Source organism: Cohnella massiliensis (assembly GCF_900169535.1).
Taxonomy (GTDB): Bacteria; Bacillota; Bacilli; order Paenibacillales; family Paenibacillaceae; genus Cohnella; species Cohnella algarum.
This window is the reverse complement of record NZ_LT821259.1, coordinates 632785-690455: the sequence shown is the minus strand read 5'-3', so window position 1 is coordinate 690455 and position 57671 is coordinate 632785. Positions and strand designations below refer to the sequence as shown.

The window sequence follows — 57671 nt, the reverse complement described above, 5'->3', positions numbered from 1 at the left end:
CCTCGACTTCCTGAAGCGCCTTGCCCATGTCGAAAAACGCGCTTCGCTTCGGCTCATAGCCGAGAACGACGTTTTCCGCGACGGTCAAATTGTCCACGAGCATAAAATGCTGGTGAACCATGGCAATTCCGTTCCGAATGGCAACGGAGGGGCTGGCGATTACCGTTTGTTCCCCGTTCAGCCGGATCTGTCCTTCGTCCGGCTGGTACATGCCGTAAAGTATTTTCATGAGTGTCGTTTTTCCCGCGCCGTTTTCGCCAAGAAGGCTATGGATTTCGCCTTTTTCCATCGTGAAGGTGACGGAATCGTTCGCGACGGTGCCGGGGAAACGCTTGGTTATCTTAGTCATCTCCACCGCGTTCATGGCTGCCCCTCCGTAAAGTTGGTAGCTCCGTTAAAGAGAAATAAGGGTATTTTGAGAATACCCTTATTTCTGTCGTGCTTATGGGATTTGCTTGTGGCTGAAATCAGGAATTTTTGTTGTTTGCAAGGAATGGATCGACTTCTTCGAGGGCGGCCGGAACGACAAGCTCGCCGCTCGCGATTTTTGCCTTCAGTTCTTCGGCCTTGTCGATGAATTCTTGCGGCGTTTCGATCGTCGCGCCTTCTACGGAATAGCCTACGGCTTCTTCCTTGACGCCGAGGCTTTGAATGCCGGCCTGCCAGCTTCCGTCGATGATCGCTTGAATTTGGTTAAAGACGACGTTGTCGACCCGTTTGACGGTCGTCAGATACAGGGCATCCGGATCCTGGGAAGGAATCATGTCGGCGCCGACCGCCCATTTTCCCTTCTCCTTGGCGGCGTTGTATACGCCCAGACCCGAGGCGCCGGCTGCTCCGTATACGATGTCGGCGCCGCCGTCATACATCGAAATCGCCATTTCCTTGGCCGTATTGGAATCGTTCCAGCTGCCGACGTAGTTCACCAGCACGTTCACGTTCGGATCGATGTATTGCGCGCCGGATTTGAAGCCGGCGACAAACGCGTTGATGAGCGGGATGTCCATGCCGCCGACGATGCCGATCGTTTTGGATTCGGACTTTTGCGCGGAAACCGCGCCGGCGAGGAATGCGCCCTCCTGGTCTTTGAAGACGGCGGAAGCGACGTTCGGCTTGTCGACCGTCGAGTCGATGATCAGGAACTTCTGATCCGGGAACTCGTCCGCCGCTTTGGAAATGGCGTCCACCTGGTCGAAGCCGATGCCGACGATCAGATCGTATTCGCCGTCCTTCGCGAAATCGCGATGGTAGCCTTCGTATTCGGCAATATCCGTCGGTTCTACGTAATCATACTCGATGCCGAGCTCGCTTTTTGCTCTTTCGGCGCCGGCATACCCGTTGTCGTTAAACGATTTGTCGCCAAGCCCCCCGGTGGCGAACACGATCGCGACCTTGACGTCGCTTGCGGCAGCCGATTCCGATGCCGAAGCGGTCGGACTTGCCGCGCCGGATGCGGTCGGGGATGCGGAAGGCGAACTTCCCGCGTTGTTGTTGTTGCCGGCGCCGCATGCGCCGACGACGAGCGTCAAAGCCATAAGGCATGCGCCGAGGGTGAATTTGCGTTTGCTGCTCATTTAGATATCTCTCCTCCCCGGTTAAGGGTTTTATATGCACCAGCGCCGATTGGCGCGGATGTGCCGCTATTCTTCGCATGGCCGCGCTAAGGCCGTTTATCATCGCGACCGCGCAACGGCCATTTATCATCGCGACCGCGCAACGGCCGTTTATCTTCGTGACCGCGCAACGGCCGTCATCAGCCGTTACGTCAGACCGCGGTTTCGCCGCCGTCCAGCGTAAGCTGGGCCCCCGTAACGTTGCGAGCCCCCATGGAAGCAAGGAAAACCGCCATCGAGGCGACGTCCTCCGGCTTCTGGAACCGCCCGAGCGGGATTTTGCCGTATAAGTACTTCCAGGCGCCGTCGATGTCCGTGTCAAGCTCGACGGTCAAGTCCTGGGCTACCTGCGCGATCATATCCGTCTCGACGGTTCCGGGGCAAATCGAATTGACCGTAATGTCGTGCGGAGCGAGATCGAGCGCCGTCGCCCGGGTCAGTCCCAGCACGGCCGCCTTGGAGGCGCAATAGCCCGCGCAATTGCGGTGGGCGTGCGTCCCGCCGATGCTGGACAAATTGATAAAAGCGCCGGGCAGCTTACGGTCGATCAGCGCATTCGCCGCCGCCCTCATGATCACGAACGGGGCCGTTACGTTTACGCTCATGATCTTGTTCAGCAGCTCCGTCGAATGCTCCTCGAACGGGGACTGCTTGTAAATGCCGGCGTTGTTGACCACGATTTGAAACGGCCGGCCGTTCAAGCCGTCCGTCACCGCCCGCTCGACCGCCGCTTCGTCCGTAATGTCCAATTTCAGCGAAACCGCTCCGGGGATCGGCTCCATGTCGAGCAAATCGATGGCGAGCACATCGGCTCCCATGGCGACGAACGCTTCCGCGATCGCCCTTCCCGAACCTCTGGCCGCTCCCGTAACCAACGCGGTGCCGCCTACCAACCGATGAATCGCCAAGCCGTTCGTGTTTGCCATATGTCATCCCTTATATTCGAAAAAATGAATTCTGCCGGCCGGCATTCGCGATCCGACGCGATTGAAAATCTATCATGTCAAATATACTTACATTATAATTTAATTAAGTTTACAGTTTTCTTTTTTTGCTGTCAATATAGATCGAGAGAGGCTGGAAAAAGGCGTTTTTTCAAGCTTCGGTCCTAATCTTCCCAGCTTATCCCAACCTTATTACGCGATCGTTATTTTGCCGGGTCGATCAGTTTGAAATCGTCGAAATGGAAGGCGGGAGCGACGATGCACGTCACGAATACGGGCTCGTCCGTCAGAGGAGTCGCCGTCTGCCACGCGCCTGCCGGGACAAGCGCTTGCGGGCGCTGGCCGGCCGCGATATCCATGCCGAGAACGATGCGTTCCTGCTCCTCCGGCTTGTCCCCTTTGCCGCCGAGCGTCAGTTGCAGCGGGCCGCCGGAGTGGAACAGCCACAATTCGTCGGACAATACCGTGTGCCACTCGGAAACCTCGCCGGGGTGGAGGAGGAAGTAGACGGAGCTGGCCGCCGCGCGGGCGGAAGAATAGGCGGGACCGAGCACGTCCTTGGGAATTTCGACGGATGCGCGCCACATTTCCCTATACCAGCCTCCCTCCACGTGGGGCTGAAGATCCAGGGCCTGGACCAGAGGGGATAATTTCGGTTGCTGCGTCATGATGTTTCTCTCCTTGCGTTCGTTTTTTTGCTAAATAGAGTGTAATCAATTTCGGGACAATGTTCAATTCCGCTTTGAATTCCGAAGGAAAAGAAGGCCTATCCCCATTGTCGTTCGGACGGACGAATAGCGGCGCGCGGGCGGACGGCTCATCCGTAGGAAGGCTCGTTACAGTTCCCAGGGCAGAACGCCGTAGTCTTCCCCGTACCACCAAAAACCCGCCAGCGCGAGCAACGCCAGATGACCCGGATAAAAGGAGAGCCACAGCCAGCGCGGAACGCGTTTTCGGTCCCATTTTTCCAGCCAACTGCCGCCGAGAACGACTAGCATCGTCGGAATAATGCTGAAAAGTTGAACCCACCATCCGTGGTACACGAAATAAACCACGTTCAGTCCCCCGTGGACGAGCAACCAGTAATCCCGCGGAACGTAGCGGAACATCAGCACCAGCGCAAGGCAGTACGCCCCGTATTCGAACGGCAGCCATTCCAGCAGCGCGGCGCCGGCGAGGCCAACGATCGCGGCTGCCGGTCCGTTCCCTTTAAAGCGATCCAGAAGCATCATGACGATCAGACACGCCGCGAACGTGCCGATGACGTTGATCCGCTCCCACTGGAACGCGATCATGTAAGGAATTTGCGATATCCCGGCGAGCGCGGCAAGGCGGAAGAGGTATCTGCGCACGTTGCGGGTGCGGCGGTAGCCGAGCGCGATGCCGTACGCATACAGCGGAAACGCGATCCGGCCGATCACTCGCAGCAAATCCAGATCGGGAAAAAAGATAAAGCCGATATGGTCGATCAACATCGTCAGCATGGCCAAAATTTGCAAGGGCGTCTCTCCTTCTCGCACTTGTAGGGCGAACGTATCCTGCTACTACAGCCATTTTACACCATTGTTCGACGGAGCGGTAATCGCGGCGGATTTGACCATTGGGGATTTTGCCATTGATATTTACCGGCATTCCCGCCGCTTAACCGACATGTAGTCCGTCCGATCCCCTTCTAGCCCGTCAAACCCTACTCCAACACGCCATGTAGTCCGTCTGATCCCCTTCTTGCCCGTCAAGCCCGCTGCTTAACCACCATGTAGTCCGTCTGATCCCCTTCTTGTCGTCAAGCCCGCCGCCTAACCGACATGTAGTCCGTCTGATCCCCTTCTTGCCGTCAAGCCCGCCGCTTAACCACCATGTAGTCCGTCTGATCCCCTTCTTGCCGTCAAGCCCGCCGCTTAACCACCATGTAGTCCGTCTGATCCCCTTCTTGCCGTCAAGCCCGCCGCTAAAGCGCCATGTAGTCCGTCTGATTCCCTTCTTGCCATCAAGCCCGCCGCTTACCCGACATGTAGTCCGTCTGCTCCCCTTGTTGTCGTGTTACGGCATTTTTCCTCGTTCACACGCTCGTTTCAGTGCAATGTAGCGCACCCCATGCACTACATGCGAGCTCACACGCTCGTTTCAGCGCAATGTAGCGCACCCCATGCACTACATGCGAGCCCATACGCTCGTTTCAACGCAATGTAGCGCACCCCATGCACTACATGCGAGCTCACACGCTCGTTTCAGTGCAATGTAGCGCACCCCATGCACTACATGCGAGCTCACACGCTCGTTTCAGCGCAATGTAGCGCACCCCATGCACTACATGCGAGCTCACACGCTCGTTTCAGCGCAATGTAGCGCACCCCATGCACTACATGCGAGCTCACACGCTCGTTTCAGCGCAATGTAGCGCACCCCGTGCACTACATGCGAGCCCACACGCTCGTTTCAGCGCAATGTAGCGCACCCCATGCACTACATGCGAGCCCACACGCTCGTTTCAGCGCAATGTAGCGCACCCCGTGCACTACATGCGAGCATGCAGCCAAGCGCGACATGATCCACGTCGGCAAGAACCCGAAAGGCATCCGGCCGAGGCGGCCTCCCTTGGCGGCGCATCAACCTAACGCAAAAAACCGCCCCAACATCGGCAACTCCATGCCTGCGGGACGGTCCTTCACTGCTTTTTGATGCCGCTGATGCCCGGAGCCGACCGGGCAGCCGCGTCAGCAAACTGCACAGCCCGGAGCCGACCGGGCAGCCGCGTCTGCAAGCTGCACAGCCCGGGCCGACCGCTCAGCCGCCGACTGCAAACTGCACAGCCCGGAAGCCGACCGGGCAGCCGCGTCTGCAAGCTGCACATCCCGGAGAGGACCGGTCAGCCGCGTCTGCAACTGCACAGCACCACGCAAGCTGCGCTTAATACCGCACGACGACGGGCTCGCGCTTGCGGGCGGATTCCATGATGGCCAGGATGACCATCGTCGTGTTGTACGCATCCTCCACCGAGACGAGGAACGGCTCGCCCGTAATTAGCTGATCGACGAAATGGCGGATGCTTTCGTACGCGAAGCCCTTCGGCTTGCCGTGGATGAAGTGCTTGACCAGAAGGTCCGGGCGGTCGGCCCGCGTTTCCGTAAAGCGCTCCAGCATTTGGCTGTGCGTCGGGTCGATGTTGAACATGCCCTTCGTTCCGGTGATGTTCAGCTTCATGTCGTTGACGTTCGGATTCGTGTTCGGCGTGATCCAGCCGTTTTCCATCGTCGCGATGCCGCCTTTGCGGAACTCGAGAATCGTCTGGTACAGATCCTCCGTGTCCACGCCTTCCGCTTTCAAAATGCCCGACCGGGACACCGAATACACCCGCTCCACCTCGTCGTCGAACAGCCAGCGCAGCACGTCCACGCTGTGATAGCCGAGGAACCAGAGGATCGAGGACTTGGCGGCCCAGGGCAGCATGTCGGTCGCCACCCATTTGATGTCGTTCAGCCGATAGTACGCGCTGTGCGGCACGCCGATTTCGCCGTCCTCGATCGCTTTGCGCGGAATGGCGAACAGCGGACTCCAGCGGCTGTGCAGGTCGACCATCATCCGCACGTTGTTGCGCTTCACCGCCTCGACGATTTCGTCGGCTTCCTCGCGGCTCGTCGTCAACGGCTTTTCGACGATGAAATGCTTGCCGGCTTCGGCGCAATCGACGGCGACCCGCGTGTGGGCGAAGTCCGGCGTCACGATCGCGACCGCGTCGATGTCGGCTTTCCGCAGCATTTCCCGATGGTCGGTGAACACCGCGGAATCCGGCAGGTTGAACTTGGCGGCCAGCGCCTTCGCCCGCTCCTCGTTCATATCGCAAATGGCGGCGAATTCGGCGTTCGGATGATCGTTATAAATAAAGGCGTGGGTTTCTCCCCAGGTGCCGGCGCCTACGATTCCCATTTTGATTTTGGACATGTGTGCATCTGCCTTTCGCATCAAATAGACTGATTTGCTTTTCTCTTATTTAACCCCGTTATTTAACCCCGCCGAACGTAAGCCCGCGGATCATATACTTCTGCACGATCATCGCGAATACGAGCATCGGCAAAATCGTCACGACGCCGATCGCGGACATTTCTCCCCAGGCGACGCCCGAAACCGAGAGGAACAGCGTGACGGTCGTCGGCAGCGTGCTGGCCTGAGAGCTGGTGAGGAACAGCGCGAATACGAATTCGTTCCAGGAGTTGATGATGCAAAAAATCGCGGTCGCGATCAGCCCCGGAGTGGCCAGCGGCAGAATGATCTGAATGAACACCCGAAACCGCGAAGCTCCGTCCACGAAGGCGGCTTCCTCCAGCGCGACCGGAATTTCCTCGAAGAAGCTACGCATCATCCAGATCGTAAACGGAATGTTGAACAGCATGTAGCAGACGATCAGCACGATATGCGTATCGAGTACGCCGATCAGGCTCGCCATGACGAAAAGCGGAATGACCGAAGCCATCGGCGGCAGCATGCGCAAACTGAGCACCCAGAAGGCGCGGTTTTCTTTTTTCTTGAATTCGAACCGGGCGAAGCCGTAAGCCGCCATTCCCCCGATGAAAATCGAAATCACGGTCGTGCAAAGAACGACGACGGCGCTGTTTTTCAAATATTCGAGCGCGTGCCGGTCCTCGAACACGGCGCGGAAATTTTCGAACGTCGGCGTGAAAAACCAGACGCTCGGATCGTAGGTGAGCGATTTTTCCTTGAGGCTGACGATGATCATCCACAGCATCGGGAAGACGCAAGCCGCGCATACGAGGAGCAAAAGAACGCCGGTGCCGAGCCCCGGCTTTTTGTTGCCGATTCCGGTCATCCTTTGTTTTCAACTCCTTTCCGGTACGCGCGAATGAGCACCCAGCTAATCGCGGTGATCAGAATAAGCAGCACGACGGAAACGGCGGCCGATCTGCCGATCCATCCGGTCTGCGCGAAGCCGAGCCGGTAGACGTGCAGGCTCAGGAAGTTCGTGGCGTTGCCGGGACCGCCCTGCGTCAGCGAGTACGGAATATCGAACGTCTTCAGCGAATCGATCGCGCGGAACACGACGGCCAGCAAAATCATCGGCAGCAGCAGCGGCATCGTAATGTACCGGAATATCTGGGTTCGGTTCGCGCCGTCGATCGCGGCCGCTTCGTAAGGCTCCGAGGGCAGGGAGCGCATCCCCGCGTAGATGATGAGCGCGACGAACGGCGTGTTTTGCCAAACGTCCACCATCGCGGTCGACCAGAACGCCATGTCCGGCGAAAGCCAGATCACCTTGCCGCCGAGAAAGCCGAGCAAGTAGTTAATGACCCCGTTTTCCGCGTTCAGCATCAGCTTCCAGATTTGACCGGTAATGCTCGGCGTCATCGCGATCGGGACGATCAAGCAGGCGAAAACGAGCGACTTGAGCTTGAATTCGCGATCGAGCAGGACGGCGAGTCCGAACCCGAGGAGAAGCTCGACTGCCGTCACGAGAACCATGAACCCGATGCTGATTTGCACCGAATACCAAAATTCGGAATCCTGCCCGGAAAACAGCCGAATAAAATTATCCAGGCCGACAAAATTGAAATCGGGGTAACCGAGCTCGTAATCGGTCAGGCTCAGCCCGTACAAAAAAATCGTCGGCACGAACGTCAAAATGCCGAGAATGGAAATCGCCGGCATGATGTAAGCGAGGTGAGGTCTATTGTGAAAATAACGACGAAGCAACTGGTTTCACCTTCCCCGGAAAAAACGGCCCGGACCGCTGCCTGCGGCCCGGACGGCCGTCCCCTCCATTTATTTGCCGGTAATGTCCTGAACTTCCTTCTGCGCCTTGTCGGCCGCCTCCTGAACGGTCATTTCGCCGAACATCGCGGCGCTGACGTAGTAGCCGACGCGGTCGAGGATTTGGCCGAGCTTCTCGTGCGGCGGAATCCACGAAATGCCTTTTTCGACGAGCACGTTGGCGTCGTTCAGCGCTTCAAGCTGCACCGGATAGGAAATGTCGCTTGCGGCCAGCTCTTCGTCCGTGTAAATCGAGGTGCGAACCGGAACGCCGCCTTCCTGAACGTACTCCTTCGCTTTTTCCTTGCTGTTCATGAAGACGATGAACGCCCAGGCCGCTTCCTTCTTCTCGGACAGCGACGAGATCGACATGTTCCAGCCGGCGAGCGCGCTGGCGCGGCCTTCCGGCCCTTCCGGCGTCGGGACGAAGGCGACCTTGTCCGCGACCTGGGAGCTGCCGGCGTCGAGGATGCGCGTCGCGAGCGCCGTCGCGTCCAGCCACATCGCCGCTTTGCCCGTCGTGAAGGCGGACAGCGCTTCCTCGTGGGTATACGAGGCGACGTCCTTCGGCGCGTTTTTCAGCAGGTCCACGTAGAACTGCATCGCCTGGACGGACTTCGGATCGTTGACCGTCGCTTCGCCGGTCTGCTGGTTGATGAACCCGCCGCCGAAGTTGTACATGATGCTGAGCAGTCCGGAAGCCGCGTGCGTGCCGCGCTGGGCCCGCATTGAAACGCCGTACAGTCCGTCTTCCTTGCCGTTGAAGAACTGCGCGAGCTCGAGGAACTCGTCCATCGTCTTCGGCGGCTCCTTGCCGTATTTTTCGAACAGGTCGGCGCGGTACGCGATGAAGCGCGTTTCCCCTGCCGTCGGGATGCCGTACGTTTTGCCGTCGTATTTGCTGATCCCGTTGCGGTAGGCGGGGACGATGTCCTCGTAATCGAACCATTCCGGCGTGAGCGTCGCGTCCGCGATATAGTCGTCCAGCGGCTCGACGACTTTTTTCGCGCCGTATTCGCTCATCCAGAAGCCGTCGACCATGAGCACGTCGTACGTTCCCGTTCTGCCCGTGTAGTCGAGCAGCTGCTTGTTTTTCAGATAGCCTTCCTCCATCACTTCCCATTTGACGGAAATGCCGGTCAGCTCCTCGAACTCCGCCGTCATTTTCTGGAAAGCGTCCGTGGACGGATGGCTGGCGAACGCCAGATTGATTTCCGTGCCGTCATATTTGCCCTTGATCGAGCTGCCCCATTCGGCCAGCGTTCCGACCGATGCGCTCGCGGAAGGACTCGAACCTCCCGATGCGGCCGGCGCCGAGGCGGACGGCGAGGCGTTGTTGCCCCCCGACCCGCAGGCGGCGAGCGATGCCGTCAGCAGTCCGACGATGGCCGTCTGCAAAAGCTTTTTTGCCATTTACAACCTCTCCCTCTCTTGATGTAACCTCACATCGCTTATGGTTTACATGCCACAGTTTACGAGTTGAAAGAGTTTTCAACAATGTATTCTGACACCGTTTCTTGTCCTCTAAAAACCGAAAACGCTTTAATCGATAAAAAAACAAACCTTGACGTCAAGGTTTGTGACATATCCAGGGTTTTGGAGGTCAATTTTTTTCTTTGTACTCCAGCGGGGATACCCCGTAATGTTTCTTGAAAATTTTCGAGAAATACGGGTAATCGCTGAACCCGCAGTTTTCCGCCACGGCCGCGATTTTCGCCTCGGGGTGCCGGATCATGTACTGCCTTGCCGCCTCGAGCCGGAACTCGCTGATGTACTGGGTGATCGGCTTGCCCATCACCTCGCGGAACATTTTGCTCATGTAGGCCGTGCTGACGCCGGCGCGATCCGCGATCAGCTGCAAATTGAGCCCGCTGTCGGCGTATTCCTCCCCGATGAACCGGATCGCCTCGTCTACGACCCGCTTGTTGCGCGGCGATCGTTTGTCGGCGATTCGGGCGCTTTGCTCCACTAAATACCGTTCCCAATTGGCGAACAATTCATCGACCGACGCCGCGTTCCGGTGCCGGTCCCCCGGCTCGCCGCTCGGCTGCTCCTTCACGACGAGGTACAGCTCGGAGCGGAACAGCAGCTCCAGGTGCGCCATCGCGCTCTTCAATTCGGTAAACGAGTACCCCCGCTCCCTGCAATAAGCGAACCATTCCGAGAGACGGTCCCGCAAGTCCTCCCGGTTTTCCGCCAGCACGCTCCGGGCGAGCGCCGCCGCCGTGCCGGCCATCGTCCGGATGGCGTCCGCATCGATTTGCGACGCCCATTTGGCCGGATCCCTCAGCATCGTTTTGGCCAGCACCTCGTTCAAATTTTCCTGCGTGATCGGCTTCAGCAAATAATCGGACACCTGGTTGCGCAAAGCGCGCTGAACGTAATGAAAATCCGCGTAGCCCGTCAGCACGATCACTTCGATGTCCGCGCCGGCCGAGCGAATGCGCTCGATCAGATCGAGGCCGCTCATCGCGTTCATCCGGATGTCGGTTACGATCAGATCGGGCTTTCCGCTTTCGATCAGCCGAAGCGCCTCCTCCCCGCTGCGCGCCTCCTCGATTTCGGAAAAGGCGATCGGGCCGGATCCGAGCAGCTTGATCAGGCCCTTGCGGATGACGGGCTCGTCGTCAACGATCAATATTTTCATCGCGTTTTCCCTCCTTCGGCAGCAAAATCCGAACGATCACCCCGCCGGACATCGACTCGCCGAGCCGAAGCCCGTAAGGCTCGCCGTACCGCATGCGAATCCGGTGCTGGACGTTAAGCAGGCCGATTCCCGTCCGGTTTCCGCCTTCGCGGCGCTTTTCCGGCTCGCCTCCCGCTTCCAGCAGCCCGTTCAAGCGCGCAAGCGACGATTCGTCCATCCCTTCTCCGTTGTCCTCCACGCAGACGGCATAGGTGTCGGCATCGACGTCTTCGCCCCGAATGCGCAAATAGTAATCGCGCTCCCCGGTAAAGGCATACAGGAACGCGTTTTCAACGATCGGCTGCAGCGTCAGCTTCACGATCGGATACCGGTGAAAGGGCTCCAATCCGTCGAGATCGATTTCGATCGCGGGATAACGCTCGTGTTGGATGTCCAAATACGTCGCGACGTGCGCCAGTTCGACGTCGAGGGCGACCTCGGTCCTGTCGCTGTCGATCGAATAGCGGAAAAAATCGGCCAGCGCCTTGCTCATCCGGCTGACGCTCGGCACGTCGTGAATAATCGCCTGGCAATTGATCACCTCGAGCGTGTTGTACAGAAAATGCGGGTTGATCTGGTTTTGCATCGCCAGCAGCACCGCGTCCTTTTGCCGGACTTCCGCGTTGATTTTGTCCATTTCCGCCGCGTGCGCCTTCTCGATCGAATCGGTCATGTTTTCGAGCATCCGGTTGAACCCGTTGCCGAGAATGCCCACTTCGTCGGAATAGCGGCCGTTGAACCGGACGTCCAGATCGCCGAGCTCCGCTTTTTTCATCAGGCGAAGCAGCGCTTTGACCGGCCGGACGAGCGAAAGCGACAGCACGAGCGAAATGGCCAGCGTCATCGCCAGAATGAGCGCGACGATGTACGGCTGGACGTTCTGGACTTTCTGAACCGCTTCCGTGATCGATTGCTTGCGAATGTGGGCCTGCACTTGAAAGCCGCTGTAATCGAGAGGCGACTCCATCAAAATATCGCCGCCGCCCTCCGCTCCGCGCTCCTCGCCGAACGAGGAATAGACGATGCGGCCCTCTTCGTTGCGGAGCTCGATGTTCAGATCGCTTGTCGCCAGCAAGCGAAACGCGTCGCTGAACATTTTCCCGTTGAGCCGCACGACGAGGACGCCGTCCTTTCCTTCCGCGTTGTAGCGCCCAAGCGTAAAATAAATCGTGCGCAGCGACCGATCCTGGAAAAACAGCAGCTCGTTCGTCGGCTGCGACCAAAAGCTCGCCGTGCCGCCCGTAAAATCGCGATACCAGCTTTGGCTGCGGTAATCCATCTCGGGAACGGGATTCAGATCGTCGTCGTAAAGCAGCGTTTCCGAGCCGTCCGTCCGGTCCTTCAGCAGGAAAAACACCGACTCGATCTCGCTCGAGTACTGAAGCCGAAACGCGCCGAGCGTTTGTTCCGCCCACGCCCGATCCGCCGCCGCTTCCTCGCCGTTCCCGGTCTTGACCGCCATCAGCCGGTTGCCGGTCCCCGAATATTCGAAAAAATAATGGACGTTGTTGACGATCCGGTACAGCTGGTTGTCCAAATTGAGCGCCGCCTGATCGATTGAACGCTGCACGCGGTACATTTCGTTATTCGTCAGCGCGTCCTTGAAATATCGCTGGTAGACGAACGCGACGCTGAAAACGCCGATAAACGAAACGATCGAGATCGAAATGAAAATTTTCGTGAAAAATTTGCGGTCCATGATGAGTTTTAACAGCCGGTCCCCGATCGCCAACCCCTCCCTTCGGCCTGCTTCTGCAGCGCGCTCGATTGTCCCCCATTATAATCGCAATAAGGCGGCGATGAAAAGGAAACGGACTGCCAGAGGTTTGGCAGGCGTACGATCGTGCGTTAAAACCGGCGCGATTCGCCCGACAAAAAAGCACCGCCCCCGCGCCTGCCGGCCGTCGGAAGCGATGCTTTTTTTGGGATTCGTCTGTCGCCTAAAGCGCTTATCTGTCGTAAATCGGAGGCGGCGCGTCGATCCAGTTCCACTCGTTGATTTCCATGAACCGGCTGACCGCCTGGCCGTAATCGATTCCCCAATCGCGAAACTTGGAAATCGCGTCGACCAGGGCGCGAATGCGATCCTTCGTCGGTTCCTCCAAAACCTCGAGCGCCAGGCGTTCGAACCCGTCCGGCTTATCGGGCGCGATCGCGACGCTGGCGCCGAGCGACTTGTGGCACGGAAACAGCATCCGGTTATGCGCCAAAATCATGCGGGAAGCGAAAAGGACGAGGTTGGCCGCAGCGTAGGCCAGCATATATCTGTTCCCTTGGTCGATCGCCTGCGGAGCAAAATAATTGCCGTACAGCAGCACTTGCGCGTAAAAATCCTGCAGATTCCGCTCCCGGTTTTGCTCCGGATAAACGGGAATCCGCCGGACGACCTCCTCCAGCCCCGGGATTTTGGAATAGGCGACCCGAGAGCCCGTGAACGAGTACCTCGTCGGTTCGCTGCCCCGCTCGGCCGCATCTTCGACGAAGCTTGCCTTCACCAGTTTTCCGTCAATATAGCCGCCCGGGTAGTCGCAGAAGTCGCGATTGAAATAAAAAAGCCGGTCCTCCGCCTTGCAGCGCGCGTGCGCTTCGTCGGTTATGACCAGATAAACGTCCACGTCCGAATTGTCCCGGGCGACGCCCTTCGCGATCGAGCCGCCGACGATGACGGCGAGAAAATCCGGATCGTCCTTCACCGAATCGACCAAGCGGTCGATCGCTTGCTTGTGATGCGTTTTCATCGTCACAGCCACCAAGCCTCCCGAAAAAATGAACTCGAAAATGAGAGCCCTTACATTCCCATTTGTTTATTTTATCAGGAAACTTTTGTTTCATCACTTGTTATTTTGGGGGACAAAGAGCCGATTGTTCGAAGAAAAAAAAGCCGAACCCGCCGCCAATGAACGAAGTCGGCCCGGATTCGGCAATGATAAATGGCGTATGAGGCCCTTCAGCTCCCCGCGAACGAGCGAATTTCCTGCAAAAAAGCTTGTCCGTACTTGGCGAACTTGGCGTCCCCGATGCCTTTCACCCCGCGCAGCTCGTCGCTCGACCGCGGCATGGCCCGGCACATCTCCAGCAGCGTCGAATCGTGGAAAATGACGAACGGCGGCACGCCTTCCCGGTCGGCCAGCTCCTTGCGCAGCTTGCGAAGCCGCTCGAACAGCTCCGGGTTGGCGGCTCCCCCTGCCGAAGCCGCCGCGCTTCCCCGGCTCGCCCTGCCGCGTCCGGCCGGCGCCGGCGCTTCCGCGCGCCGGAGCACGCGCGCCTCCCCGCTCATCACGTCCCGTACCTTCTCCTGAAGCTGCAGGACCGGATACTGGCTGTCCGACAGGCGCAAGTAGCCGTCGGCGACCAACGCGTGAATGAGCTGCGTCAGCTCCTTTTCGGAAACGCCGCTCAGCCGGCCGTACACGCTCAGCCGGTCGAAGCCGAACTGGCGCACTTTGACGTCGTTCGCCCCGCGGAGCACCTTGGCCGTCAGCGTGACGCCGAACCGCTGCCGCATCGCGGACACGCAGGCGAACACCAGCTTCGCCTCGTCCGTCACGTCGCGCAGCTCCCGCTCGTCCGTGCAGTTGCCGCAGCGGCCGCACGGCTCGGCGTCCCGCTCCCCGAAATACCGGACGATCGCCCGCTGCAGGCAATCCGACGTGTTGACGTACTCGACCATATCGTTCAGCAGCCGATAATCGTTCCGCTTTCGCTCCTCGTCCGCCTCGCTCCGGTCGATGAAAAATTTTTGCGTCATCGTATCCTGCCCGGAAAAAAGCAGCACGCACTCGCCCGCTTCCCCGTCGCGCCCGGCGCGCCCTGCCTCCTGGTAATAGGCCTCGAGGTTTTTCGGCATGTTGTAATGCACGACGAAGCGGACGTTGGATTTGTCGATGCCCATCCCGAACGCGTTGGTCGCTACGATCAGCTGAATGTCGTCGCGCAAAAAAGCGTCCTGCACCTCCGCGCGCTCCTCTTCCGTCCGTCCCGCGTGGTAGTAGCCCGCGCGAAAGCCCATTTCCCGCAAAAAGCGATAGCAGCCTTCCACTTCCCGCCGGGTGGCGGCATACACGATGCCGGCCTGATTCGGACGCTCCCGGATATAGCGGAGCAAGTATTCCCGTTTGTCGACGTTTTTGACGACGGAAAGCGTCAGGTTGTCGCGGGCGTACCCGGTCGTGACCCGCACGGGCGAGTCGAGCGCCAAACGCTCGGCGATGTCGGCTTTGACGACGTCCGTCGCGGTCGCCGTAAAAGCGGCTACGACCGGGCGCGGCTCGATCCGGCGAAGCAGCCTGACGATCGTCAGATAGCTCGGGCGGAAATCGTGGCCCCACTGGGACACGCAGTGCGCCTCGTCCACCGCCACCAGCGGAATGTCGAGCTGGCCGACGAGCGACATGAACCGTTCGGATTCGAGACGCTCCGGCGCAATGTAAACCAGCTTGTATTTCCCTTGAACGAGATTACGCAGCCGCTCGTTCGTCTCTTGCGCGCTCAAGGAGCTGTTGATGTACGTCGCCGGAATTCCCGCCGCCGTCAGCGCGTCGACCTGATCCTTCATCAGCGAGATGAGCGGAGAAACGACAAGGGACGTGCCCGGAAGCAGGATCGCCGGAATCTGATAGCAGACCGACTTGCCGGCCCCGGTCGGCATGACGCCCAAGGCGTCGCGCCCTTCCAGAATCGCCCGGATCAGCTCGGCCTGGCCGCTGCGGAACGAGTCGTAGCCGTAATAGGCGCGGAGCGCTTCGAGCGCCCGCTCGAGCCCCCTCACGCCCCGCCTCCCGGCAATTCGGCCGTCTCCGCGGGCCGAGTGCTGCCTTCCGGATTCAGCAGCGGCGAAGCTTCTCCCGTATGATACACATGCAGCAGGTGAAGCGCCCGCGTGCAAACCGTGTAAAGCAGCTTGCGGTCCTGCTCCCGGCCGTACCTTTCGGCGGAAGCGTCCCACACGAGCACGGCGTCGAACTCGATTCCCTTGGACAAATACGAGGGCAGAATCGAGAGACCCGGAGGCAGCTTCGCCGACTCCCCGGTAACGAGCGCGAGCGGCACATCGTCGGGCAGCCGCTCTTTCAGCAGAGCCGCGGCATTGGCGGTCTCGCCGGCCGTTTTCGTGATGATGCCGATCGTCGCATGGCCCGCTTTCAGGAGCGATTCCGCGTCAGCGGCGACGCGCCGCGCCAGATCCGCGGCATCGAGACAGCCGATCACCTCGGGAACGTCGCCGCCGCGGTGAAACGGCGCAATGGCGGCGGCGTCCTCGGGCCGCAAAATCCGTTTCGAAAACTCGACGATCGGCTCGGTGGACCGATAGCTTGTCGTCAGGCGCCATATCGCCGTGTCTTCCGGAGGCACGAGCCGCGTCCAGCCGCCGAAGCCGCCGCTTTCCTGCGCCTGCACGTAAATCGCCTGGTTGAAATCGCCCAGCACCGTCAAGCGCGCCTTCGGAAACCGCCGCCGCAAAAAAGCCGCCTGAAACGGCGAATAATCCTGCGCCTCGTCGACGAACAGGTGGCGGACTTCCCCGTCCACCTTGCGGAAGCCCTCGAGCGCCTCGAGCACGTACAGCAAAGGAGTGGCGTCCTCGTGGTCGATCGCCTTGCGGTCCAGCGTCTCCTCCGCCCGCCGCGCCATCCATTCCCAGCCGGCGGGCAGCTTCCTGTCCGGCGAGCAGGCGGCGAACAGCGTGCGGCTGCGGAACAGCTCCGCGTACGTGCCGATCGGATCGACGAACCGGAAGCCGCGCACCGCCCTGCGGAGCGGTTCGATCAGCCGTTCCGCCGCGCTGCGCCTAAGCAGCTCGGTCATGCGCTCCTCGTCGTCGAACGCCCCGTCGTGAAACCCGCCTTCGCGCCGAATTTGCACGTAGGCGCGCTGAATCGCCTCCTCGTCCGCCAGCTCCGCCGCTTCCTCCAGCCAGGCTTCGCCCATCTGGCCGTCGATCCATTCGGTCAGCCGCTCGTTCAGCCAGCGCCTCATCTTGATCATCCGCTCGCCGAAATCGCCCGCTCCGTAAGCGCCGTAAAACTGCTGCTCCATCTCGGCGGTGGAGACGATCGTGTCCTTCCGGAAGCGCAGCGGCCGAAACTTGACGCCTTCCTTCAGCAGCCGCTCCAAATAGCGGACGATCGTCTGGAAGAAGTGCTCCGAGCCCTTGTAGCGCACCGAACGCTCTCTGGCGTCGCCTTCGGCGGTTCCTTCGATAGCGGAGAGCGCTTCGACCTGCGAAAACAGGTCTTCCGTCTGCCATCTCCGGCCGAGCCGGGCTTCGATCAGCTCGCGAAACGTCATTTGCCGCATGTTCGCCTCGCCCAAATCCGGCAGCACGCGGGAGACGTATCCTTTAAATACCGGATTCGGCGAAAAAAGGACGATTTGATCGCTCGTCAGCGTTTCGCGGAACCGGTACAGCAAGTACGCGATGCGCTGCAGCGCCGCCGACGTCTTTCCGCTCCCCGCGGCCCCCTGCACGACCAGCAGCTTGTGGCGTTCGTCGCGGATGATCCGGTTCTGTTCCTTCTGAATGGTGGCGACGATGCTTTTCATCGACGTATCCGACCGCTCCGACAGCACCGCCTGCAAAATGTCGTCGCCGATCGTCTCGTCCGTGTCGAACACATGCTTCAGCTTCCCGCCGCGAATGACGAATTGCCGCTTGAGCGACATTTGGCCGGTCGCTTCGCCGCTCGGCGTCTCGAACGATACCCGTCCGGGCTCCGCATCGTAAAACAGGCTCGAGATCGGCGCGCGCCAATCGTAAATATAGAACGTTTGCCCGTCCTCGCCGATAAGCGAGCCCCGGCCGATGTAGATTTTTTCCGTTTCGGTTCCGTCCTCCGCGAAATCGATGCGGGCAAAGTACGGATTGTCGTGCTGCCTGGCAAGCCGCTCCGCTTCGGCCGAAGCCACCTTGTGGCTCCGTTCGCGCTCGGCGAGCAATTCGGCTTGCTGCACGATGCTGGACCACGTTTCGCCGAGCTCCGTCGCATCGGAGAAGTTGACCGTGACGTCGTCCCAAAACTCCTGGCGGATGCCGACGACGTCGCCCCGCCTGTCGCCGAGAACCGACAGCTCTTTGCGCAGCTTGCGATCGACGATTCCGAGCACTTCCTTCAGCCGTTTCGTCTCCTCCTCGCGGATGGAGTGTTCCTTGGACACCGCGATCTTCCTTTCCGCTGCAAAATTTCGATATCCCTTGTTGTATCACGCCATGCGTTCGAGCGCAAGCTTTGCGGGCTCTTTCGGACCGAAAAAACGGTCGATATTTCCCGGGAAACAAACGCCCCATTTTGGAAAAGCCATGCTATGCGCCGCCCTGCTTGTCGCTCGGCTGCAGTCGCTTTCCTCCGAAGTCATCGCCGCGGTCCCGTTTCGAGTATAATGGGATTGTCCTTATTTTTTTCAATTCCGAATGGGGTGCGAACTTGAACAAGTGGGCGCTGACCGTTATCTATTTGCTCGCATGCGCGTTTCTGACCCGGCTCATTCCGTTTTCCTCCTTTTTTCGCACCGTCGATACGCTCGTTCACGAGTTCGGCCATGCGGCCGTCACTTTGCTGATGTCCGGGAGGGTGCTCTCCATCGAGCTGCATGCCGATCATAGCGGCCTCACCCGCTCGCTGCTGCAGGGCCAATGGAAGTTCGTCCCGGTAACGCTGGCCGGCTATATCGCCGCCTCCCTGTTTGCCGTCCTCTTGTTTTGGTTGTACGACCGGGGCCGCCTGCGAACGGGCCTTGCCGTCTGCTCCTCGATCGCGCTTGCGACGCTCGTTTTTTTCGTCCGTTCCGGCTACGGCACGACCTGGCTGATCGGGTTCGTCGCCCTCAATCTGGCCGTCCTCCTGATCCGGAAAGCGTGGCTTATGAAAACGTATTACCTGCTCGTCGCTTTCCTCAGCCTCGAGGAATCCGTGCTCGGACCGGCTTTTCTCGTGTACGCTTCCGTCACCCGGCCGGCCGCTTCCGGCGACGCGTACGGCATGCAAAATCTGACCGGCGTTCCCGCCGTCGCATGGGCATTGCTGTTTCTAGGCGTCGCCTTGCTGTGCGCAAGAAGCTCGCTTCGATTGTTTTTGAAGCGGAGGACGGCGCAGGCGAACGAATGAAAACTCTCAGCGGCGCAAGAATCAAGCCCGAAAAATCTTGTCCGTCAGGCACATCCCGCGCCTTCCCCTCATATACATAAGGTGGTGGAAACTTTGCCATGGGGAGGGGGCAGGCCGCTGTGACCTACGAAGAGGAACTGGAACGGTCGATCGGCGAAATTACGGAAATCGCCAAAGGCTTCGGACTCGATTTTTATCCGATGAGATACGAAATTTGTCCGCCCGACATCATCTATACATTCGGCGCCTACGGCATGCCGACCCGGTTCAGCCATTGGAGCTTCGGAAAAACCTTCAATCGCATGAAAATGCAGTACGACCTCGGCCTAAGCAAAATTTACGAGCTCGTTATCAATTCCAATCCCTGTTATGCCTTTCTGCTGGACGGCAACTCGCTCGTGCAAAACAAGCTGATCGTCGCCCACGTGCTCGCCCACTGCGACTTTTTCAAAAACAACGCGCGCTTCTCCGCCACCAACCGCGATATGGTCGAAAGCATGTCGGCCACCGCGGAACGGATCCGCCAGTACGAAATCGACTACGGCGCGGACGAAGTGGAAACCTTTCTCGACGCGGTTCTCGCGATTCAGGAGCACGTCGATCCCGGCATCGTGAAGCCCCACGGACTGGACAAACGCAGATACATGCAATGGCAGCAAAAACAGGAAAAAGAAAAACCGCGGCGACCCGCTTCTCCCTACGACGACCTGTGGTCGCTCGACGAGCGGAATTCCGAACCGAAGGAGCGCGAACAACCGAAAAGCGCCGAAGCCAAAAAATTTCCTCCCCAGCCCGAGAAGGACCTGCTCTGGTTCGTGCAGGAATTTTCGCCGGTGCTGGAAGACTGGCAGCGCGACGTCATGTCGATGCTGCGCGAGGAAATGCTCTATTTCTGGCCGCAAATCGAAACAAAAATCATGAACGAAGGCTGGGCGACGTTCTGGCATCAGCGGATTATGCGGGAGCTGCCCCTGACGAGCGAGGAGACGATCGAATACGCCAAGCTGAATTCCGCCGTCGTCCAGCCTTCGCGCAGCTCGCTCAATCCGTATTATTTGGGCCTGAAAATTTTCGAGGACATCGAAAAGCGCTGGGGCCGCGAGCGGATGTTCGATATTCGGGAAATGGATTCGGATCCGTCGTTTTTGCGCAATTACTTAACGAAGGAACTGACGGATGAGCTCGATCTGTACGTTTTCGAGAAAAAGGGGCCGGAGTGGACGATTACCGATAAAACGTGGGAACATATCCGCGACCAGCTCGTGTACTCGCGCGTCAACGGCGGATTCCCCTATCTGGTCGTAACGGACGGGGACTGGCAGCGCAGCGGCGAACTGTATCTCGCTCACCGCTACGAAGGGATCGAGCTGGACTTGAAATACGTCGAGCGGACGATGCCGTACGTCGCCCGGCTGTGGGGCAAGCCGGTCCATCTCGAAACGATCGTGGACGGAGCCGGCGTTCTGTTCAGCTGCGACGGAAAAAAAACGACCCGCAAAAGCATCTGATCGTTCGGCTTCCCGCAAGCGGACGGCGCAAGCCGGGCGGGAAGCCTTTTTTCGTTTTGGCGTTTAAATTTCGGCGCTTGGTCGTAATCTACTCCTATGGAAAGGAGTGGAGCTTAAGCCATGATGATGTCAACCGATCAACCGTCCCAGCCGAACCGTCCGAACCATTTTCCCCCGCAGCATCAGGACCGCCAGCCGGGACTGGAAAGCGACATGACGCCGCCGCCGGAAGCCGAATCGCCGATCTACAAGCCCGCCGGCAAGCTTTCCGGCAAAGTCGCGCTCATTACCGGCGGCGACAGCGGCATCGGCAGGGCCGTCGCCATCGCGTTCGCGAAGGAGGGCGCGGACGTCGCGATCGTTTATTTGAACGAATTTACCGACGCCCGCGAAACGCAGCGGCAGGTCGAGGCGGAAGGCCGTCGCTGCGCCATCTTCGACGGCGACGTCGGCGACCCGGTGTTTTGCGCCAAAGCCGTCCAGGAAACGCTGAACGCGTTCGGCAAGCTCGACATTCTCGTCAACAACGCCGCCGAGCAGCACCCGCAGGACAAGCTCGAGAAGATTACGCCGCAGCAGCTCGAGCGAACGTTCAAAACGAACGTTTTCGCCATGTTCTATTTGACGCAGTCGGCCCTGCCCCATATGAAATCCGGCGCGGCGATCATCAACACGACCTCCGTGACGGCTTACCGGGGGAGTCCGAACCTGCTCGATTATTCGTCGACGAAGGGGGCGGTCGTCTCCTTTACCCGCTCGCTGGCGCTGAACCTGGCCGCGCAAGGCATCCGCGTCAACGGCGTGGCGCCCGGTCCGGTTTGGACGCCGCTCATCCCGTCCACCTTCGACTCCCAGCAGGTGGCGAAATTCGGCTCCGACACGCCGCTCGGACGCGCCGGGCAGCCGGACGAAATCGCCCCCGCCTACGTCTACCTGGCCGGCGAGGATTCCTCGTACGTGTCGGGTCAGGTGCTGCACGTGAACGGCGGCGAGATTGTCAACGGGTAAATACGCGGCAAAAGGAGGGTGTCCCAAAAGTAAACTCTGGGACACCTTTAGCAGCAAAATAGAGTGGCATTCGGAATAAACGAAGGAGCTAAGCGGCCTGTTGTCGCTTAGCTCCTTCGTTTTTGGCGTCCACCGCTGCTTTCTTGAGCAGATTGTGGGCAAGCGAAAGCCACCCGACCTCCAGACTTACTTTGGGTAAGCCTCGAAGCAGGAACCTTTTAAAGCCTCGGTTGTTCTTCATATCGCCAAACACAGGTTCCGGCTCGATCATGCGCCTTACGGCCAGGGCATACCCTTCTTCACTGCGGAGCTTTTCCCTGGCCTGGTTCTTTAGCCGCCAATACTTCATGCTCACTTTGATCTCGCGATCACCTTGGGCTTTTGTACACTGCGGCTTTAGCGGACAGTCTTCACAGCCGGCGCTTCGGTAATGTCGATATTCGATTTCATACCCACTTTCCGTTTTCTCCTGGCTCACTCGGCGGAAATGGAGCGTTTGTCCGGCCGCACATGTCCATGTATCTTGTTCGCTGTTATAAGTCCAGTTGTCGATCTTGCTGATGTCCTTTTGCCATGCCTTGCTCTTTTCGCGGTGATATGTGCTGTACTTCACAATGGCTTCGACTTCATTTTGCCCCCAGTAGTCGTAATTTTCTTCGCCGCCATAGCCCGCATCGGCGATAACGGTGCTTGGCTTCTTGCCGAACTGCGATTTTATCTTCTCCAGATGCGGGATGAGACAGCGCGTATCGGTCGGCCGCTGGTGCAGACTGTAACCGACAATGAATTGATTTTCAGTGCCGATCTGAACATTGTAGCCTGGCTTCAGTTGGCCGTTTCGCATGTGGTCTTCTTTCATCCGCATAAACGTGGCGTCAGGGTCTGTTTTGCTGTAGCTGTTTCTCGTGCCTAAAATCGCTTCCTGCGTCTCATACTTTTGAAGGCGAGGAAGCAAGTCCTTGCGGAGCGTGCGCACTGCCTTCTTCAGCGGCTTGTCCTTTGGTTTCTCCTGCAGACGCTCCTCCAATTGTTTGACAGCTTGCTCCAGCTTTTCGCCGGTGATGGAAGAGGACTCGCCCAGCTCGAGAAGATCCTTGCCGTCGTGCGTTCCTTCATCTTGCTTCTCGGCTTCCTCTATAGCGGCAAATAAGGTCTGCACTTTCTCTTGGAGCTTGGCTTTATGCTTCACGACCGCTTTTCCCCAAACAAAGGTGTACCGGTTGGCATTCGCTTCGATCTTCGTGCCGTCCACAAAGTAATGCTCGAGCTGCACGTAGTTCTCCTCAGCCAGAAACTGAAGAACGGCGGTAAACACCGTCTCCAGAACCGTTTTCATCCGCTCCGAACGAAACCGGTTGATGGTGCGAAAGTCCGGCCGTTGTCTGCCTGCGATCCACATGAACATGATGTTTTCGCGGACAGCTTTGGCGATTTGACGAGAGGAGTAAATGCGCTGCGTGTAGGCGTATATGATGACTTTGGTGAGCATTTTAGGATGGTAGCTGTCTCGTCCGCCTCCAGGGTAAGCCGCGTCGAAGATGGCGTCGTCGAGACGATTGACGGCGGCGTTGACCACGCGAACGAGGTGATTGGCGGGAATGTCCTCTTCTAAATCCATTGGTAAACAGAGTTGATCCATGGTATATTGAATGTACAAAGAAACCGTCTCCTTTGGTTTATGGTTGGGTGGTACCTCCATTTTACCAGAGAGTGGTTTCTTTTTGTTTGACGATTATAAAAAAGAGGGTCGCCCCTCAGTCATCTAGGATGACTTCTGGGACACCCTCTTCGTTTTGCGGCTGCGGCTCCCTAGAAAAAGAAAAACGGGAGGAAGAACAGCGAGGCGAGCAGCGCCAGGCTGACGGCGAAACCCGCGCCATAAGGATAGCCATAAGGGTAGCCGAAACCGCCGAAGCCGAGAAACGCGTTCGTCTTCGCTTTCGCCCCGCCCTTTTTCCTCCCGGCGCAGCCTTCTCTTATTCCGATCCGAACAAAGGCTTGTTGAAGGGCTTGTACTTGGAGGGAGCTTCCTTGACCAGGTGATCGACTTTCTTCACGTTGGCCTCCGAAACGGTCGCAAACCGGCTGTCTTTGCCCCAGGGATAGTCGAAATACACTTTCCGCGTCTTCGGATCGAACGCTTCCGCGCGGTTTAGATTGGCCAAATTCGTCCGATCGAGCCGTTCGAACCCGTGTTCCTTGAACAAAACCTGCAGTTCCTCCAGCGTCGTCGGATAAAAATACGTTTCATCCTTCGTCAAAAACACCGGCCCGTTGGGCGACGGCTTCACGACTACGATATCCGCAAGCTCCAACGTGCAGGGCTTGCCCTCTTTGTCCAACAACCGGATTTGCTCTCCCATGGCTTCTTCCCTCCGTGTCCGTCTATTTCCGCATCTGATCATTTCCTCTGCCGTCAACTATGAAATAATTGCCATAATTATAGAATAATTGATTCTATTAATGCAACCGTTGGAAAAAAGAAAAAAAGCCCCGAAGCGGGGAACGCGATAACCGTTTTCGTTATCGGCGGCCGGCATCGGGGCTCCTTGACCATTACCGGTTCAGCAAGCTTCCGACATACCGCAGCAGCTCGTTGGCGCACACCGGGCAATAGTTGTGCTCTTCGATGAGACGCTTCGTGACTTCGTTGATCCGCTTGAGCTGATTTTCGTCCGGCGTTTTCGTGGAGGTCGTGATTTTGACGATGTCCTTCAAATCCGCGAACAGCTTTTTCTCGATCGCTTCCCGCAGCCGTTCGTGCGTGTTGTAGTCGAATTTCCTTCCTTTCCGCGAATAAGCCGAAATGCGAATCAAAATTTCTTCGCGGAACGCCTTTTTCGCGTTTTCCGACACGCCGATCTGCTCCTCGATCGAGCGCATGAGCCGCTCGTCCGGGTCCATCTCCTCGCCGGTGAGCGGGTCCTTCATTTTCGTCCAGTTGCAGTACGCCTCGATATTGTCCAAATAGTTCTCGAACAGCGTGCGCGCCGACTCCTCGAACGAATAGACGAACGCCTTTTGAATTTCTTTTTTGGCCAGATTGTCGTATTCCTGGCGCGCCACCGAAATGAAATTCAAAAATTTTTCCCGCTCTTCCTTCGTGATGGAAGGATGCTGATCCAACCCGTCCTTGAGCGCCCGGAGCACATCCAGCGCGTTGATGCAGGGCAAGTCGTGCTTGATGAGCGCGCTCGAAATCCGGTTGATCACGTAGCGCGGATCGATGCCGGACATCCCTTCGTCCGTGTACTCGTTTTGCATTTCCTTCAAATCGGCTTCCTTGAAGCCTTCCACCTCTTCGCCGTCGTACAGCCGCATTTTTTTGACCAGGTCCATGCCCTGTTTTTTCGATTCCTTCAGCCGCGTCAAAATGGAAAAGACGGCCGCCGACCGGAGCGCATGCGGCGCGATATGGATATGGCTCATGTCCGACTGTTTGATGAGCTTGTCGTAAATTTTTTCTTCGTCGGTCACTTTCAGGTTGTACGGAATCGGCATGACGATCATCCGCGATTGCAGCGCCTCGTTTTTCTTGTTGGCGATGAACGCCTTGTACTCGGATTCGTTCGTGTGGGCCACGATCAGCTCGTCGGCGCTGATGAGCGCGAAGCGGCCGGCCTTGAAATTGCCCTCCTGGGTAAGCGACAGCAGGTTCCACAAAAACTTTTCGTCGCATTTGAGCATTTCCTGAAATTCCATCAGCCCCCGGTTGGCCTTGTTCAGCTCGCCGTCGAAACGGTACGCCCGGGGATCGGATTCCGAGCCGTATTCGGTAATCGTCGAAAAGTCGATGCTGCCCGTCAGATCCGCAATGTCCTGGGATTTCGGGTCGGACGGGCTGAACGTGCCGATGCCGACGCGATTTTCTTCGGAAATGAACACCCGCTCCACCGGCACCCGCATAATGTCGCCCTCGTATTCGGTTCGGAGCCGCATTTGGCAGGACGGGCACAAATTCCCTTCGATCCGCACCTTGAGCTCATGCTCGATATCGGGCCGCAGCTCGTGCGGGATGAGGTGCAAGGGCTCCTCGTGCATCGGGCAGCCCCGAATGGCGTACACGGCGCCCCGCTGCGTCCGGGCGTACTGTTCCAGCCCTTTTTTCAGCATCGCCACGATCGTCGATTTGCCGCCGCTTACCGGCCCCATCAGCAGCAGGATCCGCTTGCGGACGTCCAGCCGGCGGGCCGACGAGTGGAAATATTCCTCCACGAGCTTCTCGATGGTCCGGTCGAGTCCGTAAATTTCGTTTTCAAAAAACTTATATCGCTTCTGTCCACCGATCTCCTCCACGCCCTGCGCCAAAATCATGTCGTACACGCGGGCATGCGCGGTCATCGCCGGAGTCGGATCGCGGCGCAACAGTTCAATGTAATCCGCGAACGTGCCGGACCATGCCAGTTTCTCGCTTTCGGCCCGATATTCCGCGATCCGTTTAAAGATATCCATGCCGCTTCCTCCCTCGTTCTCTGTCTCTTCCCGTTACGAAACGTACTACATACCTATGCGGCTAGTTCGACGATATTTCTCGGAAAAACGATGAAAACGAAGCGGAGGTTTCTCATGTCAGCTTTGAATGCCGCCGCGCCGCGCCCCGGCCGGGAAAAGAAAATCGTTCGTGTTATAATGAAAAAAAGAAACGGATCGCCATTCGGGAGGGCTTGCGTTTGGCCATAAAAAAAGAAACGGAGCTGTACGCGCCGGTCAAATCGTTTTTCGCGGGACGCGGATACGAGGTGAAAGCGGAAGTGCTCGGCTGCGACCTGGTCGCCGTGCGGCCGGATGCGGCCGCCCCCGTTATCGTCGAGATGAAAAAGACGTTTTCGCTCCCGCTGCTGCTTCAAGGGATCGACCGTCAGCGCACGGGAGCGGAGGTGTGGCTTGCCGTCGAACGGAACCGCACGAAAAAAGGCGCCCACAACCAGCGGTTTGCGGAGCTGTCCGCGCTGTGCAGGCGCCTGTCGCTCGGCTTTATGACCGTTACGTTCTACAAGACGAAGGCTCCGGTCATCGAAGTGTGGTGCGAGCCCGGGGCGGCGGGGGCAAGCTCGGGTCCGCCGGCGCGGCCGCGGATCGTGGCCGCCGAAGGGCAAGCGCCCTTCGGCGGGCAGCTCGCGGCCGAACCCCCGCTTGCGGCGTCCTATGCCGTCGCGGCCGGGGGCCGCAAACGCTCCCGCGCGGCCAAGCTGCTGAAGGAATTTGCCGGACGAAGCGGGGACTACAACGTCGGGGGAAGCACGGGCCGCAAGCTGGTGACGGCTTACCGCGAGCGGGCGCTGCAGTGCGCCCTCGCGCTCCATTGCCGCGGCGAGCTCCCGCCCCGCGAGATCGGAAAGCTCACCGGAGTGCCGAATGCCGGCCTGCTGCTCCGGGACAACCACTACGGCTGGTTCCGCCGCGTCAGCCGGGGCGTTTACGGTTTAACCGACGCGGGCCGCGCGGCGCTCGGCGAATACGAGGCGGTAGCCGCCGTATGGGCCGCCCGCTTCGAATGGGCGGCCGGCTGGCTCGCCGCGGACGAAACCGCCGCGGGTTCGGCGCGCCGGGCCCGGGGCGACGGAGAACCGGACGCCGGCAGCCCGGACGCCAGCGGCCTGAATGCCAGCGGCCTGAATGCCAGCGGCCGGCGGCCGTAGCCGGTTTCGCCGATCCGCCGGCAATCGTCGCCCCGAATCCTTCGCGCCGCCGGCAACGCCAGCCCGGCGCCCGGATTTGCCGGCGGCCCGCGGCCGCAGCTGTCGCCGGCTGCCGGCTTCCTCAGCCGTAACGCCCCATCATCTCCTCCACGGTCGCCTGCAGGCGCTGAACGCCGGCGCGAATCTGTTTCTCGTCCGAATGGACCGCGGTGATCCGGAGCTTGAACCGTTCCGGCTCCGAAGCGTAGAACGCCCTTCCCGGCTGGAACAGCAAGCCGTGAATCCACGCTGCGCGCAGAAGCGAATCCGCATCCAGCCCTTCCGGGAGCGTAACCCATACATGCATCCCTTCTTTCGGCGTTTCCCAAGCCAGCGCCCGCGGGTTGTGCCGGCTCAGTTGCTCCAGCAGCAGCCCGACTCGCGCCTGGCAAACGAACCTTTGCGTCGCGACCAGCGACTCGAGCGTTCCGGCCTGCAGCAGTTCCGCCGCCGCTTGCTGTTCCGCCGGCGGCACCTGCGGAAGGCGCCCGCTTCCGGCGGAGAGCGCCTGCAGCCGCTCCTCCCCGATTCCCCTGCACGCCAGCCAGCCGAGGCGCAAGTCCGCCACGATGCCCGGGGGCCATTCCCCGACCGAGCATAGCGGAGCTCCGGCTTCCGCTTCCGCATCGGGCGCAAGTCCATCCTGCGCGAGCAGCAGCTGGCGGTCGTCCCTCAGCAGCGGCACGTTCGCTTCCCTGCACCGCTCCGCCAGCGCGATTCTCCGCTCCGCGCTCCACGCCCGCCCTTCCGGATCCGTGCATGCGACCGCCGCGTACACAAGCTTCGGTTTCCATTGCCGGATGGCGCGGGCAAGCGCATCCGGATCCATGCCGTCGCGATCCCCCGGCACGGCTACGGCGACCGCCCCCGCCCGTTGAAAAATTTGCAAAGCCGACCGCCCGCAAGGGCGCTCGACGAGCACGACATCCTCCGCGCGCAGCCAGCCGCGGACCGCCAGTTCGATCGCCGCATCCGCTCCGGCGGCAATCCAGACGCGGGACGGGTCGCGTTCCGCCGCGCTTCCGGCGATCCGTTCGGCCACTTGCTCCCGAAGGCCGAAATGTCCTTGTACCGGCTCGGTCCCAAACGTCTCCTGCCGACCCGTTGCGGCGAACTTGCCCGTTCGCTCCTCCCACTCCCCCGCGCCGATCAGGCCTTCCTTCGGCCATCCGCCCATCCAGTTAATGATCCGGTTCAACCGCCACTCCTCCCCCATGCGTCAAAAAGGAGCTTTTTTCGAATCTTTATCAATGTATGCCGGACAATCCCCACATTTTGCGTTTTCTTTTTGGCGGGTGTTGGGTATAATAAAGGAAGTTCAGTGGAGGTGTGGAAGATGATTCTGGGGATGAGCGATAAATTTTGGATTGTAGTTCTTGTTTTCGCGATGCTGGTCGTCGCCATTCTGACGGCCGCCTACAACGACGACAAGACGAAGGGCCTGTAACATTAGCTTTTATCCATATGGCATGATTGGAAAACGCCGCACCCCGCCGCAAGACGGAGAGGTCGATCGGCGTTTTTGGCTTTTCGGGGCATCTCGATCTCGGCAAAATCAAAGAACCGCCGACAACGTCGAGGGACGGTTGCAGGCGGTTCTTATTCGCAATGAGTGCGAGTCCCGAATTTTAAACTCTTTGCATTTCGTCGATGCATTCGGCGCAAACGTAGCGTTCCTTGAATTCCCCTACGGATTCCATCGAACCGCAAAATACGCACCGCGGACGATACCGCTCCAAAATAATATGATCGCCCTGCACCAAAATTTCGACGGGATCCCCCTCGTTCATTTGGTACCTTTTGCGCAAAGATTTCGGCAGCACGATGCGGCCCAGTTGATCTACCTTCCGAACGACTCCAGCAGGTTTCAACGTATTTCCTCCCATTCATTCCCGGTAATCTAAGCTGGTAATCTCCCTAATGCATTTACCCACGTTAACATTTCGCTAACGCCAATCCGTTTCCTTCCGTTTTTCGGATTTGCTTAACATTATACAAGATTTCGATAAAATTTGAGCGATTTTGTCAACATTTGTCGAAAAATATTTCATTCCAACGCGAAAAACCCGTTTTGCCGGAGCGCCTCGTAAACGATAATGGCCGCCGAATTGGCCAAATTGAGCGAGCGCACCTTATCCGTCATCGGCAGACGCATGCACGTGTCGGGCGATGCGTCGAGCAGCGCCTGCGGAAGGCCCTTCGTTTCCTTGCCGAATACGAAAAAATCGCCGTTTCGAAATTGAAAGTCGCTATAGCGCTTTTGGGCGCGCGTGCTCGTATAAAAAAACCGTCCTTCCGGATGGGCGGCCTGCACCTCCCGAAAGGAATCGTAATACGTTATGTTCACCGCATACCAGTAATCCAGCCCCGCCCGCTTCAGCTCCCGATCGTCGGTCGAAAAACCGAGCGGCCGCACGAGATGCAAATGGGTGCCGGTGGCGGCGCACGTTCTGGCGATATTGCCCGTATTGGCCGGAATTTCCGGCTCGACGAGCACGATATTCAAGGGCATTGCCGTTTTCCTCCTTCATGCTAATGAGATCGCGCATGCAGCATGCATGCATGCAAAGACCGCGGCAGGGAGCCGCGGTCCGCAGGTAAAACCAAGCTTTAGTTAAGACGGAAGCTTCGTTTCCGTTATCCGTGACGCCGTTTGAATTCGTCCATGAACTGGACGAGCGCCTGCACGCTGGCCAGCGGCACCGCGTTGTAGATCGAAGCCCGAAGGCCTCCTACGCTGCGGTGACCCTTCAAGCCGACGAAGCCTTCCGCTTCCGATTCCTTGACGAACCGCTTCTCGAGCTCCTCGCTGCCGAGCCGGAACGTAACGTTCATGATCGAACGGCTGTCCGGGGCGGCGAAGCCGCGATAAAAGCCGCCGCTTTGGTCGATCGTTTCATACAGCAGGTTCGCTTTCGTCCGATTCGCTTTTTCGACAGCTTCCGCTCCGCCCTGGGCCTTGACCCATTTGAGCACGAGATTTGTCATGTAAATGGCGAACGTCGGCGGGGTATTGTACAGCGAATCGTTCTTCGCGTGGGTATCGTACCGCAGCATCGTCGGCACCGGCATCGACGGAGCGCCGATCAAATCCTCGCGGACGATGACGATCGTCACGCCGGACGGGCCGAGATTTTTTTGCGCGCCGGCATAAATGAGGCCGAATTGCGAAATTTGCAGCGGCCGGCACAAAATGTCGCTCGACATGTCCGCGACGAGCGGCACCGATTCGGTATCCGGGTATTCCGGCCATTGCGTGCCTTCGATCGTTTCGTTCGAAGTCAGATGAACGTAAGCCGAATCCGGCGCGATTAGCAGTTCGCTCGCTTTCGGAATCCGGTTGTATTTGTCGCTTTCCGACGAGCCCGCGATTGCCGTCTGGCCGAACAGCTTCGCTTCCTTGATCGCCTTGGCGGCCCAGCTTCCGGTGTCGATATAGGAAGCCGTCTTGCCCGGCTGGAGCAGGTTCATCGGCACCATCGCAAACTGGGTGCTGGCCCCGCCTTGGACGAACAGCACCTTGTAGCCGTCCGGAATGCCGAGCAGCTCGCGCAGCAATTGTTCCGTTTCCTTGTGAACGCCCTCGTACACGGCCCCTCGATGCGACATCTCCATGAGCGACATGCCGGTTTCGCCGAAGTCGACAAATTGCTGCTGCGCCTGCTGCAGCACTTCCAACGGAAGGGCGGCCGGACCGGCGTTAAAATTAAAGGCTCGTTTAGCCATCGGATTCCCACCTTGTGTTCTTCATAATAGGCTAATCATATCAAAGCGTTACGGACACATCAACCGGGAAAACGGCAAAAAGGTTGTCAAATCTAAGAATATCCGAACAAAATCATGAGCTTCGGATTAAAATCTTCGGTTCTACGCTCTTTTGATTCCCGACAGAAATCGATCCTTTCCGAGACGACAAAAAGCTCCCTTTCGGGAGCTTTTCGCGACTTTTCGATTTTTCGATATTAGCAATCGAAGTAGAGGCCGTATTCGTACGGATGCACGCGGATGGAAACGGCTTTCGCTTCGGCGCGTTTGAATTCTACATAATTGTCGATGAATTCTTTCGTGAAGACGCCGCCTTCGGTCAGGAACTCGTAGTCGGCTTCCAGAGCGTCGAGCGCTTCGTCCAGCGAGCCCGGAACGCTGCGGATTTCTTTCTTCTCTTCATCGGAAAGTTCGTAGATGTTTTTGTCGTACGGACCGTAGCCGAGAGCGGTCGGGTCGATTTTGCGCTTGATGCCGTCCAGGCCGGCCATCAGCATAGCCGCGAACGCCAGGTACGGGTTCGCCGTGGAGTCCGGCGTACGGAACTCGATGCGGCAGCCCTTCGGCGTAACGGCAGCGACCGGAATACGTACGGCGGCGGAACGGTTGCCCTTCGAGTAAACGAGGTTTACCGGAGCTTCGTAACCCGGAACGAGACGTTTGAACGAGTTCGTGGACGGGTTCGTCAGCGCGATCAGGGCCGGAGCGTGGTACAGGATACCGCCGATGTAGTTCAGAGCCAGTTGGCTCAGGTTCGCGTAAGCGCCCTTCTCATAGAAAAGCGGCTCGCCTTCGTTGAAGATCGATTGGTGAACGTGCATCCCGCTGCCGTTGTCTCCGAAGAGCGGCTTCGGCATGAACGTTGCCACTTTGCCGTATTGGCGAGCGACGTTGTGAACGATGTATTTGTATTTCATCAGGTTGTCGGCCGTTTTCGTCAGCGTGTCGAAGCGGAAGTTGATTTCGGCTTGACCCGCCGTCGCCACTTCGTGGTGGTGGCGTTCTACGCGAAGGCCGGCTTCTTGCATCAGGCGCACCATTTCGCTGCGGATGTCTTGCTGCGAGTCGACCGGAGCTACCGGCACGTAGCCGCCCTTGACGCCGACTTTGAAGCCGAGGTTGCCGCCTTCTTCTTTGCGGTTCGTGTTCCAAGCCGCCTCTTCGGAATCGACGACATACGTCGAGGAGTTCATCGTCGTTTCGTAGCGAACGTCGTCGAATACGAAAAACTCGGATTCCGGAGCAAAGAACGCTGCGGTGCCTACGCCGGATTTTTGCAGGAATTCTTCAGCCTTGTGGGCGATGGAACGCGGATCGCGCTCATAGCGGTCGCCGTCCGGCGTATAAATATTGCTCATGACGATCAGCGTAGCGTGCGCGGTGAACGGGTCCACGTATACGGACTCGGCATCGGGCATCATAACCATATCGGATTCTTCGATGCCGCGGAAGCCGGGAATCGAGGAACCGTCGAAAGCGACCCCATTAACGAAGGTGTCGGCGTCTACTTCGGATGCAGGCAGCGTAATGTGGTGCGCGCGGCCGGAAAGATCTACGAAGCGGAAATCCACAAACTCGATATTCTTTTCTTTGATGAGTTCCAAAACATTTTGAACGGACATCTTAAATTTTCCTCCTCATTTCCGAACATTAAGTCCGCAAGAGCGTCTGAACGTTCAACTTTTACTGAACTTATTGAGGTTATTATAATTCTCGCTTTAGGGAGCGTCAATAGTTATGTAAGGTATTTTTTGTGGAAGTGTTAGCTATTCTGACACTTTTGAAAACCCGGCCGGCGCCTTGTAAACGCCTTCATCAGGAGCGTCCCCTTGCGTTTCGTTCGGCGGAGACCACCTTTTTTTAGACCGGATTCCTGAGTTTCCCGTTCAACCCCTTCCGGAGGCGGCCCGCCTTCATTTGGAAACATGTTACATTTTCGGCATACGGCTATTTCCGAATATTTTCGTTCGACAGGGCTGAACGGGACGAGCGGCGGCTTAACGAATGAACAACTCGGACAGCAATTCGTAACCTCTGACGCGCAGCCGGAAGTCGGACATCATGCTCGCCACCATGACCTCGTTCGTTCCGTAGCCGTCCGCGAATTGTTCGAGCCGGCGTTTTACGGTCTCGGGTCCCCCGACGATCATCCGGTTGCGGTTGTCGCGCACGCGCTCCCGTTCCCATTCCGAATAAGGGTAAACGAGCGCTTCCTCCGGCGTCGGATACGGCAAGCCGTACTCGCCTCGCTCGTGGCGCAGCAGGCGCAAGTCCATCGCCGCCGCCTCCCGCTCGGCGATCGCGTCCGAGTCGGCGCAAAAAACGAATACGCATGCCGTTGCGCGAGAACGCTTCCCGAGCGAACCCGGACGGAAATGGCTCCGGTAATCCCGGACGGCCCCCTGCCCCCCGGCGCCGTTGATAAAATGGGCGAACGCAAACCCGGCCCCGAAATGGGAGGCAAGCGCCGCGCTGTAGCCGCTGGAGCCCAGCAGCCAGATTTCCGGCGCCGTTCGAACGCCCGGAGTCGCTTTAAGCCCGCTTAACGGGTGCTCCGGCGGCAGCGGTTCCCCGATTTCCAGATAGGCGGCCAATTCCTTCAGCATCTCCTCGAACCGCGCCTCGTTCGCCTTCGCCTGCTCGCCTCTTAACGCCTGCGACGTCAACGGCATCCCGCCCGGCGCCCGGCCGATGCCCAAATCGACCCTTCCGGGGAAAAGCCCCTCCAGCACGCGAAAATTTTCCGCGACCTTGTACGGACTGTAATGGGGCAGCAGCACGCCTCCGGAACCGATCCGAATCCGGGACGTGTTCGCCCCGATCGCGGAAATGAGCACTTCGGGCGAAGAGCCCGCAAGCCCGGCGGCGTTATGGTGCTCCGACACCCAATAGCGGGCAAACCCTAACCGGTCGGCCACCCGCGCCAGCGCCAACGTATTTCGCAGCGCCCTCGACGCGTCCTCGCCCGGACCGAGCGGCGATTGGTCCAGCACCCCCAGCTTCAGCTTTTTCAACGGCCATTCCTCCTCTCGTCGTACGTCTATGCTAGCGAGTTCAAAAGCAGAAGCGCAGATCCCCTTCTTTGCCCGGCGCCGGGGGATTTGCGATAAGTATATCATGCAGAAACAGGTTGCGCGGGTGGTGCGGGGGGCGCAGGATAGCGCGGAGGTGGGCAGGATGACGCAGGGATCGGCGAAGCTTGATTGGATTTTGTCCAATCAAAAACCGGTGTTTTCGCCAAACACGTCATCTTCGTTGGATTTTGTCCAATCTGGCGAGGCTTTTTTCGCCTATTCACGCAAATTCCTAGGTCCCCGTTGGATAAAATCCACTCTAGACTACGGTTCCCCCATTTTCCGCTCCCTTGACTGGACAAAATCCAACATAGGCTCCCCCCGCATTCCTCCGCTTGGGCACCCATCTCCTGCTCCCTACATTTTCCGCAAAACGATTCCGTAAGGTGAAGAACTGCTATTTCCGATAGGCGAACGAAAAATTCCGCACGCCCCTTCGGGAACATGCGGAATCTTGGTCGGCTTATTTATTTCGCCCAGGTCGCGAACGCTTCGGCCGGCGCCTTCGGCGTTTCGAAACGTTTGCCGACGAGCGGAGCCAACTGCTCCAGCTCTTTCAGCAAATTCGCGAATTGATCGGGGAACAGCGATTGGACGCCGTCGCCGGTCGCGGAATTGTCCGGATCGGTATGCATTTCGATAATGAGGCCGTTGGCTCCGGCCGCTACCGACGCTTTCGTCATCGGTTCGACCAGTTCGCGGCGGCCCGTCGCATGGCTCGGGTCGGCGATGACCGGCAGGTGCGACAGCTGCTGGATGACCGGAATGGCCGCCAGGTCGAACGTGTTGCGGGTGTAAGACTCGAAGGTGCGGATGCCGCGCTCGCAAAGCATGACGTCGGGGTTCCCGCCGGCCAGAATGTACTCGGCCGCATTGAGCCATTCGTCGTACGTGGCGCTGAAGCCGCGCTTCAGCAGCACGGGCGTCCGAATCGTGCCCAGCTTCCGCAGCAGGTCGAAGTTTTGCATGTTCCGCGTGCCGACCTGCAAAATATCCGCATACTCGGCGCACACTTCGACCGTTTCCGGCGTCATCACTTCCGTGATGGTGAGCAGGCCGTGCTTTTCCCCGGCTTCCTTCATCCATTTAAGGCCTTCGACGCCGATGCCCTGGAAGCTGTAGGGACCCGTTCTCGGCTTGAACGCGCCGCCGCGGAGCACCTGTCCGCCGGAAGCCTTGACGAGGCGGGCGATTTCGTCGATTTGCTCGGGCGTCTCGACCGCGCAAGGTCCGCCCATGACGACCAGGTTGTCGCCGCCGATCTTCACGCCTTTGATCTCGATGATCGTGTCGTCCGGATGGAAGTCGCGGCTTGCCAGCTTGTAGGATTTCGAAATTTTTATGACATTTTCCACGCCCTTCATCGAGCGAAGATGCTCGGCCAGGTGCGGGTCGGCTTTGCCGATAATGCCGATGACGGTACGGTCCGTTCCGCGCGACACGTGCGCTTGCACGCCGCTCTTTTCAATCGTGCCGACGATTTCCGCAATTCGTTCTTCCGAAATGGTAGGGGAAGTAATAACGATCATTCAAGTCCACGCTCCCGAATAAAATATGCCCACTTGCTTCAACGCTTGTTTGCTTTGACGCTTATACGCTTTTAAGTGATAAAGCAAATATAGCCGAAAAAATGCCCCGTGTCAACGCCCAAAATGGAGGCGGCACGGGACATGGCATCGCATCGGCGTTTACACCGATTTCTCGCGAATCGTCGGCAACAGCTTCTTCATGTTGACCGTTCGCCGGATTTCCCACGTATCCGGGTTGCCGTGATCGTACTGCTCCAAATAAGCGATCACTTCCTTCGTAAGGGGCGTCGGCGTCGAAGCGCCGGAAGTGACCGAAACCCGGTTGACTCCTTCGAGCCATTCCCGCTTGATTTCGGTGACGTCCGCCACCCGGTAAGCGGGGACGCCGGCGATTTCTTCGGATACCTGGGCGAGCCGGTTGGAGTTGTTGCTGCGCGGGTCGCCGACTACGATGCACAGGTCCGCTTCCTTCGCCTGCGCCGCGACGGCCTCCTGCCGAACCTGGGTCGCGAGGCAAATCTCGTTATGGACTTCAGCGCCCGGATAGACCTCCAGCAGCTTCGAAATCAGATGCTTGATGTCCCATTGCGACATCGTCGTCTGGTTCGTCACGATAATCCGCTCCGAGGCCAAAACCAGGTTCCGGATGTCTTCCTCGCGCTCGATCAGGTGAACCCGGTCCGGCGCAATGCCGATCGCGCCTTCGGGCTCGGGATGGCCTTTCTTCCCGATGTAGATGACGTCGTAGCCTTCGGCGACTTTTTCCCGGATCAGATCGTGCGTCTTCGTGACGTCCGGACAAGTCGCGTCAACGGTCGTCAGTCCCTTCTCTTTCGCTTTGCGGCGGACCTCGGGCGAAACGCCGTGCGCGGTGAAAATGACCGTGCCGCTGTCGATTTTATCCAAAATGTCGAGCCGGTTGGCGCCGTCCAGCGTTATGATGCCTTCGTTCTCGAACGCTTCCGTCACATGCGTATTGTGAACGATCATGCCCAAAATATAAATGGGGCGCGGCAGGTCCCGGTTCTTCGCCGTTTGCAGCGCGAGCACCATGGCATCCACTACGCCGTAGCAATATCCTCGAGGGGAAATTTTAACGACTTCCATATTCAACGCCTGCTTTCCCGCCCTGATAGTAGGTTGACGTTCTCTCTAGCTTTCCTCCCTTTCCGGGAGTCGAGGGCGTTCCGTAGGCTCTATTATATCGTATTCCGCCGGCTCGGAAAAGTCGACGGGAAACCAGACGAAAAAGCGGCTGCCTTCGCCCAGCTTCGTCCGCACCTCAAGCGACGCGTTGTGCATGTCCGCTATCCATTTCGCAATGGAGAGGCCGAGTCCCGTGCCGGACGTCTTGCCCCGCGACTCGTCGGCCCGGTAAAACCGGTCGAAAATGTGCGGCACTTCCTCCTTGCTCATGCCGATTCCCGTATCCGCCACGACCAGCCCGACCCGGTCTTCCGAACGGACCGCCTCCAGCCGGACTTCGCCCGAAGGCGTGTACTTGAATCCGTTTTCGATAAAAATAAACAGCAGCTGCAGCAAATAGTCCCGGTTGCCCTTCACCCAGACGCCGTCAAGCGCCTCGAGCGGACCGACGATCCATTCGGCATTCCGCGGCAAAAACGCCGCGCGCCGAGCCGCTTCCTCGGCAAGAGGCCGCAGCGACAATCTTTCCATCGGAACGTCGGAGCCCGCGTCGGCTCTCGCCAGCGCCAGCAAATCGTTGACGAGCCGGCTCATCCGCCGCGCCTCGTCCGCGATATCGTGAATCGCCTCTTTCGATAGCTGTTCCCGCTCCTCCGTCGTCAGCGCCTGCGATTTCTCTCCGTGCGCGCCTTCCCACACTTTGGCGAGGAAATCGACGTTGCCGCGGATCGTCGTAAGCGGAGTGCGCAGCTCGTGAGACGCGTCCGACACGAACCGCCGTTGGGCGATGTTCGACTCCTCCAGCCCTTTGTAGGCCGTCTCCAGGCGCTCGAGCATATGGTTCAGCGTGCTGCGCAGCCTCCCGATCTCGTCCTGGCTGTCCCCCGGAATCCGGGTGCTGAGGTCGGATCCGCTCTGAATTCGCTCGGCGGCCGCCGTCACCTGCTCGATCGGCTGCAGCGCCTTGCGGGAAAGGAACATGCCGAGCATGAACGCCACCAGCAGCGCCGCGACCCCGGTCAGCACCAAAATCGTGCGCAGCAGCAGGAGCATGCTTTCTTCTTTACCGATATATCCGGCGACTTGCAGCAGGCCGACGATTTCGGTGCTGCCCGTTAATGTTATGGGCGTTTCAAAGACGTAAAACGGCGATCCGTCCATATGCACTTTCGTATACCTGCTCTTCGCGTCCTTCTTGGCCGGATAAGCCAGGTCCGTCCCGTAGGCGAAGCTTTTCCGGCTTACCGTTCCTTCCCGATCTTGAAGATAACTGACCACCTGAATGCCGATCATATTATAATCGAAATCTCTCGGAACGGAGATTCCCAAATCGAATCCGATCCCATTGCGGTTGGGGGATATATAGGGTTCGAGCGCCTTGGCTTCATCCTGAAGCCGGCCCTTCAATTCCTGCATCGTATTTAAACTCACCACGTAATACACCAGAAACCCGAACGCGATCATCATCAAGGCCAGCAGCCCGGAAAACCATAATGTCAGGCGAAGTCGGATAGACATCGCTTAATTGTCTCCTTTCAGGACGTAGCCCGCCCCCCGGACCGTCTGGATGAGACGGCTTCCCCCGTGCTCCTCCAGCTTTTGCCGGAGCATGGCCACGTAAACCTCCAGCACGTTCGATTCGCCGCTGTAATCGTATCCCCATATGCGTTCCATAATTTGATCCCGGGACAGCACCCGCTTCGGATTTTGCATGAAAAAATGCAGCAAATCGAATTCCTTGGCGGTCAGCTCGATCCGCTTCTCTCCCCGGATGACCTCGCGGGAGTCGACATCGAGCAGCAGATCGGCAAATCGGAGGGAATGGTTCTCCTCCATCTGCTCGGGATTGCGCCGCAGCAGCGCGCGAACCCGGGCCGTCAGCTCCTCCAGGGCGAACGGCTTCACCAGGTAATCGTCCGCGCCCAGATCGAGTCCTTTTACCCGATCCTGCACGTCGTCCTTCGCCGTCAACATGAGCACCGGCGACTGGATGCCGGCCGCCCGCAAACGCCGGCACACTTCCCAGCCGTCCAGCAGCGGCATCATGACGTCGAGAATGACGAGATCGGCATGGCGGCCGATCAACACTCTGAGGCCTTCCTGGCCGTTGGGGGCGGTCGTCACTTCGTATCCCTCGAACGCGAGGCTTCGGCGCAAAAGGGACGTTATTTTTTCATCATCATCGATTACAACGATATGCGGTCTCATCGCGGACTCCTCTCGATACTCGCTTTCATGGCATTCTTTCTCTTTATCATAACCCGATTTTAAACGAAAAGGACAGCCCTGGTAGACTGCCCTTTTCGTACGATTGCCGCTTACTCTTCGGTTTGCTGCGATGCGTCGTACTCGTTTTTGTCGCCGATCGTGACCGTCAAATCGATTTCCTTGCCGCCCCGGATGACATTCAGCGTCACCTTGTCGCCGACGTTTTTGGCGCGGATCGCGTCGGTCAGTTCATCCGGCGTATTGTATTTCGTTCCGTCGATGCCGACAATGACGTCGTATTGGCGAAGGTCCCCGTTGTAGGCGGGCGTGTTGTACAGCACGTTGTAGACGAGCGATCCGTCCGTGCTGCTCAGGCCCAACTGGCGGGCCGTCGATTCGGTCAGCGCCTGCAAGTTCGCGCCGATATACGGAATCGGTTCCTTCGGAATTTCCGTGTTCGTCTTCAGGTTTTCCAGCACTTCGCTGATCGTGCTCGTCGGAATGGCGAAGCCGATGCCTTGCGCTTCCGAGCTGACGGCCGTATTGATGCCGATTACTTCGCCGTTCATGTTAATGAGCGGGCCGCCGGAGTTGCCGGGGTTGATCGAAGCGTCCGTTTGCAGCAGATGCTCGTAATTGCGGGTGCCGTTAGTGTCCTGGATGCTGATTTCGCGCTCGTTGGAGCTGAGAACTCCGACAGTGACGGTATGGTCGAAGCCATACGGGTTGCCGATGGCGACGACCCAATCGCCCATGTTGAGCGCGTTGGAATCGCCGAGCTTCAGCGTCGGGAAGTTGCTGCCTTCGATTTTCAGGACGGCCAGGTCGAGATCGTAGCTGGAGCCGAGCAATTCCGCCGTGAACGGCTCTTCGAACCCTTGCACGGTGACCTTGATTTCGGTCGCGCCTTCGATCACGTGCTCGTTCGTCAAAATATAACCGGTCGAATCGAAGAAGAAGCCGGAACCCGTTCCCGTTTGCTGCAGCGAATCGCTTCCCTGGCCGCCTTGGCTGTCCTGCTCATCCCCGAAAAACTGCCGGAAGAACGGATCGTCCATCCAGAAGTTATTGGAACCGGACCGGGACGATGCGTACGTTTCGATTTTGACGACGGCCGGGCTCGCTTGCTCGAAAATCGCCGAAATGTTGTCCGGCCGGGTCGTATCGGCAACGTTGCTGACCGTGCTTCCGCTCTGCGCCGACGGGGACGGACTGGAAGTCGTGCCGGTTGCGGCGGTCAACGCCTGATCGCCGCCGAACCAGTTGTAACGGTCTGCCGAAAACATCAGGCCGCCGACGACAAGCACGCCGACCATGAAGGAAGCGAAAATCGCCAGGAACGGGGAGCGGCGGCGCTTTTGCGGGGGCGCTTCCCAATTGCGGCCTCCCGAGACGGTAAACGGACGGTAATCCCGGGTCACGGGCACAAGCTCGGGCTTATCGCCTCCGTCTCCTCCGCCCGACTGCGACGACCCGGCGAAAGGACCGTACGTATATACGTTCGAGCTTGGCGAAGACGATTCGTTCGCATCGCGGTGATTCGGGCTTCCGTCGCTCGCTCCGTATCCGCTGTAGCCGTTATATTTGGTAGTTGCGGAGGACGTTCCGTAGCTCCCGGGCCTATGAGGCCGGAAAATCGTCTCCTCGTCGGAAGAAGCGGATTCCGCCGCCTTCGTTTCCCCTTGCGTTTCGTTCATCTTTTCGGACGCGTCGTCGCGGCCGTATCGGAATCCGAACAGATCGTCGTTTCTTTTGTTTTGGTCGTCCATAGGGTCATTCCTCCTGGAAGGCCGCCGCGGTCGCGTTCGCGGTTGCCATATCGTTCATGATTCTATATTCGGCTATTTACCTTAAAGCTATATTAAAACGAAATAAATGTGAATTAAATCTTCCATTCGCCCTTTATCGCCTATTCCCCCGAAAAAGTCAAATTCATTTTCATATCCGGTTCTCCCTTTCTCTCAATCATCGCTTACCGAGATGGGCGCCGGCTCCGATTCGATATCGCGGAAATTCTATCTTAACTCATCATGCGGAATAAAATCATCACGCACACATCGCAAAGTCGGACCGTCAAGCGGTTCTGCACATGCTTTTGTATGATACTTCATACAAAGAACCACTACAAACCGCTTTCACGGGGACATTTGTATGATTTTTCATACAAATTCTGCCCATCAAGCGGTTCTGCACACGCTTTTGTATGATATTTCATACAAAAAACCACTATAAACCGCTTTCTCGGGGATATTTGTATGATTTTTCATACAAACTCGGCCCGGCAGGCGGTTCTGTACACGCTTTTGTATGATATTTCGTACAAACCCGTCTGCGGGATCGTACCGGGCTAGCCGAGCACAAACGTTGCTAGAGGAACGAACGACCGGCAGCCGTCAGGTACCCGCGCTTTTCCGGCAAAAAACCGAAGCCCTCCGGGCAGCCGGAGGGTTGGCAAAACGTAAGGCCGGAGATCCGGCCGGTCGATGTTCGAATTCGCGCATGCAGCCCTAACGATCGTCATTCCCGAAGCAAATTGTTCGAATTAGCGCATGCAGCCCTGCGATCGTCATTCCCGAAGCAGTTGTTCGGCTTCGCTCAACCGCCCTCGCGCCGTTTCGATCCAGCGCGGTTCGATATCCGCATCGCTGTCCAGCGGGTCGGAAAATTGGTCGAACGTCGCCCCGAGCGTTCTCGGCTGGGCTTCCGGATCCAACCCTTCATTATAGACATGCTTCAGCACGTAAGGCTCCTCGAAGCGGATATCCGCCTTGATGTCGTCCGTTTCGCTGTCCAGGCTGCCTCTCGTGACGACGAAAGGCAAACGGAGATAAACCTTTTGCGCTTCGTCCAGCGCGCAATCGAACGATCCGCGCCGGTAATCCCAGTTCCCGCCAAGCGAAAAGCCCTTTTCGCCGAGCGCCCGTCTGGCCGAAGCGAATTCCCGCTCCCGGCCGGTCAAGGACGAAGAGATGGCATACATAGGGACATCCCCTTTTTATAGTATAGCCTATCCTCGTTCGTTCCGTTTTATCCCTTTTTGTGCCTTGGCCGCGATTGATTCTCTCCGCATCGCCCCGAGCCGGGTTCCGCCTTCATTGAGCCCAACCTTTGCGATGGGCGTAAATGGCCAGCTGGGTACGATCCTCGACTTCGCATTTCATCAGCAGATTGCTGACATGGGTTTTGACCGTTTTGATGCTGATGTGCAGCTCGTCCGAGATCTCTTTGTTCGATTTTCCTTCGGCGATCAGCAGCAGCACTTCCCGCTCCCGTTCGGTCAGCCCTTCCCCGTCGCTCTCCACCGTTCGCTGCCTGAGTCCCCGGGTCAGCGCCTGGGACACTTCCCCGCTCATGACCGGCATGCTGCGGACCGCGCCTTGCATCGCATAGATCAGCTCGTCGGCGGAGACCGTTTTCAGCACGTAGCTTACGGCTCCGGCTTCGATCGCTTCCACGACTTTGTCGTCTTCGAGAAAGCTGGTTAAAATAATGATCCTCAAAGAGGGAGCAAGCTCGAGAAGCCGGCGCGTCGCTTCGACTCCGTCCATTTGCGGCATCATCAGGTCCATAAGCACCAGCTCCGGCATGCGTCCGTCGCAGCCTCCCTTGGCGATCAAGCCGACGGCTTCCGCGCCGCTTCCCGCCTCGCCGATCACCTCGAAACGGGAATCGAGCGAGAGGTAGGTTTTAAGGCCGGCACGGACCATCTCGTGATCGTCTACGATGAGCACCGAATAGCTTTTCGTTTCCCCTGTCATGTCGTTCCGTTCTCCTTTGTCTCTGTAGGCTCCGACGCCGACGTGTCAAAAATCGGAAACGAGACGCGGACGCAAGTGCCGTAGCCGGCCTTCGTCACGATTTCCGCCTCTCCTCCGAGCTTTTGGGCGCGCTCCCGCATCGTGGACAACCCGTGCGCTCCCGTTCTCACTTGTTCGTGCCGGAACCCGGCCCCGTCGTCTTCGACCGAAAGCGTCACCTGGTTGCCGGTTTTTCCGAGCAGAAGACGGACCTCCTGCGCATCCGCGTGCTTGACCACGTTCGCCATCGCTTCCTGGACGATCAAAAAAAGCTGGTGCTCGATCGCCTCCGGCAAACGCTCGACAAGCTGCACATCCAAAACGCCCTGAAGGCGATTTTGCCGGCAGTAGTCGGGAAACCAGCGCGACAGCGCGTCGGACAGCGTCTTCCCTTGCAATTCGAGCGGGCGCAGCTGGGCGATCAGCCCCCTCATTTGCCGCTGGGCCATCGCGGACATGTCGATCAACTGGCCCATGACGGAGCTTGCTTGCTCCGGGTTTTTCTCCAGCAGCTTGGGCAGCGAGGAAGCGGACATGTGCAAGGCGAACAGCTGCTGGCTGACCGTGTCGTGCAGGTCCCTTGCCAATCTCCGCCGCTCTTCCTGGACCGCCGCCTCCGCCTGAGCGCCCTCTTCCCGGACCTGCTGCTCGCCCAGCCGCTGCAGCAGCTTCAGCCGATCCTCCAGCTTGCCGAGCATGACGTTGAATTCGCCGTAAGCTTCGGAGAACGCATCTCCCGAGAGATCCGGCAGGCGAACCTGCCAATTGCCGGCGGAAGCCTGCTTCATCGCGAGCTGCAGCTGATCGATCCGCCGCTGCACCCTCATGCCGAGCATATAGGCGACGACGATCATCGCCGCGAGCAGCCCGGCCGCCCACCCGATCCATCGTTCGAAATCGGCCGCGCCCGCGCCGTTGCGGTTCAGCGTCAGGCAAACAAGCGCGAGCATCGCCGCTCCCGATACGACCGCGAACAATACCCATTCCCACTTGCTTCCGCGTCTCCATCGCATGTCCGCTCAGCCTACCTTCGAGACGCGAACATCGCCGATGAACGTGCTGACGACCAGCACGATTTGTTTGTCGTAATCTCCGAAACCGGGCGTCTCGACCGACATATGGTTAAAAAAGCCTTCGCGCTTCTGGTCGAGCAATTTAACGTCGCCGATCAAGCAGTTCGATTCGACCCTGACCGCGACGGACAAATCGTTCGGGACGAATATTTTAACGTCGCCGATGAACGTGGACACGTTGATTCTCGTTTCTCCGAACGGAATATGGGCTCGGGTCATGTCGATTTTCGTGTCGCCGATAAACATCGAAATATTCATCGGCTTCAGCTCGAAATAGTCTTTTCCGATATGAAAATCCCCGATAAACCGGCTGTGATTTTGACCGAAGGGGCCTTGATTTCCGTGATGCCGGTGACCCTGGTAGGCATGGCCCTTCCACTTCGGGTCGGATCCCCACGGCTGCGAGGTTCCAAACTCGCCCGGATTGCGGCGTTCCTCCCGCGCTTCCGGATTGTCGCGACCGCCAAGCTCCTTGTCGTCGAACCGATCGTATTCCGGAGGAGCCGGCGGAGGCCCCATCATCGGGCCCGGGGGCGCCGGCGGAGGCATCATGGGACCCGGAGCGGGCGGCGTCACCGGATTCCATGAGCCGGGATCGTCGCCGTGGCGATGCCGTTTTTTGGACTCGGATTTATTGCCGTTGAAAATAACGGAGATGCCGAACAAAATGAGCGCGACCGGACCGACGATGCGCACCATGTCGCCGAAATCCCAATCGAACCAGTCCAGATTTTTCCCGAGGAAAAAGATCCCGAAAAAGATAATGATAAAATTCCACCAGTAGCCGCCGCCTTTCGCCTGCATCAGCAGGCCGTAAACGCCGACCAGAACGAGCAGCACCGGCCAGAATACGCCGAACAGCTCGCCGATATCCGCATCCACGACTCCCGTCTGGTCCAGCAAAAAAACGAACCCGATCCCGACCAGGATGATTCCCCAAAATAGGCGTTGGATCACCGATTGCTTCATTCCGTCTACCTCCATAGGCCTTTATCTGAAACGTCTCTTATCCGTTCTCGCTACTTTATTATAGCGGCGATGCCGCGCCTCCATAAGCTGCGCGGGTCGGAAATCGGACTCGGTCTCGGGACGGAGACAGCCCGCAGCCGAAGGCAACGCCGGGACGCTGCGAAAAATGAAAACGGCAGCGAAGACCCGCCGTATACGGAAGGTCTTCCGCTGCCGAATGAAGAATAAGAGCGATCAATTGCCGCGATCCGGCCCATGAGGGGTCGTGTATGTACTTCCGGGCTGTTCCCTGTCCTGGGCTTTGACTTTCGCTTTCCCGCGATGGATTCGGGCTTTGACGGTGCCGACGGGCACGTCCAGGGCCGCCGCGATCTCGTCGTCCTTGAAACCGTAATAAAATTTGTAAAGAAGCAGCGTGCGCGTTGCGGGATCCAGCCGTCCCAACACGTCGGAAAGCTCCGCAAGCAATTCCGGACCGTTGTCGGAACGCGCGGCGGGCTCGTACTCCTCATAGCTGTCGGCCAGCCGTTCCGATCTTCGCGCCCGGTTGGCGTTGGACGCCAAATTCGAGGCGATCGTTTTCGCCCATGGAATGATCTTGCCGCTCTCCCGCAGAGTGTCAAGCTTTTCCAAAATTCGAACCCACGCTTCCTGGACGACGTCTCCCGCATCGTTCTTGTCGTACAGGCGGCTTCGAGCGGTTTTAAGCATTTGACGATACAGCTCCGCAAGCATTTCTTCTTCCATTCCGGCCTTGCCCGGCAATGATGAATCTCGCAGGAAGTTCGTCATATCGAGCGGTCACTCCTTGAGAGAATACGTCGTTTCCACTTATCCCCATTGTATCACATTCGCGTCCCGAGGAGAATATTTTACATGTTGCGACGACCCAAAAAACGACAATTTTCATCCGTTGACCGGAACGGCTCCCCGAATGCCGCCCCGTTTCGAACGGTCGGACCCGACGGCTTCCGCCCAGGCATCCAGCATCGCTTCCGTCACTTTGCCGCCGCCTCTGGCAATCACCTGAACGTCCACCGTCCGCTTGCCCCACTCCCGGTAAACCTGGCGGGTCGACGGAAAGTAAAGATCGATTTTGTAGCCTTTGATGCGGGAACCGGTATCGGCGACGACTCCGTATCCGTAACCGGGAATATATAGAAGCGTTCCGAGCGGAAACAGCTTCGGGTCGGCGGCGATGGTGGACACGCTTCCCCTGCGGACTTTCACGCCGGAAAACGTAATGCCGTATTGCGGATGGCCGGGACGTTTTCCCGTCGACTCCTCGCCTGCCGTATATCCGGTCGCGATTACCCGTATCGTCGTCGGTCCGGCCCCCGCGGAGGCCGGACGCACGGCGTCGGGCTTCGGCTCCCGCCTTCCGGCATCGCCGGCCGACGCGGGGAGCGGCGTTGCAAGCGCCGGTTCGTGGCGCTCCGCGGACGGCAAGCGGTCCGCAACTTTTCCCGCGGCTTGCCGGAAGGAAACGCCGGAATAGGCGAGCAGGACGAAACAGATCGCCAAGGCGGCCCCATTGCGGGCCCAACGTTTGATGAAAACAAAAAAGCTTGCTGGCATTCGGCTCACACCTCTAAGGGGTAGACTGCCCAATGCCGGCAAGCGTTATGCGATGATCCTCGCGCCGGGATCCCGAAAGCGCCGTCTAGTCGATCCGCTTGGCAGCGATCTCCCCGGCCGCGCGCGCGATAAAGTCCGCAACCGGCTGCGCCCCGAGGTCGCCTTCCCCGCGGCGCCGCACCGATACCGAGCCGCTGTCGGCCTCGCTTTGGCCGACGATCAGCATGTACGGCACTTTCTCCAATTGGCCCTCGCGGATTTTATAGCCAAGCTTCTCGTTGCGCAAGTCGGTTTCGGCCCGAATTCCGGCTTCCTGCAGCTTCTCCGCGGTTTCCCGGGCGTAATCGTTGAACGCCTGGCTGACCGGGATGATTTTGGCCTGAACCGGCGACAGCCAGAGCGGCAGCGCGCCGACGAAATTTTCCAGCAAAAAGGCGGTCATGCGCTCCATCGTGCTGATAATGCCGCGGTGAATGACGACCGGGCGGTGCTTTTTGCCGTCTTCGCCGACGTATTCGAGCTGGAAGCGCTCCGGCAGCAGCACGTCGATTTGCGCGGTCGACAGCGTTTCTTCCTTGCCGGTCGCGGTTTTGATCTGCACGTCCAGCTTCGGTCCGTAGAAGGCCGCTTCCCCTTCCGCCTCGAAAAACGGCAGGTTCATCTCTTCCACGACTTCGCGAAGCATGCGCTGCGTCGTTTCCCACATCTCGTCGTCCGGCCAGTATTTCTCGGTGTCCTTCGGATCGCGGTACGACAGGCGGAACCGGTAATCCTTGATGCCGAAATCCTCGTAAACGCGCTTGATCAGGTCGACGACGCGAGCGAACTCGTCCTTGATCTGATCCATGCGGCAAAAAATGTGAGCGTCGTTCAGCGTCATCGCGCGCACGCGGTGCAAACCCGTCAGCGCTCCCGACATCTCGTAGCGATGCATCGTCCCGAGCTCGGCGATCCGGATCGGAAGGTCGCGGTAGCTGCGCATGTCGCTCTTGTACACCATCATATGGTGCGGACAGTTCATCGGCCGAAGCACCAGCTCCTCGTTGTCCAGCTCCATCGGCGGGAACATGTCCTCCTGGTAGTGGCCCCAGTGGCCCGACGTTTTGTACAGCTCCACGTTGGCGAGCACCGGCGTATAGACGTGCTGGTAGCCGAGCTTTTCTTCCAGATCGACGATGTAGCGCTCCAGCGTTCTCCGCACCTTGGCTCCGTTCGGCAGCCACAAGGGCAGGCCCTGCCCGACTTGCGGGGAAAACGCGAACATTTTTAATTCCTTGCCGAGCTTGCGGTGATCCCGCTTTTTCGCTTCTTCCAGGAAGTGCAAATGCTCATCCAGTTGGCTTTTCTTGGCGAAAGCCGTTCCGTAAATCCGCTGCAGCATCTTGTTTTTGCTGTCGCCGCGCCAGTAGGCGCCGGCCACGCTGAGCAGCTTGAACGACTTGATGCGTCCTGTCGACGGCAGGTGAGGCCCGCGGCAAAGGTCGAAAAATTCGCCCTGATCGTAAATCGTAATGACCGAATCGGCCGGCAATCCCTCGATCAGCTCCAGCTTGAGCGGATCTTCGAGCTCCTTGTAGATCGCGACCGCTTCGTCGCGCGACACGACGCGGCGGACGATCGGCAAATCTTCCTTGACGATCTTTTCCATTTCGCGCTCGATCTTTTCGAGATCCTCGGGCGTGATCGATTGGTCCATGTCGATATCGTAATAAAAGCCGTCCTCGATGACCGGGCCGATGCCCAGCTTCACGGCTTTATTGCCGTAGAGGCGCTTGATCGCCTGGGCCATCAGATGCGCCGTGCTGTGGCGCATCACCTCGACGCCGTCCGCGGAGTCGAGCGTCACGATTTCGATCGTCGCCTGATCTTCCAATTGCGTCTTGAGATCGACGGTTTTTCCGTTGATTTTGCCGGCGGCGGCATTTTTTCGAAGTCCCGCGCTGATCGAGGCGGCAACGTCGTCGATCGTCGATCCTTCCGCGTATTCCCGGACGGCGCCGTCCGGCAGCTTAATTTGTAAAGCCATAAAACGTGTCCTCCTTCAAATTTGACACCTTGACGCGCCTTATCCCCCGAGAAAGGGCCGCAAACGACAAAAAGCGCCCGTCCCGATAGGGACGAGCGCGTTGTCAGCTCGTGGTTCCACCCTTGTTCAACCGATGCCGTCCGCAGGGGAAGCTTCGGTTCTCAGGCATGATTAACGGTCATGACCCGGCAGCGCATACTTGCCGTCGTTACGTGTTCCGCGCTGCGGCTCGAAAGGGGTCGATGTCAGCCGGTTGCGGAAGGAACTTTCAGCCATCGGTTCCTCTCTCTGGGCCGTCCGTTTCGGACATCGGTGTCTTTCTCATCGCCGATATGATGTGGCTTGCGAATCGCGCAAGGCTGTTGAACGGAATTATACAACCGGCAAGCCTTCCGCGTCAAGTGAGATGTTCCGGGCACAAGGCGGCCCGTTCGCCGAATATGCCCATCAGCGTCCGGATGACCTGCGCTTCCGGGTCGTCGGTATGAATGTAAAGCCGCCGGGGAGAAGCGGCGAGCAGACGGCTGACCAGCATGCTCTCCTCCTCGTCCCCGTCGCCCGATTCCGCGAGGTCGCTTCCTTCCGCGCCATTTCCCTCCGCGTCCCTCTCCAGGGGCCGCAAGCGATCGTCAAGCAGCTTGAAGGCATGTCCTCCGCCATGAAGAACGTGAACTTCGGCCATCTTTACCTCCTGCCATTCCACCATCGTTTGCAGAAGCGACACGAACTCCTGGTATTGCCTTTCCATGAGCCGATCTTCCAGCGCCGTCTCGGCCGCTTCCTTCACCTCCTCCCGGTACTCGCGAAGACGGAAGCGAATAAATCCGTCCAAATTCAAATAGTCATTTTCCTTCAAATAGGCGGCGTAATGCTGACCCAGCCTGCGAATTCGGCGTTCCCGCCCTCTCCCGTTCTCCCGGACGTCCGGTTCCGGCTCGCCATCCAGCAGCGCGATCGTTTCGGCCACGATCAAGTCGATTTCGAAACCATTGCGCAAACCTTGGCCCGTTTCCAAAAAGCGCCGAAGCATTTTCAATTCCCGTTCTTCCACCGTGTACTCCGCCAAAACCTGACCTGTTCGGGAGCAAAACTCGTCCCGCCCCTGCCCGATCTTCAAGCAGCAGCGGATATTTCCGCCCTCTTCGACCGCCCACGGCCCTTCCCCGTCATTTCCGCTCAATCCGGCAAAAGAGCGGTTCAACATCGTCGCCAGTTCGTGCGAAGCCGATTTGCCTGCCGCAATCGTCCAGCTGTCCATTCTCATCATCTCCGCCTCCCGCGATCCCATTATCCTAACTATATGGTGGCCGAATTGGGGATATACGATCGGCGATCGGGTATGGTATATTTTATAAAATGACAACGCGAATGGAATTTTGTTGGGTTCGACAAAACGTGAGGTATCGAAATGATCGGTTCGGAAGAATTGAAAAATTATCGCGCCAAATGGAACCGTCGGCTGCTTAATTGCCTATGGTTCCTTTTTGCGATGGCCGTCGCGATCGAGCTGTTTTATCTGATCGCCCAACCGGACGGCGGGATGACGCCATCGTCAATGGCCCGGCATCTCCGATACGGTTCGCTGAATTTGGCAGCCGTCTTCGCAGCCGAAGCGGCCGTTCGTTTTTTTCCCAAGATTCATGAATACGTTATCGTAGCCGTTTCCGCAACTTTGGCCGTAAGCGTCGCGGTGCTGCACGTCGACGCCCAATTTTTGCTTCTTGCCCTTTTCTTCCCGGTGTTGGTCAGCGTTTTTTACTTTCGAGTCGGCCTGTCGCTTTTCGGTTTCGGCCTTGCGGTAGGCTCTTTCATTGCTCTGGCCTGTATCCATCCCGAAATCCAAAAGTCCGTCACGTTGGATGAAATCATCGGAATTTCGGCCATTCTCTGCATATACAGCGCCGTCGGCATCGGCGTGCTGCTGCGCGGCCGCGATCTGTACCGCAAACTCGCCAAAGCTTACGATGCCCAGCAGCAGCTGCTCGTCCGTTCGATCGTCATGGACAAGCGCGCCAAAACCGACGCCCTGACCGACACTTACAATCACGGGGCGTTCCAGGAGTATTTCTCCAGGCTGACCGAACAAAGCGACTCGGGAAATTTGCGTCTTCACTTGGCGCTAGTGGACATCGACAATTTCAAGCAAGTGAACGATACGTTCGGCCACAGCGCCGGCGACGACGTGCTTCGAGCGATTTCCGGCACGGTCAAATCCTTGATCGGCCCCAACGATATCGCGGCCCGTTACGGCGGAGAGGAGCTGGCCGTGCTCATCACCGAGCGGTCCATTCTGGAAGCGTACGAGCTGATGGAGAACATCCGGGGCGCGGCGGCCGAAATGAAGCATCCGGAGTTGAACGGCCAAGCGGCGACCGTAAGCATCGGCATCGCTTCCCATGCTGCCGGGATGAGCAAGGAGGCTTTTTTCCGCAAAGCGGACGAAGCCTTGTACGAAGCGAAGCGATCGGGAAAAAACCGGACGGTGATGGCGAAAGCCAGAACGTGAGGGAACGGATAAAATCCAGCGAAGGCTATCGGCGTTTGCACGGGGAGAGCACCGGATAGCGGGACCGCTTGATCCTGCACCTTGGAAACAGCAAAAAAGCCTTCCCAGCCGGCTGATTCGCAGGGACGGGAAGGCTTCGCTCAAGCCGAGGGAATTCAATTTTGCATGACGAAGTCTTTCGTCGCGTGTTCGTTCTCTTCGTATACCTTCAAGATTTCATACTGCGTGTTCCGCTGCGCCGGAATTTTGCCGGCTTCGCGGATGATCCGCAGACAGGCTTCGATATTGACTTTGTGCGTCGTTCCGGCCGCGGACACGACGTTCTCCTCCATCATCGTGCTGCCGAAGTCGTTCGCGCCGTACGTAAGCGACAGCTTGCCGATTTCCGGCCCCATCGTCACCCAGGACGATTGGAAATTCGGGATGTTGTCCAGCGCGATCCGGCTGATCGCGAGCGTCTTCAAGTATTCTTCGGGCGTCGCTTTCTCCCGCTTCATGTTCGTGTTGTCCGGCTGGAACGTCCACGGGATAAACGCGAGGAACCCTTTCGACGGATAGCCGTTGTTCACGCATTCGTCCTGCGCGTCGCGGATGCGAAGCAAATGCAGCGCCCGCTCCTCCATCGATTCCCCGAAGCCGATGACCATCGTGCCCGTTGTCGTCATTCCGACCTTGTGCGCGGCGGTCATCACGTCCATCCAGTCGCGCCAGCTGCCTTTCAGGCGGCTGATCTTCTTCCGGGTGCGGTCGTCCAAAATTTCCGCTCCCCCGCCCGGCAGCGAGTCAAGCCCGGCTTCGTGAATTTGGCGCACGACTTCGTCCAGCGAGAGGCCGTTCGACACTTCTTTCATTTTGTGGATTTCCGCAGGCGAGAACGAGTGCATCGTAATTTGCGGGAATCTCGCTTTGATCTTGCGGAGAAGATCGAGATAGTAAGTAAACGGCAAGTTCGGGTTCGTTCCGCCCTGCATCAAAATTTCGGTGCCGCCGACGTCGACGGTTTCCTGGATTTTTTGCAGGATCGCTTCGTCCGGCAGAACGTAGCCTTCCTTCGAGCCCGGAGCGCGGTAAAACGCACAAAACCGGCAATAAACGTCGCAAATATTCGTATAGTTGACGTTCCGGCCGACGACGAACGTCGTGATCGGTTCGGGATGGTGCTTCAGCATGATCTGGTTGGCCGCGTGCCCCATTTTCTCGATTTCATCCGATTCGAACAGCGCGATAACGTCATCGAGCTGCAGTCGTTCCCCGCTTGCGGCCCGTTTCAAAATGGGATCTATCGTACTCATTTCGGTTTCTCCTCCCTCTTGCGCTTCTCTCTGGCCGAAAAAACGTTAACCGATTAACTCGTCTTGTTCATCGTAGCACAAATAAACCGCAGCAGCCACCACTTTCTAAAAGTAAGGGGCGGCGCCGCGGCTTGATAAACGCAATTATTCCGTCGATTCCAGAGCTTGCTGCAAATCCGCGATCAGGTCGTCCGCGTCTTCGAGACCGACCGAGTACCGCACGAGCCCGTCCGTAATTCCCCGGGCCAGCCGGACCTCCTTCGGCATCGCCGCATGGGACATCATCGCCGGGTAAGACAAAATGCTTTCGACCGCGCCGAGGCTGACCGCGACGAGCGGCAAGCGAACGCGCCCCAGCAGCCGGCGGGCCCGTTCTCCGTCGCCAACGTCAAACGACACGACGGCGCCGTACCCGAGCGATTGACGCTCGTGAACCTCGCGGCCCGGATGGCCTTCAAGTCCCGGGTAGTACACGCGCCCGACGGCCGGATGGGCTTGCAGCCACCGGGCCAGCTTGGCCGCCCCGCGCTCGCTCTCCGCCATCCGCACCCGCAGCGTCTTCATCCCCCGCATCAGCAGCCAGCTTTCCTGGGCGCCCAGGACGGTGCCCAGCCCGTTTTGCAGCTGCTTGACGCGGCGGCCGAGCGACTCGTCTCTCGTGACGATCAACCCGGCCAGCACGTCGCTGTGCCCGCCCAAAAATTTGGTCGCGCTGTGGATGACGACGTCAACCCCGAGCTCGATCGGACGCTGATGATAAGGCGTCATGAACGTGTTGTCGAGCATCGACAGCAGTCCGTTCTCTTTGGCCCAACCGGCGACTTCGGCGATGTCGGTAATTTTCAGCGTCGGATTGGACGGCGTCTCGATGAACACCGCTTTCGTGTTCGGCCGGAGCGCCGCCTTAACCTGCTCGAAGTCGGTCATGTCGACGAACGTCGAGTCGATTTGCAGACGGTTCAGCACGGTCGTCAGCAATCGGTAGGTGCCGCCGTAAACGTCCTCCGTCACAATGACGTGGTCGCCCGCGGACAGCAGCAGAAAGGCCGTCGAGATGGCGGCCATCCCGGACGCGAACGCGAAGCCGTTCGCGCCTCCTTCGAGCAGGGCGATATATTCCTCGAGCGCTTCCCGCGTCGGATTGCCCGAGCGGCTGTAATCGTGCTTCGGAGGGTTGTCCAAATCGAAATGATGAAAGGTCGAAGCCTGGAAAATCGGAACGCTGGACGCCCCCGTCGTTTCGTCGATCTCCTTGCCGAAATGAATCAGCTTGGTCGCAAAGCGCGTCTCGTTCCGTTCGAAGTCGGATTCGGATTGTCTGCTCATGTTCGCGTTACTCCTTTCCGATTTCGCGAAGCGCCTCGCCGATCGCGTTGTCCAGGTCGGCGATGAGATCGTCGATATGCTCGATGCCGACCGAGAAGCGCAGCAGCCGATCGTCGACGCCGACCTTGCGGCGGATTTCCTCCGGAATGTCCGCGTGCGTCTGAACCGCCGGATAGGTGAGCAGCGATTCGACGCCGCCCAGGCTTTCCGCGAAGGCGATCAGCTTCAAATGGCGCAAAATCGGCTCGACCGTTCTCGCGTCCTTCATCCGGAACGAGAAAATGCCGGTATTGCCCGATGCCTGGCGCTTCTGGATCTCATGGCCGGGATGGTGGGGCAGCGCCGGATGGTACACTTCCTCGACGGCCGGATGCTCCTTCAGCCATTGCGCGAGCCGGACGGAATTGGATTCGTGCCGCTCCATCCGCAGCGCCAGCGTCTTCATTCCTCTCATCAGCAGCCACGAATCCTGCGGGCCGAGCACGGCGCCGATCGAATTGTGCAAAAACGCCATCTGCTCCGACAGCTCCTTGCCCTTGGTGACGATCAGGCCCGCCAGCACGTCGTTATGCCCGCCCAAATATTTGGTGGCGCTGTGGATGACGATATCGGCGCCGAGCTCGATCGGGCGCTGCAAATACGGCGTCAGCAGCGTGTTGTCAACGATCGTCAGCATGCCCTTGCGCTTGGCCCATGCGGATACCTTCGCAAGATCGGTGATCATCATGAGCGGATTCGTCGGCGTTTCGATGAGCACCGCCTTGGTCGCGGGCGTCCAATGAGCTTCCAGCGCGTCCATGTCGTCGGTGTCGACGTAAGAGGCGGAGACGCCGAAGCGGGACATGATTTTTTCCAGCAAGCGGTAGGTTCCGCCGTACAAATCGAGCGACACAATCAAGTGGTCGCCCTGCCCGAACAAGGCGAAAATCGTTTGCAGCGCAGCCATTCCCGAGCTGCAGGCGAAGCCTGCATCGCCGCTTTCCAAATCGGCCGCGGCGGCCTCAAGCACCGATCTCGTCGGGCTTTTCGTGCGGGAATAGTCGAACCCGGTGCTCTGTCCGAGCTTCGGGTGGCGGAAAGCGGTAGCGTTGTAGATCGGATAGCTTACCGCCCCGGTCTGGGGGTCGTTTTGGGAACCGATTTGGGCCAAGCGGCTTTCAATGTTCATGAATGGTGGCTGCTCCTTCGCGCAATATTTAGATTCCTGCTCCGAGATCGTAAGGCGTTTCCTGGTAGACATAATAGTTCAGCCAATTGGAAAACAGCAGATTCGCGTGCGCCCGCCACGTCGACAGCGGCAACCGGGACGGGTCGTTGTTCGGAAAATAATTTTGCGGCACGTCGATCCGCAGCCCCTTCGCCTTGTCGCGGTCGTACTCCCACTTCAGCGTCAGCGGGTCGTACTCCGAATGGCCGGTCACGAAAATTTGCCTGCCGTTTTCCGTGGCGGCGATGTATACGCCCGAATCTTCGGATTCGGACAGGATCTCGAGGCCCGGCACCTTCTCGATATCCTCGCGCCGCACTTCGGTATGGCGCGATTGCGGCACGTAAAACATCTCGTCGAACCCTCTGAGCAAGCGGACGTTGCGTTTGGCGATCGTGTGCGGGAACACGCCGAACAGCTTTTGCGGCAAATCGTGCTTCGGTACGCCGAAATGGTGATAAAGCCCCGCTTGCGCCGCCCAGCAAATGTGGAACGTCGAGGTTACGTTGCGGGCGCTCCAGTCCATAATGTCCTTCAGCTCTTCCCAGTACGTAACGTCCTCGAACGGAAGCTGCTCGACGGGAGCCCCGGTAATGATCATGCCGTCATACCGCTGATGGCTGATATCGTCGAACGTTTTGTAAAATGTTTCCAAATGCTCCGCCGACGTGTTTTTGGACGTATGGGTTTTCGGGTGAAGCAGAACGACCTCTACCTGCAGCGGCGTATTGCCGATCAGCCGCAGCAGCTGCGTTTCGGTCGTCTCCTTGGTCGGCATCAAATTCAGGATCGCGATTCGCAGCGGCCGAATATCCTGCTTGTAGGCTACGCTCTCATCCATGACGAATATATTCTCTCCGGCGAGAATTTCCTTGGCCGGCAAATGGTCGGGCACTTTAATCGGCATAGCTGTCAGCCTCCTTTGTCGTCGTTTGCGCATCATCGAACAGAAGAAAGGCCCTTTCCGGAGAAAGGGCCGTCGTCGGTAAAGGACCGTGCGCCTCTCTCATCTGTCAGAAACGCCGCGTCCGCGTCCGTTTCCGCAAGAATTAGCACCGTGCGTCGTCGACGCCGGTTGCCGGGCTTCATAGGGCTAGTCCCTCCGCCTGCTCTTGATAAGATGGCAAAACCTATTCGGTTGTAATCAAACTAATCCTAATTTACCCGAAAACGATACCATCGTCAAGCCGAATTCATCATCGGTCAGTGTCAAGCTAGCGTGGGCAGTCATTTAAGATGCCTGGAACGCGAACCCCGAAGGAACCTCTTCCTTGTAAGCGCTTTGCTTCGTTCTTTCATCAAACACAAGTGATTTGTCAGAATTTTTTGCCGTTATCCGCGAAGTGCTTTGAGTGCCATACCCGTTGTGCTGCTTTGCTTCGGTCCTTGCAGCATGCGAATCATTCCAGCGATACAACCCTTGACCGGTTGCGTCACGTTCTTGAGCAATTGCCGCATGTTTATCGACTGCTGCGGCGTTGCCTGCTTACTCGCTTGTCCTTCAACCGTTCTTACCACCGTGCCCGCTTCTTGAATCCTCATCATCGTCCTCAGCATCGCCCTGACGCCTCGCTCACTCCAACTGTACCCGCCACGCTTCGTCCGCTTGGCGAATATACGCATCTGCGATTCCGCGCTTCCCATCGGGCGCATACCGCTTGTGTCGATCCCCTTCGCCTGGAGTGTTTTTCGGTAGTCGTCCAAATGCTTCTCATGCCGCTTTAGAAATCTTTTATACGGCTTCCAATCCTTCCGGTTCTCTTCCGCTATCTCTTGCTCCGACACGCCTTCCAGGACCGCCATAAGCGCGGCTGCATCCTGTTTGGCCAAAGACCGTCTCACGGTCTCCCACACCTGCGGCAAATGACCAACAAAGCGTTTCAAATCACGCGCCACATGAAAGCGGTCCAGCATGTACAGACATTGGTGAAAGTAGGATGTACATTCCCCGATCCACGCCGCGCCGTCTCCGTTCACCACAAGCCACGTGTTCTCGTCGATTTCGTAACGCTCCACCAGAAAGTCCCCGAACCCTTCCCAGAAGTCGCCGCCGCTCGTATGCAGGTAATGCTGTTTGTTCTTCAGCTGTACCCGCTTGCCGTTCTTCTCCCAGCCTTCGTGTACGACTGCAATTGCGTTCTCCATCCCGCGCTTTTTGCTCCGCTGCAGCTTCGTGTACAGCCCATCCACTTCCACGAACAGCACGCGGGCAGCGCGCCGTTTCACCGCTGGCATCGGCTGTTGCGCACGCTCCATCAGTTTTTCCCTGATCGCTTGGTGGCTCAGCACATTGTAGCCCAAAAGCTGCTCCAGCCTCTTTGCGCTGTCCCGGTACGACGGTCCTTGGCTTGCGAATGCGATTGCTGTCTCTTCCAAATGCGGACTGACTTTCCCGCGCCCTTCGAATTGCAACAGCTGATCCAGCAGATACACGTGTTTGCCGCTTCTACGGTCACAGTACAATCTCCGCTTAAAGCGCACATTCCCGAACACTGTGTTGACGCTTGTTTCACGCTCGTCCTTTACTCGATAACGCTCTCGGTCCCGTTGCTCCAGGATCTGCTGATCCAGCGCCTCCAGTACCTGCTTCATCGCACGAGCGAATTCCTCCTGCATTTTCCGGAAAATCCATTGCTCAATCTCTTTCATCGTCGGCATTGTTGTGGTAAAGTGGCTCACAGGAGCTTCCTCCTTCTTGGTGTGTTGTGCGCAAACATCACTTTACCAAGGGAGAAGCTCTTTTTCTATATCCGCTTTTTCCAATTCCTACACCCACAGAGATTTTACACTATCTCATCATCGGCATCGTTTGCCGCCCGTCCGCAAATGTTTCTTGAAAGGGGCTTTGCGGGAGATTATACTTAGGACGGATTGCA

46 protein-coding genes and 1 riboswitch (1 of these 47 running past the window's edge) are annotated in these 57671 nt (G+C 58.3%); of the genes, 5 read left to right on the top strand and 41 right to left on the bottom strand.

Annotated features, from left to right (window positions below; translation table 11 throughout):
• The 14 genes from B7E11_RS16960 to helD all read right to left on the bottom strand — a co-directional run.
• A protein-coding gene (locus B7E11_RS16960) for an ABC transporter ATP-binding protein (protein WP_080836758.1) crosses the window boundary here: on the bottom strand, nt 1-364 show its start. Its footprint begins 1166 nt before the window's first position; 364 of the gene's 1530 nt are visible here — the first part of the coding sequence; its start codon is at nt 362-364; its stop codon lies off the left edge, out of view.
• A 103-nt stretch (nt 365-467) separates the two neighbouring features.
• Nucleotides 468-1574 carry a BMP family lipoprotein gene (locus B7E11_RS16955; protein WP_080836756.1) on the bottom strand — a complete coding sequence of 369 codons (1107 nt, stop codon included), beginning with the start codon at nt 1572-1574 and terminating at the stop codon, nt 468-470.
• A gap of 191 nt (nt 1575-1765) precedes the next feature.
• Nucleotides 1766-2539 carry an SDR family NAD(P)-dependent oxidoreductase gene (locus tag B7E11_RS16950; RefSeq protein WP_080836754.1) on the bottom strand — a complete coding sequence of 258 codons (774 nt, stop codon included), beginning with the start codon at nt 2537-2539 and terminating at the stop codon, nt 1766-1768.
• Nucleotides 2540-2760: 221 nt separating this feature from the next.
• The gene (locus tag B7E11_RS16945) at nt 2761-3225 is read right to left on the bottom strand and encodes a cupin domain-containing protein (protein WP_080836752.1); all 465 of its coding nucleotides are present in this window, start codon (nt 3223-3225) and stop codon (nt 2761-2763) included.
• 168 nt (nt 3226-3393) lie between these two features.
• The gene (locus tag B7E11_RS16940) at nt 3394-4056 is read right to left on the bottom strand and encodes a TraX family protein (RefSeq protein ID WP_080836750.1); all 663 of its coding nucleotides are present in this window, start codon (nt 4054-4056) and stop codon (nt 3394-3396) included.
• 1408 nt (nt 4057-5464) lie between these two features.
• Nucleotides 5465-6496, bottom strand: coding sequence for a Gfo/Idh/MocA family protein (locus B7E11_RS16935; RefSeq protein ID WP_080836748.1), 1032 nt, complete (start codon nt 6494-6496; stop codon nt 5465-5467).
• A gap of 58 nt (nt 6497-6554) precedes the next feature.
• Complete coding sequence (locus B7E11_RS16930) at nt 6555-7379, bottom strand: carbohydrate ABC transporter permease (protein WP_080836747.1); 825 nt, start codon at nt 7377-7379, stop codon at nt 6555-6557.
• Complete coding sequence (locus B7E11_RS16925; RefSeq protein WP_080836745.1) at nt 7376-8260, bottom strand: carbohydrate ABC transporter permease; 885 nt, start codon at nt 8258-8260, stop codon at nt 7376-7378. Before B7E11_RS16925 ends, B7E11_RS16930 begins: the two co-directional genes overlap by 4 nt.
• Nucleotides 8261-8329: 69 nt before the next feature.
• Nucleotides 8330-9730 (bottom strand): ABC transporter substrate-binding protein, encoded by a 1401-nt coding sequence (locus tag B7E11_RS16920; RefSeq protein WP_080836744.1) that lies wholly within the window; start codon nt 9728-9730, stop codon nt 8330-8332.
• Nucleotides 9731-9920: 190 nt separating this feature from the next.
• Entirely contained in the window at nt 9921-10964 is a 1044-nt protein-coding gene (locus B7E11_RS16915; RefSeq protein WP_080836742.1) for a response regulator transcription factor, read from the bottom strand.
• Nucleotides 10945-12735, bottom strand: coding sequence for a sensor histidine kinase (locus tag B7E11_RS16910; RefSeq protein WP_080836740.1), 1791 nt, complete (start codon nt 12733-12735; stop codon nt 10945-10947). The genes B7E11_RS16915 and B7E11_RS16910 overlap by 20 nt, the downstream gene beginning before the upstream one ends.
• A 217-nt stretch (nt 12736-12952) precedes the next feature.
• Nucleotides 12953-13741: a nucleotidyltransferase domain-containing protein gene (locus B7E11_RS16905; protein WP_245809849.1), complete on the bottom strand. Its 789-nt coding sequence runs from the start codon at nt 13739-13741 to the stop codon at nt 12953-12955.
• A gap of 209 nt (nt 13742-13950) precedes the next feature.
• On the bottom strand, nt 13951-15771 hold the full coding sequence (gene recQ / locus B7E11_RS16900) for a DNA helicase RecQ (protein WP_080836736.1): 1821 nt from the start codon (nt 15769-15771) through the stop codon (nt 13951-13953).
• A complete protein-coding gene (helD, locus tag B7E11_RS16895; protein ID WP_080836734.1) occupies nt 15768-18158 on the bottom strand; it encodes an RNA polymerase recycling motor HelD in 2391 nt (796 codons plus the stop codon). The genes recQ and helD overlap by 4 nt, the downstream gene beginning before the upstream one ends.
• Nucleotides 18159-18424: 266 nt before the next feature.
• On the opposite strand from helD, the gene B7E11_RS16890 reads away from it, so the two are divergent.
• From B7E11_RS16890 to B7E11_RS16880, 3 genes are all read left to right on the top strand, one after another.
• Complete coding sequence (locus B7E11_RS16890; protein WP_080836732.1) at nt 18425-19105, top strand: M50 family metallopeptidase; 681 nt, start codon at nt 18425-18427, stop codon at nt 19103-19105.
• Nucleotides 19106-19224: 119 nt separating this feature from the next.
• Complete coding sequence (locus tag B7E11_RS16885; RefSeq protein WP_139787232.1) at nt 19225-20613, top strand: SpoVR family protein; 1389 nt, start codon at nt 19225-19227, stop codon at nt 20611-20613.
• Between the two features lie 126 nt (nt 20614-20739).
• A complete protein-coding gene (locus tag B7E11_RS16880) occupies nt 20740-21621 on the top strand; it encodes an SDR family oxidoreductase (RefSeq protein ID WP_080840859.1) in 882 nt (293 codons plus the stop codon).
• 88 nt (nt 21622-21709) lie between these two features.
• On the opposite strand, the gene B7E11_RS16875 is transcribed toward B7E11_RS16880, so the two are convergent.
• From B7E11_RS16875 to B7E11_RS16865, 3 genes are all read right to left on the bottom strand, one after another.
• Nucleotides 21710-23278 (bottom strand): IS1182 family transposase, encoded by a 1569-nt coding sequence (locus tag B7E11_RS16875; RefSeq protein WP_080836728.1) that lies wholly within the window; start codon nt 23276-23278, stop codon nt 21710-21712.
• A gap of 319 nt (nt 23279-23597) precedes the next feature.
• Entirely contained in the window at nt 23598-23984 is a 387-nt protein-coding gene (locus B7E11_RS16870) for a LytTR family transcriptional regulator DNA-binding domain-containing protein (RefSeq protein WP_080836727.1), read from the bottom strand.
• 193 nt (nt 23985-24177) lie between these two features.
• Entirely contained in the window at nt 24178-26073 is a 1896-nt protein-coding gene (locus B7E11_RS16865) for a PrkA family serine protein kinase (protein WP_080836725.1), read from the bottom strand.
• Nucleotides 26074-26291: 218 nt separating this feature from the next.
• Here B7E11_RS16865 and B7E11_RS16860 point away from each other — a divergent pair, with 218 nt between their 5' ends.
• The gene (locus B7E11_RS16860) at nt 26292-27260 is read left to right on the top strand and encodes a DUF2161 domain-containing phosphodiesterase (RefSeq protein WP_080836724.1); all 969 of its coding nucleotides are present in this window, start codon (nt 26292-26294) and stop codon (nt 27258-27260) included.
• Nucleotides 27261-27381: 121 nt separating this feature from the next.
• Here the strand turns inward: B7E11_RS16860 and B7E11_RS16855 are convergent, their stop codons facing one another.
• The 19 genes from B7E11_RS16855 to B7E11_RS16765 form a co-directional block, all read right to left on the bottom strand.
• Nucleotides 27382-28497: an aminotransferase class I/II-fold pyridoxal phosphate-dependent enzyme gene (locus B7E11_RS16855; protein ID WP_176220795.1), complete on the bottom strand. Its 1116-nt coding sequence runs from the start codon at nt 28495-28497 to the stop codon at nt 27382-27384.
• A gap of 430 nt (nt 28498-28927) precedes the next feature.
• Entirely contained in the window at nt 28928-29170 is a 243-nt protein-coding gene (locus B7E11_RS16850) for an AbrB/MazE/SpoVT family DNA-binding domain-containing protein (RefSeq protein ID WP_080836721.1), read from the bottom strand.
• Nucleotides 29171-29346: 176 nt separating this feature from the next.
• Nucleotides 29347-29811, bottom strand: a complete 465-nt coding sequence (gene trmL / locus B7E11_RS16845; RefSeq protein WP_080836719.1) for a tRNA (uridine(34)/cytosine(34)/5-carboxymethylaminomethyluridine(34)-2'-O)-methyltransferase TrmL — start codon at nt 29809-29811, stop codon at nt 29347-29349.
• Nucleotides 29812-29936: 125 nt separating this feature from the next.
• Nucleotides 29937-31025 (bottom strand): 3-phosphoserine/phosphohydroxythreonine transaminase, encoded by a 1089-nt coding sequence (serC, locus tag B7E11_RS16840; protein WP_080836717.1) that lies wholly within the window; start codon nt 31023-31025, stop codon nt 29937-29939.
• Nucleotides 31026-31261: 236 nt separating this feature from the next.
• Nucleotides 31262-32686, bottom strand: a complete 1425-nt coding sequence (glnA, locus tag B7E11_RS16835) for a type I glutamate--ammonia ligase (RefSeq protein ID WP_080836715.1) — start codon at nt 32684-32686, stop codon at nt 31262-31264.
• Between the two features lie 375 nt (nt 32687-33061).
• A complete protein-coding gene (locus B7E11_RS16830) occupies nt 33062-34078 on the bottom strand; it encodes an LLM class flavin-dependent oxidoreductase (protein ID WP_245809749.1) in 1017 nt (338 codons plus the stop codon).
• 527 nt (nt 34079-34605) lie between these two features.
• Nucleotides 34606-35667, bottom strand: a complete 1062-nt coding sequence (gene aroF, locus B7E11_RS16825) for a 3-deoxy-7-phosphoheptulonate synthase (protein ID WP_080836711.1) — start codon at nt 35665-35667, stop codon at nt 34606-34608.
• A 159-nt stretch (nt 35668-35826) separates the two neighbouring features.
• Nucleotides 35827-36774, bottom strand: coding sequence for a 4-hydroxy-3-methylbut-2-enyl diphosphate reductase (locus B7E11_RS16820; protein WP_080836708.1), 948 nt, complete (start codon nt 36772-36774; stop codon nt 35827-35829).
• Between the two features lie 45 nt (nt 36775-36819).
• Nucleotides 36820-38331: a sensor histidine kinase gene (locus B7E11_RS16815; protein ID WP_080836706.1), complete on the bottom strand. Its 1512-nt coding sequence runs from the start codon at nt 38329-38331 to the stop codon at nt 36820-36822.
• A gap of 3 nt (nt 38332-38334) precedes the next feature.
• A complete protein-coding gene (locus tag B7E11_RS16810) occupies nt 38335-39021 on the bottom strand; it encodes a response regulator transcription factor (protein ID WP_080836704.1) in 687 nt (228 codons plus the stop codon).
• A gap of 110 nt (nt 39022-39131) precedes the next feature.
• On the bottom strand, nt 39132-40790 hold the full coding sequence (locus B7E11_RS16805; RefSeq protein ID WP_080836702.1) for a S1C family serine protease: 1659 nt from the start codon (nt 40788-40790) through the stop codon (nt 39132-39134).
• Nucleotides 40791-41587: 797 nt separating this feature from the next.
• Nucleotides 41588-42001: a YugN family protein gene (locus tag B7E11_RS16800; RefSeq protein WP_080836700.1), complete on the bottom strand. Its 414-nt coding sequence runs from the start codon at nt 41999-42001 to the stop codon at nt 41588-41590.
• Nucleotides 42002-42113: 112 nt separating this feature from the next.
• A complete protein-coding gene (locus tag B7E11_RS16795; protein WP_080836698.1) occupies nt 42114-42779 on the bottom strand; it encodes a response regulator in 666 nt (221 codons plus the stop codon).
• Nucleotides 42776-43831 (bottom strand): sensor histidine kinase, encoded by a 1056-nt coding sequence (locus B7E11_RS16790; protein ID WP_080836696.1) that lies wholly within the window; start codon nt 43829-43831, stop codon nt 42776-42778. Before B7E11_RS16790 ends, B7E11_RS16795 begins: the two co-directional genes overlap by 4 nt.
• Nucleotides 43832-43837: 6 nt before the next feature.
• Nucleotides 43838-44860, bottom strand: coding sequence for a cell wall-active antibiotics response protein LiaF (gene liaF, locus B7E11_RS16785; RefSeq protein ID WP_139787231.1), 1023 nt, complete (start codon nt 44858-44860; stop codon nt 43838-43840).
• Nucleotides 44861-45094: 234 nt separating this feature from the next.
• Nucleotides 45095-45652, bottom strand: coding sequence for an RNA polymerase sigma factor (locus B7E11_RS16780; protein WP_080836692.1), 558 nt, complete (start codon nt 45650-45652; stop codon nt 45095-45097).
• Between the two features lie 114 nt (nt 45653-45766).
• Complete coding sequence (locus B7E11_RS16775; RefSeq protein ID WP_080836691.1) at nt 45767-46438, bottom strand: 3D domain-containing protein; 672 nt, start codon at nt 46436-46438, stop codon at nt 45767-45769.
• 85 nt (nt 46439-46523) lie between these two features.
• The gene (gene thrS / locus B7E11_RS16770) at nt 46524-48464 is read right to left on the bottom strand and encodes a threonine--tRNA ligase (protein ID WP_080836689.1); all 1941 of its coding nucleotides are present in this window, start codon (nt 48462-48464) and stop codon (nt 46524-46526) included.
• 397 nt (nt 48465-48861) lie between these two features.
• A complete protein-coding gene (locus B7E11_RS16765; RefSeq protein WP_176220794.1) occupies nt 48862-49728 on the bottom strand; it encodes a putative sporulation protein YtxC in 867 nt (288 codons plus the stop codon).
• Between the two features lie 144 nt (nt 49729-49872).
• Between B7E11_RS16765 and B7E11_RS16760 the strand changes: the two genes are divergently transcribed.
• The gene (locus tag B7E11_RS16760; protein WP_080836685.1) at nt 49873-50970 is read left to right on the top strand and encodes a GGDEF domain-containing protein; all 1098 of its coding nucleotides are present in this window, start codon (nt 49873-49875) and stop codon (nt 50968-50970) included.
• A gap of 155 nt (nt 50971-51125) precedes the next feature.
• Here B7E11_RS16760 and mqnC read toward each other — a convergent pair whose 3' ends face one another.
• The 5 genes from mqnC to B7E11_RS16735 all read right to left on the bottom strand — a co-directional run bounded on the left by mqnC (nt 51126) and on the right by B7E11_RS16735 (nt 57474).
• Nucleotides 51126-52262 (bottom strand): cyclic dehypoxanthinyl futalosine synthase, encoded by a 1137-nt coding sequence (gene mqnC / locus B7E11_RS16755; protein WP_080836683.1) that lies wholly within the window; start codon nt 52260-52262, stop codon nt 51126-51128.
• A gap of 144 nt (nt 52263-52406) precedes the next feature.
• On the bottom strand, nt 52407-53588 hold the full coding sequence (locus B7E11_RS16750) for a trans-sulfuration enzyme family protein (protein ID WP_080836681.1): 1182 nt from the start codon (nt 53586-53588) through the stop codon (nt 52407-52409).
• A 7-nt stretch (nt 53589-53595) separates the two neighbouring features.
• On the bottom strand, nt 53596-54756 hold the full coding sequence (locus B7E11_RS16745; RefSeq protein WP_139787230.1) for a PLP-dependent transferase: 1161 nt from the start codon (nt 54754-54756) through the stop codon (nt 53596-53598).
• Between the two features lie 28 nt (nt 54757-54784).
• Nucleotides 54785-55702 carry a homoserine O-acetyltransferase MetA gene (metA, locus tag B7E11_RS16740; RefSeq protein WP_080836675.1) on the bottom strand — a complete coding sequence of 306 codons (918 nt, stop codon included), beginning with the start codon at nt 55700-55702 and terminating at the stop codon, nt 54785-54787.
• A gap of 96 nt (nt 55703-55798) precedes the next feature.
• Nucleotides 55799-55917, bottom strand: a riboswitch (SAM riboswitch).
• 210 nt (nt 55918-56127) lie between these two features.
• The gene (locus B7E11_RS16735; protein ID WP_080836672.1) at nt 56128-57474 is read right to left on the bottom strand and encodes an ISLre2-like element ISTco1 family transposase; all 1347 of its coding nucleotides are present in this window, start codon (nt 57472-57474) and stop codon (nt 56128-56130) included.
• Nucleotides 57475-57671: the final 197 nt, after the last annotated feature.

Excerpts from the sequence above, each read along its gene's own strand:
- B7E11_RS16780 (WP_080836692.1), bottom strand. The coding sequence starts at position 45,652 with ATGACGAACTTCCTGCGAGATTCATCATTGCCGGGCAAGGCCGGAATG.
- B7E11_RS16865 (WP_080836725.1), bottom strand. The coding sequence starts at position 26,073 with ATGGATATCTTTAAACGGATCGCGGAATATCGGGCCGAAAGCGAGAAA.
- B7E11_RS16920 (WP_080836744.1), bottom strand. The coding sequence starts at position 9,730 with ATGGCAAAAAAGCTTTTGCAGACGGCCATCGTCGGACTGCTGACGGCA.
- B7E11_RS16880 (WP_080840859.1), top strand. The coding sequence starts at position 20,740 with ATGTCAACCGATCAACCGTCCCAGCCGAACCGTCCGAACCATTTTCCC.
- B7E11_RS16745 (WP_139787230.1), bottom strand. The coding sequence starts at position 54,756 with ATGAACATTGAAAGCCGCTTGGCCCAAATCGGTTCCCAAAACGACCCC.
- B7E11_RS16805 (WP_080836702.1), bottom strand. The coding sequence starts at position 40,790 with ATGGACGACCAAAACAAAAGAAACGACGATCTGTTCGGATTCCGATAC.
- metA (WP_080836675.1), bottom strand. The coding sequence starts at position 55,702 with ATGCCGATTAAAGTGCCCGACCATTTGCCGGCCAAGGAAATTCTCGCC.
- glnA (WP_080836715.1), bottom strand. The coding sequence starts at position 32,686 with ATGTCCGTTCAAAATGTTTTGGAACTCATCAAAGAAAAGAATATCGAG.
- B7E11_RS16955 (WP_080836756.1), bottom strand. The coding sequence starts at position 1,574 with ATGAGCAGCAAACGCAAATTCACCCTCGGCGCATGCCTTATGGCTTTG.
- B7E11_RS16905 (WP_245809849.1), bottom strand. The coding sequence starts at position 13,741 with ATGAAAACGCATCACAAGCAAGCGATCGACCGCTTGGTCGATTCGGTG.
- aroF (WP_080836711.1), bottom strand. The coding sequence starts at position 35,667 with ATGATCGTTATTACTTCCCCTACCATTTCGGAAGAACGAATTGCGGAA.
- B7E11_RS16815 (WP_080836706.1), bottom strand. The coding sequence starts at position 38,331 with ATGTCTATCCGACTTCGCCTGACATTATGGTTTTCCGGGCTGCTGGCC.
- B7E11_RS16820 (WP_080836708.1), bottom strand. The coding sequence starts at position 36,774 with ATGGAAGTCGTTAAAATTTCCCCTCGAGGATATTGCTACGGCGTAGTG.
- serC (WP_080836717.1), bottom strand. The coding sequence starts at position 31,025 with ATGGCTAAACGAGCCTTTAATTTTAACGCCGGTCCGGCCGCCCTTCCG.
- B7E11_RS16750 (WP_080836681.1), bottom strand. The coding sequence starts at position 53,588 with ATGAGCAGACAATCCGAATCCGACTTCGAACGGAACGAGACGCGCTTT.
- B7E11_RS16870 (WP_080836727.1), bottom strand. The coding sequence starts at position 23,984 with ATGGGAGAGCAAATCCGGTTGTTGGACAAAGAGGGCAAGCCCTGCACG.
- B7E11_RS16760 (WP_080836685.1), top strand. The coding sequence starts at position 49,873 with ATGATCGGTTCGGAAGAATTGAAAAATTATCGCGCCAAATGGAACCGT.
- B7E11_RS16915 (WP_080836742.1), bottom strand. The coding sequence starts at position 10,964 with ATGAAAATATTGATCGTTGACGACGAGCCCGTCATCCGCAAGGGCCTG.
- thrS (WP_080836689.1), bottom strand. The coding sequence starts at position 48,464 with ATGGCTTTACAAATTAAGCTGCCGGACGGCGCCGTCCGGGAATACGCG.
- B7E11_RS16795 (WP_080836698.1), bottom strand. The coding sequence starts at position 42,779 with ATGACAGGGGAAACGAAAAGCTATTCGGTGCTCATCGTAGACGATCAC.
- B7E11_RS16800 (WP_080836700.1), bottom strand. The coding sequence starts at position 42,001 with ATGTATGCCATCTCTTCGTCCTTGACCGGCCGGGAGCGGGAATTCGCT.
- B7E11_RS16935 (WP_080836748.1), bottom strand. The coding sequence starts at position 6,496 with ATGTCCAAAATCAAAATGGGAATCGTAGGCGCCGGCACCTGGGGAGAA.
- mqnC (WP_080836683.1), bottom strand. The coding sequence starts at position 52,262 with ATGAGTACGATAGATCCCATTTTGAAACGGGCCGCAAGCGGGGAACGA.
- B7E11_RS16810 (WP_080836704.1), bottom strand. The coding sequence starts at position 39,021 with ATGAGACCGCATATCGTTGTAATCGATGATGATGAAAAAATAACGTCC.
- B7E11_RS16790 (WP_080836696.1), bottom strand. The coding sequence starts at position 43,831 with ATGCGATGGAGACGCGGAAGCAAGTGGGAATGGGTATTGTTCGCGGTC.
- liaF (WP_139787231.1), bottom strand. The coding sequence starts at position 44,860 with ATGAAGCAATCGGTGATCCAACGCCTATTTTGGGGAATCATCCTGGTC.
- B7E11_RS16930 (WP_080836747.1), bottom strand. The coding sequence starts at position 7,379 with ATGACCGGAATCGGCAACAAAAAGCCGGGGCTCGGCACCGGCGTTCTT.
- B7E11_RS16945 (WP_080836752.1), bottom strand. The coding sequence starts at position 3,225 with ATGACGCAGCAACCGAAATTATCCCCTCTGGTCCAGGCCCTGGATCTT.
- B7E11_RS16775 (WP_080836691.1), bottom strand. The coding sequence starts at position 46,438 with ATGCCAGCAAGCTTTTTTGTTTTCATCAAACGTTGGGCCCGCAATGGG.
- B7E11_RS16765 (WP_176220794.1), bottom strand. The coding sequence starts at position 49,728 with ATGAGAATGGACAGCTGGACGATTGCGGCAGGCAAATCGGCTTCGCAC.
- B7E11_RS16950 (WP_080836754.1), bottom strand. The coding sequence starts at position 2,539 with ATGGCAAACACGAACGGCTTGGCGATTCATCGGTTGGTAGGCGGCACC.
- trmL (WP_080836719.1), bottom strand. The coding sequence starts at position 29,811 with ATGCCCTTGAATATCGTGCTCGTCGAGCCGGAAATTCCGGCCAATACG.